Origin of the sequence: uncultured Nitratireductor sp. (assembly GCF_913053745.1) — a bacterium.
Classification (GTDB): Bacteria; Pseudomonadota; Alphaproteobacteria; order Rhizobiales; family Rhizobiaceae; genus Nitratireductor.
Map to the genome: position 1 here is coordinate 1 of NZ_CAJXGF010000018.1, position 46,232 is coordinate 46,232.

The following is a 46,232-nucleotide window of genomic DNA, read 5'->3' on the forward strand; positions in this document are numbered from 1 at the left end:
AGGATGAAGACGAACAGGCCGATGAACATGATGCGCCGCACCAGCTCGGCGAACCATGTGTCGAGCGATGCGGTGCCGAGCGCCAGCCAGACCGCCGCAATGCCGACCTCGATGCCGGCAAGGATCCAGAACAGCGAGCGCGCCGCCTGCATAACGGTCGTCTCCCAGCCCTGCGCGGCATCCGCGACCTCATTTTCCAGCGTAGTGAGGAGCGAGCCATCCTGTGCAAGGGCGGGCTGGACAAGAAGCAGGGCGCCGAGGCTTGCGACCAGGGCGAGTCTAGTTCCCGGTGGCCTCATTGCCCTGCCCCTTCCCATTGTTCCAGCGCGGCCGCATCTCCTGCCCGCCGGTGGTGTCATACTCAGGTGGTGTGTCGAGGGGTCGGCGTGCCCGGTCCGGTGCCCCGCCAAGGTTCGGTACGACCCAGACCGCAACAGCGATTCCGACAATGACAGTGGCTGCCGCGATGATAAGTGTTCTTGTCACCAGCGCGGCTCCATCACCTGGCCGCCCGATGTCGACGGCGCATTCGAGTTGAAAAAGTCCTCGCGGCGTGTCTGCGCGAGATCCTTTGCGGCCTGTTCGGATTGATGCCAGGTCGCCATCATCGTGATCTGCTGGGAGACGAGGCCACGCAGCTTCTGTGTCTGCGCCACCTGTTGCGCGGCAATCTGATGGCCGACCTGAAGCGCCTGCATCTGTCCGACGGAGCTCTGCGACATCGAGCGAAGCTGGCTCATCGTCGCCTCTTCGCTGGCGAACTGATCGGCCGTCAGTCCGGCCGCCCGCAGCGTCGCCGAAATCGTCTCGCGATTGGTGTCCGACCACGACTGGTAGCTCGAGGAGAAATCCGCGCCGTTCGCGAGCCCTGTCTCGAACTCGGCGAAGCTCTCGAAGCGCTGCTTGAGAACGTCGTCGATATTGCCCATCGCGAAGGCGATGCCTTCGCCCTGGTTGACGAGGCTCTGGAGCGCCATGAGGTCGCTTTCGACCTGACCCCAGACGTGATCGGGAAGCTGCAGCGTGTTCTGCAGCATGTTCTCGTAGATGCGGAGCTGATTCTGGATTTGCTCGGAAAGTTGCGTGATCTGCGTGATCTGGTTCTGGATCTGCTCGGCCGACTGACCCGTGAGTCCCACCAGCTCGGCGTTGTTGAGGAGCTGCGTCCATTCGGTCGCGTTCCCGGTGACCGCACCGGCACAAGCCGGCCCCGTGAAAGCCAGGCACGCGCTCATCATCGCGGCGGTTGTGATCCTATTCACGTGTGAGAATGGCTTCGGCATTGCCGATCCCCCTTTCCATAAGCCACGCAGACGTCCAGTCCGGACCATGATCCTTGTGCAACTGGTCGATGCGTTTGAGGTCTTCCTTGCCCGAGGCGCCTGCGAACGCGAGCGCGACCGGGCCCAGCGCCATGTCGAATAGCCGCCTTCCCTCGGGGCTTGCGACGTAGTACTCGCGCTTCGGCGTCGCGGTCGCGACGATCTCGATCTGGCGCTCGTTGAAGCCCATGCGCTCATAGAATTCGCGTGTTCCCGGTTCACGCGCGGCGCCATTGGGCAGGCAGATCTTGGTCGGGCAGCTCTCCTTAAGCACGTCGATGATGCCTGAGCTTTCGGCGTCCGAGATCGACTGTGTGGCGAGCAGAACGGCGCAGTTCGCTTTCCGCAGGACCTTCAGCCACTCCCTGATCTTGTCCCTGAAGGTGGGATGGCCGAGCATCAGCCAGGCCTCGTCGAGAACGATGAGGCTGGGCGCGCCAGTCAGGCGCTTTTCGATCCTGCGGAAGAGATAGAGCAGCACCGGCACGAGATTGCGCTCGCCCATATTCATCAGCTCTTCGATTTCGAAAGTCTGGAATGCGCCGAGCGCCAGCCCGTCCACTTCGGCGTCGAGCAATTGCCCCATCGGCCCATCGACCGTGTAATGGTGGAGCGCATCCTTGATTTCGCGCATCTGCACCCCGCTCACGAAATCCGAGAGCGAGCGGCCGCGCGCCGATGCCATCAGTCCGACCTGCCGCGATATCGCGTTGCGATGATCTGGCGTGATCGCAACACCTTGCATGGCGATCAGCGTCTCGATCCATTCGCTTGCCCAGGCTCGGTCTCCGTCGGTCGACAACTCGGCCAGCGGGCAGAACGAAAGGGAAATCTCTTCCCCTCCCCCGATCTCGTAGTGATCGCCCTCGGCGGCGATCGTGAGCGGGCGCAGCGACCGGCCCTTGTCAAAGGCGAATATCTGCGCGTTTTTGTAGCGGCGAAACTGGGCCGCGATCAACGCAAGCAATGTCGACTTGCCCGAACCGGTCGGACCGAACACGAGCGTATGCCCTACATCGTCGACGTGAAGGTTCAGTCGGAAGGGCGTCGAGCCCGAGGCGACCTGCATCAAGGGTGGGGATCCGGTCGGATAGAACGGGCACGGCGCGGTCGTGCTGCCAGACCAGACCGAGTTGAGCGGAATGAGGTCCGCCAGATTGCGCGTGTTGACGAGCGGTTCGCGGACATTGGCATAGGTGATGCCCGGCAGGCTGCCGAGATAGGCTTCGGTCGCGTTGAGTGTCTCGATGCGCGCGCCGAAGCCTTCGGCCTGGATAAGTCGGCGCACCGCCTCGGCCCCGTCGCGCAGCCGCGCCTCGTCGCTATCGAAAAGGACGATCACCGGTGTGTAGTAGCCAAAGGCGACGAGTTGGGACGAGGCCTCGGCAATTGCGTCCTCGGCCTCGGCGACCATCATCATCGCGTCCTGATCGATCGCACGGCTCTGGGTCTGGAACAGTTGGTCGAAGAACGGCCGCACCTTCTGCTGCCACTTCTTCCGGGTGCGTTCGAGTCTTGCACGCGCTTCCTGGTCGTCGAGGAAGATAAAGCGGCTCGACCACCGGTAAGTGAGCGGTATCAGGTCGAGCGAAGTTAGGATCCCCGGCCAGCTCTCGGCCGGAAACCCGTCGATCGCCACGACCGCCAGATACCGCCCGTCGACCACAGGTGACAGGCCGTGGTGGAACTCGGCAGTGGCCAGCCAGTCGAGATACATCGGGATCGCCGGCAGGCGCACCGGATGGCTCTCGCCCACAATGCAGAACCGGATGAAATGGAAGAGTTCGTCGTACCGGACCTCGCGGTCGGTATCGGTGTCGGCGACCGTGCGCGTCACCATGCGCCGGATCGAAAGTACATTGGCCAGATACTGCTCGAACTCGCGGATAGACGTGCGGAAGGTGTCCAGGACCACATCGGCGTAGGTCTCCGAGCGGCTGTCACTGTCAGAATAGACATAGCGTGCGAGGCCCGAGTGCCGCCGCCCGGGCGGCCGGTAGGTTAGAATGATGGCGTGCTGGCTCTCAAAATGCCCGCTCTCGGCCTCGAATTGCGCCCGGCGTTCATTGTCGATCGCGCGCGTTACCGAGTCGGGGAAGTGGCAGTCCTCGCGCGCCGGATAGGCAACGGTCGGGATGCGGACTGCCTCGACCTGGATCATCCAGCCCGAGCCGAGACGGGACAGGATCGTGTTGATCTGCCGCGACACCTCGTTGCGCTCGAGGTTGGTCGAGCTCTCCGAATCCGGGCCGGCAAAATACCAGCCGGCCATGACCGACCCATCCTTGAGCAGGATCATGCCATCGTCGACCAGACCCGCATAGGGTAGAAGGTCGGAGAAGGACGGGCGGGTGTTGCGAAACTGACGAAGCGCGACCATTCCAATCAATGCCTCCGCCACGGTGAGGCGGTCGGACGATAGTCCGCGCGATAGCCGATATGGCGCAGATAGACCTGTCGCATCATCGGATCGGCTTTGGCCATCATGCGAAGCGCAGCCAATACGGCGGCCCAGATGGCGATCCCGAGCAGCACGGAGAACCACGTCAGGACCACGAAGATCAGGATCACCGCGGCAAGACCGGTCAGCAACACCATCTCCCGATCGGCTCCCATCAAATGGTTCGGGCGCGAAAGCGCCCGATGGATGCGGGATCGTGCGAAAGCAACGCCAGGCTCAGCCATCGCTCCCCTCCTCTACTTCGGCCTGCGGCGCCTCATCGGCAGGATAGCCGATCGAGGCGCCGCTCGCGCCGAACAGGCCGACGATCTGGGTGGCGCCGAGGAGGATGCCGGCGACCAACACGACATACATTAGCCTGCGCGCGAAATCGTTGAGCTCGCCGCCGAAGATCAGCATGCCGCCTGCGACCGCAACGGCGGCTAGCGCGATGAAGCCCGCAACTGGACCGGTGATGGACTGCTGTATCTGTTGAAGCGGCCCTTCCCAGGGCAGACCGCCGCCACTTGAGGCGAGCGTTGGCGTGGCAAGCGCGACAAGCAAGAGCGTTGCCGCGACCGGTACGGCAGCCAGAGCGTGGATGTTATGCGGCATGATTTTCCTCGTCGATCTGGGGATTGTGATCGGTCGTGTAGCGCCCGCCGTCGAAGCCCGTGACATGCACGACATCACGCACCCGCCGCCCGTGGCCGGCGCGTTCGATCGAAACGACGAGGTCGACCGCTTGGCCGATCACCTCACGCATCGGCTGCTGGCTTACCTCCGCGGTCAATTGTTCGAGGCGGCAGAGCGCGGAGATGGCGCTGTCGGCGTGAATTGTCGTCAAGCCGCCCGGGTGGCCGGTATTCCATGCCTTGAGGAGGGTCAGCGCGGCGCCGTCGCGCACCTCGCCCACGATGATCCGATCCGGCCTCAGCCGCATCGTGCTCTTCAAAAGCCGGGCCATGTCCACTGTGTCGCTGGTATGAAGGGCGACCGCGTTCTCGGCGGCGTACTGGATTTCCGAAGTGTCCTCCAGAATGACTAGGCGGTCGTCGGGTGACAGCGAGATAATCTCCGCAATCACGGCGTTGGCCAATGTCGTCTTGCCTGATCCGGTGCCGCCGCTGATCACGATGTTCATGCGCGAAGCAACGGCGCTCCGCAGCACGATTACCTGGCCGTGGGTCATGATTCCGGCGCGCACAAATTCCTCCAGTGGGATGAGCCGGGAAGCACGCCTGCGGATGGTGAACGTGGGTGCGGCGACGATCGGTGGGAGCAGACCCTCGAAGCGGTGCCCGCCGATCGGGAGTTCGCCCGAGATGATCGGCTGGCTTGCATCCACTTCGGTCTGCAGCGCATGGGCCACGCTGCCGATAATGATTTCCGCGGCACCGGGCGCGAGCGCGCCGATGGACGCAATCCCCTCCCCCAGCCGTTCCACGAACAACCGGCCATCCGGATTGAGCATAATTTCGACGACGAGCGGATCGTCCAGTGCGTGACAGATCGTTTCGCCGAGCGCATCCTGAAGCTTGCGCACGAGCCGAGAATCGGAGGGAGTCGAACTCATGGCTCGCTCCTTCCCGAGATTGTCAGGCCACCTTCGTTACGGCCAGTCATTGCCGACATTGCGTCCACCGCGACTACTCCTTTGCGAGATGCAGGTCTTGCCCGAATGACCAGAATTGATCACCCCGGCAGAAGTGCCGGGGTGGTTCCCTGATTTGCCCTGGATACCTTTTTGGCAGGGGCGTTGACGCGACTCACTTTGCTGAGTCGGGTTCAAAATCGGCAGGGATCCGCCAATTTCGGATCAGTGACGAGGCTCAGCCGGCGCGGTCGCTGTCTCCCCTGTCAAAACTGCCGGGATAAAATCTTGAGTTAAATGCGCGGAGGGTGCGGCGTAAGTGACGGAAAAAACGATAAGAATTGGCTCAGAGCCGAAACTAGACGCTCTCTCGGCGCGACTCGTACTAGGGTTTCATTAACCAAAAACTGCTTGCGCCCAATCCAGAATCGCCCATAGTAATAACGCTTTCCCATGTGTTGTTTTGGAAAAAGCGTTATTTCAAGGAAAGAGAGAGCTCGGTGGTGCCGGTCATAGAGCAAGAAGAGTTGGATTTCGACGAAGAGATCATCCAGCAGGGTGAGTTGATCTCTGACCGGTTGAACATGCTCCGTTTGGAACAGTATCCGCCTGATGCGCAAAAGGGACTGCGATTGTTCTCCCTTGCGGAGGTGGCAGATTTCATTGGTGTAACGCAAAACCACATCAAGAAGCTTCACCTCGACGGAAAGGGTCCTGTTCCGACGGTGTCATCCTCGGGCAGACGCTCCTACACGGCAGAGCAAATGCTGGAGCTTCGACAGTATCTCGACAAACACGGCCGAAGCGACGTGAAGAACTATGTACCGTGCCGTCGCGAGGGCGAGCACCTGCAAGTGATCTCTGTTGTCAACTTTAAGGGGGGGTCGGGCAAGACAACAACCACGGCCCATCTTGCACAGTACCTTGCACTTACAGGGCACCGGGTTCTGGCTATCGACCTTGACCCGCAAGCATCGCTCACCGCGCTTCACGGCATTCAGCCCGAGCTCGACAAGAATCCATCCTTGTTCGAAGCACTGCGCTATGACGATGGACGGCGCTCAATTAAGGACATAATCCAGCCTACCAACTTCCCGGGACTGGATATCGTTCCTGCGAATTTGGAACTCCAAGAGTACGAGTACGAAACGCCATTGGCGGCCGCCAACTCGCATGAGGGCCGCCTCTTCTTTACGCGCATCTCAAGAGCTCTCAAGGAAGTGGACGACCAGTATGATGTGGTCGTGATTGATTGCCCGCCGCAGCTCGGTTATTTGACACTCACCGCTTTGACCGCTTCCACAGCAGTGCTGATCACGGTGCATCCCCAGATGTTGGATATCATGAGCATGAGCCAGTTCCTGCTGATGCTTGGCGGTATCTTGCAGTCCATCAAAGGTGCCGGTGCCAAGGTCAGACTCGACTGGTTCCGTTTCCTTGCAACCAGATATGAGGCGACAGATGGGCCCCAGGCGCAGATGGTTGGCTTTATGCAAGCTATGTTCAGCAAGAGAATGCTGAACAATCAAATGGTGAAATCTACAGCTATCTCTGACGCCGGGATCACCAAGCAGACGGTTTACGAAGTCGAACGTGCCCAGTTCGTGCGGGCGACCTACGATCGGGCCGTCGAGTCTTTGAACGCAGTGAACAGTGAAATCACCACTCTCGTTCACAAGGCTTGGGGTCGAAAATGAATCCAAACTTGACAGCCGTGCAAATCGCCAAAAAACAGAGGCAACTCAACAAGATATCGTTGATTTCAGGTATGACGAATGGCTAGAAAGCATCTTCTCGCGAATATCGGCGTGCAGCCAACAAAGCTGGCGCATTCCACCAAAAAGGAGGAATCACGCGTCGAATATGCGCGTCGTGGTGCGTCGCGTTCAATGATGCAGTCGCTTGATGATCTAGCAGAAAATTCGATGCGGGTGCTTGAGGGTGACGTGATTGTTTCGCTGGACCCAGAGAAACTGGACCCCTCCCCCTACCAAGACCGTATCGGCGAGGATCCGGGGAAAGACCAAGAACTCCTTGAAGCGATCAAGGAAGCAGGGCAACATCAACCTGTTCTGGTTCGACCGAATCCCAACGACAACACGCGCCATATCATTGTTTTCGGACACCGCAGGGTGCGCGTCGCCAAAAAGCTAGGCCAAAACGTCAGAGCGGTCATCAAGCCCCTCGAAGAGATTGCTCACGTGATTGCGCAAGGCCAGGAGAACTCGGCTAGAGACGATCTCAGCTTCATCGAGAAATCGCTGTACGCACGACGGCTCCAAGAGTCCGGGATCGATAAAGGCACGATCAAGAGCGCTCTCACCATAGATGACACTTTGCTGTCCAGAATGCTCTCGGTAGCCGAAACTGTCCCTGCCCCTGTTCTCGACGCTCTTGGTGCCGCCAAGGGCATAGGACGTGATCGCTGGGAAGACCTCAAAAAGATCGTTCAGATCCCCGCGAAAGCGGCGCAAGCGTTGGAATTGGTTCAGTCGGACGCATTCTTGGGGCTAGAGGAAGGCGATCGGTTTGGCGTTCTCATTGAGAAGCTCAAGGTCTCCGGCGCAAGGAGGCCTAAAAAGCACCCTCCTGCGGAAAGTGCCTGGAGCCTATCCAACGACGCCGTGAAGGTCTCTACCAAGGATAACGGGAAAGCTTTCACCTTGGCTTTGAAATCCAAGGACGCCTCGCAGTTTGGCGCCTATCTCTCGAATAGACTAGAGCGTCTCTATCAGGATTTTCAGGAGAACAGAGAGGAGGGCAGCGACTAAATCAACGGCCGGAACTTGCGGCCAGAAGGAAATTTGGCAAAGAAAAAGGCCACCGAAATCGCTTCCGGAAGCCCTCTCTTATTGTGGTGATTAGAGAATCGCACTTCCGAGAATCACAGTCAAGGCTCTTTTGAGTCGTGAGCGTCGATTCGGCGAGCAGTTTTCTATTGCCTAGCGATAGGTGAAGAAAATGCAGACGCATACCCCAACGACGCCCTTTGGGCGGCGAACGATGTCGCTTGGCATGATGGCAAGTCAGGCCGTGGCGAAGACTGCGCCGGAAGGCGCGTGGGTTCAGAAGTGGAAAGTGTTCCACTCGATCCGGGAAGCACGCCAGCTGATAGGCGCCACGGACCGTTCACTCGCCATTCTCAATGCCTTGCTCTCGTTCCATCCTGAAGCGGAGCTTTCGAGCGACGGCGAACTGATTGTGTGGCCGTCGAACGAGCAGCTGAGCGCCCGCGCTAATGGCATGCCCCCGACCACACTGAGACGCCACCTGGTTGTCCTGGTTGAGTGTGGGCTGATCGTCCGCCGGGATAGCCCCAACGGCAAGCGCTTCGCCCGCAAAGGCCGGGGAGGGCAGGTGGAACAGGCCTACGGGTTTGATCTGTCCCCGATCGTTGCGCGGGCCGAAGAGTTTCAAGAGCTCGCCGAGGCCGTCCAGACCGAGAAGAAGGCCTTCAAGGTCGCCAAGGAGTGCCTCACGCTTCTGCGCCGTGACATCGTCAAGCTGATCGAGACCGGTATCGAAGAGAACGCCCCAGGCAATTGGGGCAGGGTGCAGCAGACCTATCAGGCTATCATCGGCCGGCTGCCACGATCCGCTCCGCGACAGCTTGTTGAAGACATTTGCCGCGAGCTCCATGATCTCTACGCGGAAATACTCGAGGTATTGGAATCATTTGCAAAAACACAAAAATTGGACGCCAATGAGTCCCAATATGGATGCCACATACAGAATTCAAAACCAGACTCTATATCTGAATCTGAACAAAGCTCTCGAAAAGAAGATGAAGCGGTCGGCAGCGCTGCAGAAAACGACAACCTGCGGAGCTTGCCAAAGCGAGAGTTGCCATTGGGGATCGTGCTTGATGCGTGCCCCAACCTGAAGGATTTGGCGCAAGGCGGCGAAATCCGCCACTGGCGGGACTTTTTGGCGGCCGCAGAGGTAGCCCGGCCGATGCTGGGTGTCAGCCCGAGCGCCTGGCGGGAAGCCTGCGAGGCGATGGGCGAGGCACAGGCCGCGATTACGCTGGCGGCGATCCTGCAACGCTCCGATCAGATCAACAGCGCCGGAGGATATTTGCGCAGCCTGACCGACAAGGCGCGGGAGGGCCAGTTCTCGACTTGGCCAATGGTCATGGCGCTGTTGCGGGCGAAGCTGGACGCCGGCAAGGCAGCAAAGACAGACCACGAGCCGCCAGATGGCGGCAAGGATGGGGAAGGGGGCTTTGCTGTCTCGGACGCCCTGCTGAACTCGCTACAAAAGCCGAGAACGTGATGATGGAACGCGTTGGATCTCGGAGGCGGCCATCGGCTCAATCGCCGGAATCATCGATCAGGCCGTCGAAGCTGTCGAGGAGCGCGTCCACAATGACCTGGCCGAGAGCATTGGCGGCTTGGGTGATCTGGGTTTCGTCTCCGGTTCGCGCCGCGGTCGCCAGTGCCGAACGTTGGTCCGTAAGTATCGAATTGGCCCGCTCGATTGCCCATTCCGCGAATTCATCGCGGGTGTTGATGGTGATGGTTTCCATGGAGGTTCGCTCTCGGATTTACGGATTGTTGGCCATGTTCTGGCTATGGTCGCAGCGCGCGATTTATACAGCGTCCGCGCTTTCCAGTCATTTTTGCTTCTGCGTTCAGGTCGTCTCGAGGTGACCGCTTCGTCTTGCCCTGTCGAGGAGGTTCTTGACGGACGACGGCGCCCATTTCGTCCCACCTCGCGGGGTGCGCTCATGAAGACGCTCAAGCTGGCTGGCGATCTCGCGCAAGGTGAGTTCCGGATTGGAAGAATGAATGCCCGCCACCAACGTCATCAGACGGTCCTCGGGCAGGCGGGGCGAGGATTTCCGCAGAAGCGATTTGTCGGCCATTCCCTCGCTTACCATCCATTTCACGGCGCGTCGGAGCCGTTCGGGGGTCCAGTCGAACCCGCGCTGCCTGAGGACACGCGAGATGTCGTCCCAGGTGTGATCTGGACGCAAGCGCCGAACGGTTGGAAGCCACTGATTGGCTGTGGACTGGATGCGTGCGCCATAGGCCGCCTTTTGAGCCGCCGTCATCCTGGCCAGCGCCTCCGGCCGGCGTTCGCGAATACCAGGATTGCCTGGTAGCCGGCCCTTTGCCTTTGCGGCTTTGATGCCGGCCTTGGTGCGCTCGGAATTGAGGGCTCGTTCGAGCTGAGCCACAGCGCCCAGAACCTGCAGCGAAAACATGCCTTGCGGTGTCGTGGTGTCGATGGGATCGGTCAGCGATCGGAAATGGGCGCCCTTGGACGTGAGCTCCTCGATGACCTCGAGCAGGTGGCTGACTGAGCGCGCCAGACGATCGAGGCGAACAACGACAAGGGTATCGCCGGCGCCGATCTCCCGGATAAGGTTGGCGAGGGCAGGGCGTGCCCGCGAGGCGCCGGCGCCGTGCTCCTGGATGATTGTCTCGCATCCGGCCGACCTCAGTTCCATCTCCTGCGCTTCCGTCGTCTGCTCCTCCGTGGAGACGCGCGCATAGCCGATAAGTTGGCTCGGTGGCCGACGAGAAGATGGATTTTGCGGTGCTTTGGCCATTTGGAGCGCCTGTGAACCATATATAGAGAGATTTTCCAAAATTGGAGGATACGGATAACTGATCGATTGAAGGTGTCTTTTGGTGGATCGGCCATTGACTCTACCCAGTGCTGGCTCATATATGACCCATTGGGTTATAGGAAGCGCATGCAGACTGTCGCAGAGACACCATTGTTCATCAAGCAGGCGACGGCGCTGTTTAGCGAGGATGAGCGAAAGGAACTGATCGATTTTCTCGCTGCAAATCCTCAGGTGGGTGATGAGATACCAGGTACCGGTGGCGTTCGTAAGATGCGGTTCGGTGCCAAAGGCAAGGGTAAGCGCGGCGGCGCAAGGGTCATCTACTACTGGTACAGCGATGACGCGCCAATCTACGCGCTGTTAGCATACGGCAAGAATGAAAAGGTCGATCTGAAGCCGGACGAGGCAAAAGCGGTTGCAGCCTTCGCCAAGGCGATCAAGGCAGCGAACAGGAGCAGGGCATGAGCGAGATGACAAAATTCGGTGCTGAACTGATCCAGTCTATGTCGGAAGCTCTGGCGCACGCACAGGGTAAGGACGTTCCCGGTGTCAAGGTGCACAGCGTCGATGTTGGCGCGGTGGATGCCAAAGCCATCCGCAAGAAGCTCGACTTGACACAGGATGAGATGGCCACAGTGCTGGGAACCAGCCCATCCGGCTACAAGAAGTGGGAGCAGGGCACGCGGCAGCCAAGCGGTGCGGCCCGTACACTGCTTCGCGTCATGGACCGGGAACCTGAGGCGGTTCTGCGTGCACTTTCGCCCAATGATCCCCAGGCAAACGTCAATAACAAAACTCCTGCAGCTGCGCACTGAGCAGGGGAGGGGCCTTTCAAAGCCCCGAGGCCTTGGTGAGGTTGACCCTAAAGCGATCGCGCCGTCTCTGGTATTTTCGGGTCATTTCGGCACTGGTGTGGCCAAGCTGTTTCTGCACGTAGCGCTCATCGACTTCGGCCGAAGAGGCGAGGCCAGACCGTAATGAGTGTCCGGCAAAGAGCCTTCCGCGCTCACCCTCCGGCAGATCGCCGCGCACGCCCGCGGCCAAGGCGGTGCGCTTGACCAGCCGCGCGATCTCCTGGCTGTTGAGGCGATCGGCACCCACCTTCTTTCCTTCTCCGGTGACACGACGGAACAAGGGCCCATGGGCGATGCGGGCGAGTTTGAGCCAGGTCTCGAGCGCGACAATTGGACAGGTGGCGTCGGACGAACCGCGGCCGATCTCGACTTCGCGCCAGCCGGTCTTGCCGCGCAGCGTGACGAGCATGCCCTTGTCCAGGATCTCGATCCAGCCCCGGCCGTCCTCGGTCTGGTCGCGGCCCAAGTCGAGCCCGACGATTTCGGAGCGGCGCAGGCCGCCGGCAAAGCCAAGCAGAAGCATGGCCCTGTCGCGCAGGCCGCGTAGGGTTCCGCGGTCGAGCGTTTCGAGCATGGCGATCAGATCCTCGGGCAGCACCGCCTCCTTTTGCCGGGGCGGGGCGGCATGCTTGTTGCGGATGCCGGACATGACGGTGGCGATGTGGCGGTCCTTCCTGTCGAGCGGCTGGCCGCGCTGCGCATAATTCCAGGACAGTGAAGACAGTCGGCGTTCGATGGTCGACACGGAGTTGGGCTTTTTGTCGCCGCTGACCGTGCCGGACGCGCAGGCCGTGATGTAGAGGCCAACGACCTGCGGATCGGGCGGGAACACCTCGAGGCCCTGGCGCCGGCACCAGCCTGCAAAGTGCTTCCAATCCGAAGCGTAGGCGCGGCGTGTGTTTGTGGAACTCGCCGCTTCGACATAATTTCGTGCCCGGTCTGCGAGCGCATCAAGATTCGCCGCTCGGCTCGTGGGCCCGACGACAGGAAGGGAAGGTGAGGGGACTTCATTCTCCTCGGTCGCGGCCAACTGGGAGTGCTCGCTGAAAATGGCGTCCAGGTCGATATCGGGCAATTGGTCTGTGGAACCGGCCGGTACGGTCTGATCGACACCTGGGGACGGTTGCTGTGATTCAGCGGAGCGTCCATGAGCACTGTTTCCGGGGTTTTGATTGACAAGAGGTACCATTTTTAGACAGTCACACAAAACGAGCGATAATGCAAGATTATCGTTCGTATTTATTCCCTAACAGCCGGTGCGGATCGTCCCGATTATTCTCGCATAAACCGCACATCATGTGTATTCTGATTTGTAATGAATCGCCATGCCGCACCAGCAGAATCGTTTGGCTTACCCGTACCGCGCGTGCCCGCCTGGGCGGTGCCGCGCGCTGCGGTCGATAGCGATGTCGAAGCCGCCTACATGGCCGGCAGCGCCCTGAATTCGCTCGATAATCTGGTGCGGTCCGATGGCCCATGGCTTGGGGCATGGCGGCAGAGGCTTGCTTTGAAGGCCTCCGCTGCGAGCGTGAAGCTGATGCGCCGCACCGAGGATGAATCGGCCTTGCGCGATGCCTGGTTCTTGCGCCAGCCCGGTGACGATCCGGGGCCAGCCGGCAACGTGCTTTCGGCATGGCGAAAGCTCGCTGGCCGATCGCTGCCTTTGTCGGTTGAAGATCTGCAATCTGTCGCCGAATTGCTCGGCGCCACCTGGTCGGACGCCTTTGCCGGTCGAATAGAGGACATTGCCGGCGACGTGCGTTCGTCGGCTCCCGCGCCGCTGATCGCCGCGCGTGCCGCCACGGCGATTATGCGCGAAGACCCGAAAGCTGAAATCCTGGCTTGGTGGTTGGCCGACTGCGCACTGTCATGGCGCATGGGCTGGACCCATGCTGTTCCGTTGCTCGCGACCCAGATCCACGCGGCCGTGCTTCGCACCGGTCCGGATCGTCGCCGGGGGCGCCCCGATGCTCCTGGCTTTGAGCGGGCAATCTGCCTTGCCGCCGCAGCCGGGGCGGCCGAGGCCTGCCGGCATGCCGCTGGCATTGCCGAGAAGGCAGAACGCCTGAACGATGTCACGCCGAAGCTGCGCGCCAAGGGGGCAGGGGACGTGATCGCCCTGTTGCTGTCCGACGATGCCGTGTCGGGCTCCTTCACCAGCAAGGAGATGACCCGCTGGGCCAGCCGCCGGCTGTTCGATCGCCTGCAGCAATTTGATGCTGTGCGTGAACTTTCCGGCCGGTCGTCCTTCCGGCTGTACGGGTTGTAACCATGGGCCGTCCCTCACGCGAAACAGGCCTATTGGATACCGAACTCGACGCCTTGCCTCCCGAGCTGCGATGGCGCGAATGGATGACTCGCGTCGAAGCGGTCATCTTCGCCGCGCCCGATCCGGTCACCCGGGACATGCTGGCGCGCCTGGTCGGCCGCGAGTGCAGCATCGATCTGCTGATTGAGGATATTGCCAACGAGCTTGCGGCACGGCCCTATGAGATCGTAGCCGTTGCCGGCGGCTGGCAGTTTCGCACCCGGCCGCGCCAGGCCGGTGTGCTGAAAGCCGCCTTCGGCGGCACCACCACCGGCGCCGACATCACCGAGGGCGAGATGCTGGTGCTGGCCTCGATCGCCTACCACCAGCCGGTCACGCGGGGCGCGCTGTCAGACATGCTCGGCCGCGAGGTGTCGCGCGATGTCATCGGCCATCTTCGACGGCTCCACCTGATCGCGTCCGGGCCGCGATCACCACAGCCCGGCGCGCCGTACACCTATGTTACGACGAAAAAATTCCTCGGGCAGTTCGGGCTCGATACGCTGCGCGATCTGCCCGACCTGGAAGCGCTCGAAGATGCCGGCCTTCTCAGCAGGACAGATATGGCGGATGGGATGCCGGTCGCCGAAGCTACAACGACAGAAGCCATAGAGACTGAGGTCGATGGGTGGGGAGAAACGACATGACCGACGAAGAAGTGAAGCGGCTCGATCCTACGCCATCGACCATCAAGAAGTTGTTTGCTTATAGCGGTAATCAGTGTGCAATGCCGGATTGCCGCGAGTTCCTGGTCGATGAGACGGGCGCAATGCTCGGCAAGATCGCCCACATTCATGCTGCGGAGAAGGGCGGGGTACGGTTTAACGATAAGATGACCAACGAGCAGCGCCGCGCCTTCGACAATCTCATGCTGGTTTGTGGCAAGCACCACGACATCATCGACTATCCCGAGAATGTCAAGATCTATAAGCCGGAGGTGCTGCGCTATTACAAGACGGAGCACGAGGGTCGCTTCCGGCGCGCCGAGCGTCAGCTGATCGAGCAGGTCACCGATACCACGCAGGCGACCCTGCCGACCTATCCTAGGACGATGAGACGCATTGGAGAGGTTCTAGGCGTCAGCGAGATGGTCGACCATGATGAGGAAATCGAAGGCATCAGATCCTTCATCGACCGTCTGAAGGAGTTGCCGCTCGAACAACGTGATTTCGCCGTCAAGCTGGCCATCCGGATGCGGCGTCAAGACGCCGAGAAGCTGCTCGACGAGGACGTGACGGGAGCTTTTCAGATTGGCAACACCAAGCTTCAGAACCATATGCGTGTTCTGGATCATCACGGTCTCGGCGGCATCAATGAGGGGCACAATTATCGGGAGTATTTCGTGGAGCTGTGGGATCGAAAGCCGGGCGGCAATCCATGGATCAAAATGCTCGAATTCTGCGATCAGACAGGCGTGAGCATCGATACACTCGTTTACGATCTCGATTTCTCCCAGTATGACGAGTAAACGTCCGGCTGCTTGGTTGGGCTTGCTGAGATGCAGGGCCGCGCGTGCATCTTGAAGCTGGAGGCCAAACGGGTTATATATTGGAGGTCACGGGCCGCCACACGACTCCTTCGGGAAGTGCAAAAGGGTGGCCCTTCGCTTTTTTATGGCATTGATACCATACGCCAAAGCGCATGCGACCGCGGCACAGCGGGTAGCCCATTTGAGGGCGAGAGGTCTGGTTGTCACCAGGCCAAACGTAGCTGCGCGCAAGATCGAAGCGATTGGCTACGAACGTCTCCGCATCTATTTCCTAAGCCGTCGACAGACGAACATTGCCGGCAAGCCGTTTGTGCCGGGCACTCGATATCACGACATAATCCGGCTCTACGAATGCGACGCACGGCTGCGCGCCGCATGCTTCCAGGCCGTAGGACAGTTCGAACTTTTGCTGCGCAACAGCATGTCCGAAACACTCAGCGCCGCCCATGGAAGCCATCCCTATTACATTACGGCAGCGTTCAAGGATGCGAGCGCCAATTTAGCGGCGTTACAGAGCCTCGCTCGGGTGTACGATAATTCCAAGGATCGTCGCGCCAAACATTATCGCGATACCTACGGAACACCCGTCATGCCGCCGATCTGGACGATGAAGGAATTTCTGACGTTCGGGGCCACATCGCGGATCTTGCAGTGCCTTGCAGGGCCGCTGAAGACCCAGATCGCCGGTCAGTTCGGTGTAGGCTCTGACCTGGTGTTCACAAACTGGGTGGAGGCGCTTGTCGATCTGCGTAATATCTGCGCGCACCATGACCGGCTTTTCAATAGAAGCTTCCAGAAGCAACCCAGCCGACTTAGAAGTGCAGGCGTACCGTCAGCTCAACCGAAGACGCTTAAAGCCATTCTCGAGTGCCTCGACCATCTTCTGACTCAACGCGGATCGCCGTCAGAAATTACAGACAGGGTACATCGGGTCATTCTGCGATATCCGGAGATGAACCCCGCCGAAGCCGGATATTAACTCAAAATCGCCAGCAATAATGCGACAAAGCGGCCGACCCGGCCGATCAATACTGTGACGAAGTCAAGTTCGTTCGCAATCAATCATAGATCGAGAAACCAGGGATGCTCTGGCCATGAGGGATATCATGGACAACAGCAACGACGTGACGAGCGCGCGTCAATGCGACATACAGCTTAGCACGGGTCTCGCCTTCTAGCTTGATTTGCGGGTTCATGAGCCACGACACCATACGTGCCGTGGGGTAGATCAGGATGCGATCAAACCCGAGTCCTTTGGCGCGTCCAAAATTGAGCGTCGGCAGATCAGCAGACGCGACTTTGACATTGGCACCCCAGCGAAGCTGTACCGGTCGGCCGGCTTCGATATAGCGAGGTAGGTCCTTGCGACGGACAATATGAAGTCCGGCATCTTCGGGGACCGGCTTCCGGCAATCTGCACAGTTGCAGGCCGCAGTCGCCGCCATTGCGGGATAGAGTTTCGACGAAAGCGCACATATCGCCGCGCTGTTGCGGTGCGAACTGGCCAGGCTGGTCACATCGATTTCACATGCAAGCTTCTTTGGCAGGGTGTCGCGGATGAAATCCGCTATTCCACCGTTCCTGTATTTCTCGTAACGGGCTTCCAGATGGGTGAGGTAGGTCACCTGCCGCGGGTCACCGACCAGAACGACATCGGAAGGGCTCTTTAATAACGCCATCAGGATATCGAGGTCGTAACCGGCAAGGTCCTGCACCTCATCGACAAAAATGTATGGGTAGATGCGGGAAAATCGCTCGAATACCGCGCCGGCGGATTCCTTATTGCAGCGTATGACCAGCTTGGCCAATTTGTCGGAATAGACACGATTGCGGCGGTCAAAATAGTAACGCTGGAATTCATTTTCACCCCAGTAGACGGGGAAGCCCTTGGCATTTTTATAACGTAGTCCGGATCGCTTCGCATCAAGCAGCATGCCTGCGACGTCCCAATCGAAGAGTCGGCCCTGGAAAGGTTTGACGCCATGCTCGATCAAAAGGCTGAACCATGTCCGGATATGGACGTTGCCTGGGACCGAACCGTAAATCTCGAAGAATTTGCGGCGGATCTCTTCTTCGTTCGATTCCGTGTAAGTTGTGATAAGCACCCGCCTGTCCTGAACAGCAAGTGCCCGCCTCACAAGATAGGTTGTTTTTCCCGATCCGGCCGCCGCGATGACTAGCTTGTTCGGCCCCGTCATGGAGCGATCGCGTCGAGGATATACTGCGGATAGGTGATTTTGGTCGGCGCCGAGAAGATCGCTAGCGCGCAATCGGTCTTTTTCCGCAACATGTATTTATGAAGCTCGTCGACCTTGTGATCGGTGCCGAAGAGAAGGTTGAAAGCGTCAACGCTGTTCGCCTTAAGGAGCTTTGGCTCAAGCGTATTATAGTTGAAGGGCTTGCCGCCTACGATCAGGGTGCCTGTATCGATAACAGGGTCATAGCGGATTTTGATGTGGTCGATGCCTTCGTAATCCGCGTATTTCTTTTTCAGCTTATCGACATTGCCATCATTGTCAGTTGCCACGACGACGGGGATTTTCAGAGCCTTCGCCAATTCAAGGAAGCGTAGGAAAGCGGTGCCCACCGATATGACATCAATTTCGTCATCGATCGGCAATCTCCCACTATTGGCGTCCATGTAGGCCCGCTGGACGATCAACTCGTCGCAATCTCCTTCTACGAGGATCGATTTCTTCGCCAATACGAGACGCAAAGTGTTGTACCCGGGAAGCTTATGAAAGAAGTCGCTGGCCTTGAAATCCTTGACGCGCGTCACGCGCGCTTCCCGCAGCAGTATGAGATGGTCCAGACCCAGCTTGTTCGCGACGAAACTGCTATGCGTAGTAATAATGACCTGCTTCCCGCTGTTGTCGGTGCTGATGTCACTTAGGAGCTGGTTGAGCTTGGAATGCGAGAGATGATTTTCCGGTTCTTCAATCAGCAAGACGGTCGCCTCTCTGAGTTTCTTGCTGCTAAGCGCGAGCCTCGTCTTGATAATGCATTGCTCTCCCTTACCGATATGGTGGAATGGGATCCCGTCGATATAGGTCATAAGACTGCTTTCCCACGCATTGTGAGATGACATATCCACGGAGATGCTCACATTTTTTCGACTAATCTTGGCCGCTTCCGCCAGCCTTTCGTTTATCGAGCCCACATGGTCATCGTTTTTGAAGGCATCCTTGAGCTTCCGATGCGCCTGGGAGATCGCGACACGCTCCTTCTCATCAAGAAATTCCTTGACGATACGCGAGATGTACATATCCGAGCCGCCCTGTACGCGGGTGCTCGTTGAATCGATCAGTGCGGATTTGATTGGAATGGTTCGCGCTGTCGCGGGCTGGCGGGAAAACTCCCACCACTGGACCTGATAGAATTCGAGAGGAATCGAGTTGATCTCCTTGGTCTTCAGGAGCTCGGTATAGGGGCCGTCATACTTTTTATCGAACTCAATCGAGAAGAGGAGTCCAGAACGGTTGTCGTTCTTCTCGGAATTTTTATTTCCGCGCAATTCTTCCATCACTTCCTTATCACCGGAGAGGAACAACTCGATTTGGATATCCGGCGGGGGTAGTGGATGGGGCGTTCCGATACTATTCAGGTATTCACGCTCAACGTTTCGGTTAAATAAGTAGGGTGAAAGTTCGTTGCGCAGGTACCTTCCGTTCAGAATGCCGGTAAGGCAGAGATGGATGGCTTCGAGAAGCGTAGATTTACCAGCCTCGTTGTTGCCGACAATTATATTAACGCCTTGGTTAAGATCAACCTCGAACCAGCCTTCAAAGCACTTAAAGTTCTTGATCTTGAGTTTCTCAATATACATCAGAGATCGCCCTACATTATCTCGTGAATTTTCACCGTCGGCACAACCTGTGCGGCAATCTCGCACAGGTGCCGATGGTGCGTTAGGTATGCGACCTGCCCGACCTGAGCCATTTGCCCAAACAACCGGAACACCTCCTCGGAGCGTGGCTCGTCGAAGGTCTCCATGATGTCGTCGGCGATGAAGGGCACCGACGGACGCGCCGTTGCGAACTCCTCGTACCCGGCCAGGCGCAGCGCCAGGTACAGCTGGAACTGCGTGCCCTTGGACATCTGCACCGCAAGCTTGGAGCCGCCATGCCGCGATAGGCCGATGAGCGCCTCACGATCCTTATCGGGCCGCGTCGCAAGGCCGGTATACTCGTCGCGTGTGATCAGCCGGAACGCCTCGGATGCCCGGTTCATCATCGCGCTGCGGTGCTTGTCGCGGTAGGCGCGAATGCCGTGCTCGGCGATCAAGCTCCCGCTCCTGAGACGAAGATAGCGCAGCGCCAGATCCTCGATTTCCAGAAGCGATGTGCGCCGGTTCGCCTCGAGGCGGGCAGCGGCATCATCGCCGCCGATGGCGGTCAGACGATCGGTGGCCCGCGCCTTATCGGCGAACAGGTTCTTTGATCGGCCGTCAAGATCTTCAAGTCGCGTGATGAGCTCGGCCTGCTCGCGCTGCAGTTCGGCCAGGTCGGTATTGGCAAGACTGGCCATTGCAGCCTCCAGCGATTGCAGCTGTGTGTCACCGACGATCTGTCGTTCCAGCCTGCTCTGCTGCTCGACCAACTCATTTCTTTTGCGGCAGCGTTCGAGAGCTTGCCGAACATCCGCAAGCCCATCGACCTGGAAGAAGTCGGTCAGTTCCGTCTTGCGCGCGGCATGGACCGCGATCTCACTGTCCAGCCGCTCGAGTTCGGTCGCGAGATCGACAAGGGATTGGCCCCGTTCCTGCCGCTTCGCTTCGGCCTGGCTGGCTTCCTCGCGCCGCCGGAGCAGGGCCTTCGCGGCGTCAAGGGGAGCACTGCCGTCGAATGTTTCGCCGAGAGCCTCATGCAGGCGAGCAACCGCCTCGACAAAAGACTTTCGATCTGCCTCCATGGAGTCAATGCGATGCAGCAGATCATCCTTCTCGCGCAAGGCTTCGGGGAGGCCGGTGAGCGCGTCGAGAAGCTCACGGACGGCGCCGACTTTTCCATCCTCGTTGAACCAGGTGCTTTCGAGGGCGTTCGACCAATCTGTCTGCCACGCATCGGATGCCGAGATGGCGTCGTCGAGCCCCGCTTTTCGTCGAACCGCGGCCGATTCCAATTCACCGACGCGCTTCAGCGCGTCCTGCCGTTTGGTCTGCATGGCAGCATGGTCCGCCAGGATGGTGTCGGCTGCCTGTATCAAGTCCGCGATATCCAGACCATCGACATCAATCCCGACGCCGATCAGGATCGTTGCGAGCGTATCCTGCTCCTTTGCGAGCGCAGCATTGGCGTCTTCGGCGTCCCTCAAGGCAAGGCGCAGATCATCCCACGCAGCTAGCACCGAGGTGCGGGTTTCAGCCCATCGGGCGACCCTTGTCAGCCATGACGCGACGGACGCATCGTCATCCAGATCGATTTCCGCTGGCGTTTCCGTCCTGATCTCGCGTCGCAATATCTGCAGTCCGTCATCGGTCTTCCGCAGCAGCTGGCGTTGCCGGTCAATGCTTGCCCTGTCTACCGCCATCCCGGCGGTCATGGAGCGCAGCTCCTCGAGTTGCCTGGCGCTGTTCAGACGTGCGGTCGCGGCTGCATCGGTCGCTCGCATGCGGGTTTCGAAGCGATCGGCCGTTTCCCGGTCGAGGACCGACAGATGCTGCGCCCAGGCGTCGTCCCGTTCCAGAAGGGCCGCCTTTGCCTCCTCATCATCCATGATGTCGATCGAGCCGCGGAGTGCAGCCAGACGTGCCGCATCTTCCTCCTGCTTCGTCGAGAGCTCTCGTTCGCGCTCGACGATCTGCGAGCGACGTTTCTCCAATTCGCTGTGAGTCGACTTCCAGGAATCGACGCGATCGGCCGCGGGCGGTGAGATGCGCCGGAGAGCGTCGCCGTCACCGGCCCATGGGTGGAGTTCGATTGCGGCATCGTCGAAGACTTGGCGCTTGGCGGGGACAGCTCGCTCGGCTAGTCTGAGTTCGGCGACAAGATTGCCGTCGCGTAGGCGACGCAGCACCGACTGAAGCTGTGCGACCTTGCCAGCATCGAGGGCGGCATCCTGGCCATCGAGCGCTTGGCGCTCGCGCTGCTCTTTCTCGACAGCTTGCCGGGCCGCCTCATGCTCCTTTTCAGCAGATTGCCGTGCGACGTCGACGCCGGACTTCGCGCTGATCAGATCTCGCAGCGCCCCGATCGTCGCCGCCGGTATCAGCAGTGATTTAGGATCCCCTACATCTGTCTGTCCGAGTGTTGCCAGAATGAGATCGATCTTGCGCTTCGATTCCGACAGCGCCTCTTTTCGTTTGGGCAGATCCTCTTGCGCGGTCGCGTAGCGTGCGGTTGCATCCGACAGCTGATCGAGCTGATCCGCCATCTCAAGCAGAGGGTTCTCGACCACGAGCCCTTCGAGTTCCTCCCGGACCTTCTGCTCGCGCTGCTTGAGGCCGGTCAGCTCGGTTTGAAGCCGAGTCTCTTCGACAATCAGGTCTGGAAGTGCGGACGCCCACTCGGCGGGGGGACTGGGCAGGTCCGCATAGTCGGAAAGTTGCTCGGCACCCTGGCGATATTCGGCCGCCAAGGGGTGAGCCCGCAGGACGCGTACGATCTCGTCGTGGCGGGCCTTTGCCGTCCCGATCTCCTTCATGACGGCGTCATAGGCGGATTCAGCCTGCTCGAGTGCTGTCGTCAGCGTTCTGTAGGCCGAGGCCTGGACGTCGATATCATCGCGCTGCGATTTGAGTTCGGCGATCTGGCGCTTCACGACGGCGATCTTTGTCGAGCTGGCACGCTTGCGGAAAATGCCGTCGGCTTCGGCGGTTGCGGCTTCGAGAATGGAACTGATGCCGGCAAGGCCGGCGCTTGCCGAGAACAGCAACTGCCCAAGGTCGCCCTTGCTTTCCAGAATGGCGTTGCCGCCATCTTCCAGCGTCTGATCGTCGAGCGAGAACATCATACTATAGGCGTCGCGCGTCAGTCCGGCGAGCGGAACGCTCAGCAAGGCCTCGTTCACCGGCTGTCCATACGCGTCAAGCAGCGAGTTGCTGCGCTGCTTGACGCGCTTGAATTCATGCACCTGCCCGTCAAATTCGAGGCAGGCGCCGATTTCCATCGCCTTGCCCTGGTGCAAAAAGCTGTACTTCGTGCGCTCTTCGATCCCGAACAGCAGGTCCAGATAGGCCGACAGCGATGTGGATTTGCCTGCCTCATTCAGGCCGTAGACAATGTGCAGGTCAGGGGTGCCGGCGACATGATCCCCGAAATCGATCGAATAGTCGGTGAACTTGCCGTAGCGGGTGAGATCGAGCCGGCGCAGCCGCATCAGCTGATCTCCGACACGTCTGGTTTGAGCCGGGCCAGCATGTCCTCGCTCACCTCCGTCAGCAACTGGTCGATCAGGGCTTCGAAAGCGGTTTCGTTATCGCCGCTGAAACCGCGTGCTTCCGGTGGCAGATCGTCGCGCAGTTCCTTCACCAGATCACGGACGGCCTCGCGAACACCATGCTGAGTGAAGATGTCGCTGCGCATCAACTCGCCGAGTTCCAGGACCGGGTCGGCAGTCGTACCTCCAACGGGAGCGGTGACCGGTGCCGTGGTCGCAATCTCGATCTTTTCGATCCAGGTCTTCCCTAAACCCTCGGCCCGCTGTTCGGTCTCCGCCAGCAGCAGATCGCGATCGCGGCGCAGCTGCCAGGACAGAGGCGTCGCTCCCGTTACCCGAAGGCGGCCGACAAGATGTGGCGAGCATGTACGGTCGCGGGCCAGCCCAATGCCTTGCTCGATGAGTTCGGCCGCCTCTTGCCAGGTCGTGGCAGATGTAAGGTCGACCGGGATTCGCTCGAACTGGGCAACGCTCGTCGCGCGTTCTTCGGCGGTGAGGCTACGATCGTCATTGACCGTTACGAGGGTGACTGTCTTCTCGCCGGCCTCGTTGATGTCGCGGCCTTGGGGCATGCCGGGCATGATCACCATGCGGTCGCCGGCATGTTGGGCCCGGACGTGGACATGCCCCAGTGCCCAGTAATCAAAGCCCCAGCCATGCAGGTCGGAAGCCCTGCACGGCGCATAGAGATCATGGCCGGGCGCGCCGGCAAGGCTCGTATGCATAATGCCGATATTGACTGTGTCGGGGGCAGGGCGGCGATATTTTTCCAGCAGGCTCTCTGGCGCATGGGGCTTGGCGAAGCTCAGGCCGTGAATGACAAGAGCGAGATCGCCATGTGCGAGGTCGACGGCGTGTGGACGGCCGCCGAACACGGTCACCGTCGGCGGCAGGATCAGTTCCTGGGTGATTCGCGAAAGAGCATCGTGATTGCCGCGAATAATGAAGGTCCTGATACTCGCCTCCTGAAGCCGCCGCATCTGACCTGCCAAGAACCGTGCGGTCTTCATCGATGTCTGGTCGCCGTCGTAGAGATCGCCCGCGATGATCAGCGCGTCGACTTGTTCGTCAATGCAGAGATCGACAATGGCGGTGAGGGCCTGACGCGTGGCGTCGCCAACTAGCTCGGCGAGGTCACTGTTGCGCAGCGCCAGCGAGCGCAGTGGGGAATCAAGGTGAAGATCGGCCGTGTGTACAAATCGAAATGACATACCGTGCCTGCTGGGTGGATTGACAAGAGGTGTCTCGCTAGTATAGAAACTATACGGGAATCAAAAGAATGTCCATATTAATTATAAGCCCATAGATTTGAGGCGAGAAATGCTGAAATGGGGTGTCGAGAGGCGACTGGAGTTCATCGAATTCCGCCTGTTCTGGGAGGGGGGCGTCAATCGCTCTGACCTGATCGATACGTTTGGCGTTTCGGTTCCGCAGGCATCAAAGGATTTGACCCTTTATCAGGAGCGCGCGCCGCTGAACGCGGTCTATGACAAAAGCGCGCGCCGCTATGTTGCCGGGCCGGAATTTCGACCGGTGTTTCTTGATCCGGATCCGGATGCCTATCTCATGCGGCTGCGCTCGATGGCGGAAGGTTTCGCCGAGCCAGGCTCTAACTGGCTTTCGACTCCGCCTGACATGGATATCGCACTTACTTTGCGCCGTAAGATCGATACCGAAGTTCTGCGTTCAGTTCTGGCGGCAGTGCGGGATGAAAGGTCGCTAGAGCTTCACTATCAATCCATGAACCGCGATCGACCCGATCCCGCATGGCGGCGGATCACCCCCCATGCGTTTGGCTTTGATGGTCTGCGCTGGCATGTTCGCGCCTGGTGCCATGAAACGGCGCGGTTCAAGGATTTCCTGCTTTCGCGCGTCCTTGGATACGGCGACTTCGGTGAGCCGGGCGCCGGAGCGGCACAGGACAGGCTGTGGCAAGAATCATTCGACATCATCATTGTGCCGCATCCCGAGCTGTCCGCCGGTCAGCAGGCGGTGGTCGCAAAAGATTACAACATGGTGGATGGGCGCGCTGTGCTGACAGTTCGCTACGCCATGCTGTTCTATGTTCTCAAGCGACTGGGGCTTCTTGAAGGGGCCAGGCTGCGTGACCCCCGGACCCAGCATATCGTTGCAGCTGACGAACAGGGGGTTGCCGCCGCCCTTGAGCGTGCGCAGCACGAGTTCGATGACGCCGACGCAGCCAGCGAGGCCGCGCCCCGATGATGTCTGCCGTACCGAAATACCGGATGTCCTTTGGTGTGGGTGGGCTGATGCTCAATGAGAGCCTCGTGATTGCGCAAGGCTATCAACCCGGTGAGAGCTGGGCGTCTGCTCGTGACCGCTTGCTGGCCCAAGGCGCATCATCCTTACCCAAACTGGCCTCTCAAACCCGCACGCTTCGTGAAGTCTACGACCGGATAGGCCATCTCTCGGATGCCGAGCGCCATTACCTGTCGGCAGAGGCTGACCGCGCTGAACAGCAGGCAATGGTGTGGCTGGCGGTTTGCCGGACCTATCGCTTTGTTTACGAATTTGCAGTCGAGGTAATCAGCGAACGCTACCAATCATGGCGGCTTGACCTGGGTCATGAGGTTTTTGACCGCTTTCTCGCGGAGAAAGCCGAGAGTGATCCTGGCCTCGCTAAGCTTTCAGCTTCAACCTGTGCGAAATTGCGTCAGGTCCTGTATCGGATATTGCGTGAAGCTGGCTTGAGAAGTGTCGAGGGCAGAATCCAGCCGATTTGGTTGTCGGGGCGCATGAAGCGGCTGATTGAGGAGAGTAATTCGGCGGACTTGCGGGTGTTTCCCGGAAATTGGGGGTAATTGTGGGCACGAAAACTGATCGGCGCGCCCGCGCCGAGCACCTGTTCAGGGTAATTTCCAGCGATCGGTTCTTGCAAAAGCAAGGGCTGGGAAACGAGGTTCCCTTTTTCATCTGCGCTTTTGATGCCGAAGACGGATTGAGCCTAGGCGAGGATCGCGAGGATCTGATCGCCCGGCTGAGCCACGCTGGTGTGCGTGTACTCGATATCGATCTCTATGACCTTTCACTCAGGATCCTCGAGGACCGGGGAATCTTCGAGCAGATCCTTGAGGTTGAAGCGGAAACGGAAAAGGCGGAGCTCAAGGAGCTGCTACAGGGCGTTCTGGACCCGCACGCGCACCTCATTCCAGAGATTGCGCGGCGCATTGAAGAAGTCCCGCACGACGTGATCTTCCTGTCAGGCGTAGGCGAGGTTTACCCCTACCTGCGGTCGCACAACGTACTCAACAACCTGCAAAGCACCGCGAAAGACCGCCCAACCGTCATGTTCTTTCCGGGAAAATATACGCACGCGCTGGCGACAGGAGCATCGCTGGAACTGTTCGGCTTGCTGCATGACGACAAATATTACCGCGCGTTCAATATCATGAATTACGAGGTCTGACCGATGGCTACTCTTCTACGTGACATCTTTGCCAAGCCGGTCGACCGTTCGATCGATGGGGTGATCAAGGCTGACGACAAGGCCAGCCTCCTGACCGAGCTTGATGAATATGTCATCACCAACGAGATCGGCGCCCGACTGGAGCAATTCCTCGACGCCTACAACAATTACGATACCGCCAACGGTGTGTGGATTTCGGGCTTCTTCGGATCAGGTAAATCTCACCTGCTGAAGATGCTCGCCCTTCTTCTGGAGAACGACGAGGTCGAGGGGCAGCGCGCCGTCGAAATCTTTGAGCGAAAGCTCGCAGGTAACCCGATGCTGGCGGGGGCCTTGCGCAAGGCAGTGTCGATTCCGTCCCGGTCAGTCTTGTTCAATATCGACCAGAAGGCGGATGTGATCTCGAAGACGGATGTTGATGCGCTTCTGGCCGTCTTCCAGAAGGTCTTTGACGAGATGTGCGGCTATTACGGCAAGCTCCCGCATATCGCGCAGTTCGAGCGTGATCTCGACAGCCGCGGGAAGCTTGATGCCTTCAAGGCCGCCTTTGCGCAGTCTACCGGCAAGCCCTGGGAGCGTGGGCGCGAACAGGCTCTGATGGAAGGCAAGCACATTGCCGCCGCCTTCGCGGAGGTCACGGGTAATGAGGTCAAGGATATTCTTGGCCAGTATCGCAATGATACCAAGGTCTCGATCGAAGATTTCGCCAACATGGTGAAGTTGTGGATCGATGGGCAGGGTCCGAAGTTCCGGCTGAACTTCTTCGTCGATGAGGTGGGACAGTATATCGCCGACAACGTCAAGCTGATGACGAACCTGCAGACCATTGCCGAAAGCCTGAACACGAAGTGCAAGGGGCAGGCCTGGATTGTTGTCACCGCCCAGCAGGACATGGGTTCGGTCATCGGCGATCTGACGGCGCAGCAAGAGAATGACTTCTCGAAAATCCAGGCACGCTTCGCCAACCGGATGCCGCTGAACTCCCAGGATGTGGCCGAAGTCATCCAGCGCCGCCTTCTGGCTAAGACCGAGGCTGGTCAGATCACCCTTGGCAATCTTTACGATGCTGAGGAGAACAACCTGCGCACCCTGTTCGATTTCGGCGATAATTCCTTCAAGTTCAGGAATTTCTCCGGAAAGGAACAGTTTGTCGCGAGCTACCCGTTCCCGAACTATCAGTATGATCTGTTCCAGCGCGCGATCATGGGTCTCTCTCAGCATAATGCGTTTGAGGGCAAACACAGCTCGGTCGGTGAACGCTCTATGCTGGGGGTGTTTCAGGAGGTAGCCAAAAAGCTGGCGGATACGCCAGTTGGGGGGCTGGCGACCTTTGATCTGATGTTCGAGGGGATTCGCACCGCCCTGAAATCATCGGTTCAGCAGTCAATCCAACTGGCTGAAAAGAACCTTGGTGATGATTTTGCCGTGCGGGTGCTGAAGGTGTTGTTCCTTGTCAAATACGTCAAGGAATTCAAACCGACTGCCCGCAACATATCGATCCTCCTGTTGTCCCGGTTCGAGGCGGACCAGACCGAGCAGCGCCGCAATATCGAGGAGGCTTTGTCGCTTCTGGAGCGTCAGACGCTGATCCAGCGCAACGGCGAGGTCTATGAATTCCTCACCAATGAGGAAAAGGACGTCGAGGCCGAGATCAAGGCAATCGCCGTCGATCCCGCCGAGATAGAACGGCAGCTCGATGAACTGGCGTTCGGCGCGATCCTCCGTCACGGCAAGATCAAGCATGCCGGCACGGGTGTCGATTACGCTTTCACCCGCAAGCTTGATGGCCACAGCCTGAACCGGGAACATGAGCTTTCCGTCAATATCATCTCGCCGTTCAGCGACGATTCCGACGCGCCGGATGTGGTTCGTTCGAACAGCATGGCAAGCGATGAGATGATTGTCCTGCTCGGGCGTGATGTGCGCTTTACGCGCGATCTCGTCCTCTGGCTTCAGACCGTAAAATTTGCGCGTCAGGTCACCAGCGGGGATGCCCAACCCGGTCGTGATCGTATCATTGCGGAAAAGCGTGACCAGAATACGCGGCGCGAAAAGGAACTGGTGCAGCGGCTGCGCGGCCTGATCGCAGATGCTCGGCTCTTCGTGCGCGGTGCCGAGCTGGAGATCGGCGGCGAAGATCCGCAGGATCGGCTGGTCAAAGGTTTCCAGGTCTTGGTGGACAAGGTCTATACCAGCCTGCCTGTCCTGCGCGGTGCCACTTACACCGAAGCAGATCTTGGGCGAGCCGGACGCGTCGATGGCGGGCTTTTCGGCGGCGAAGGCAGCGGTCTGACTGAAGCCGAGCAGGACGTGCTGAATCATGCTCAGGCTCAGATGCGCCTTGGGACGCGGGTCTCGGTCAAAGCTTTGGTCGAGAAGTTCGGAGCAAAACCTTATGGCTGGCCCGCCATCGCGGTTCTCTGCCTGACCGCGAGCCTTGTCGCGCGAGGCAAGCTTGAGGCTCGGGCCGACAGTGCTTTGCTGGAAGGGGATGCGCTGGTGCAGGGGCTGCGCAACAGCCATGCCCTTGGCAACATTCTGCTTTCCCCGCAGATCGAGTTCACAGCCGCCCAGATCCGCAAATCGCGCGAACTGTTTCAGGAGCTGTTCGATCTTCCAGCCTCTGGCAATGACGCGCGCAGTTTGGGTGCGGAGTGGCAGACGCAACTGCGCAAGCTGCTCGGCGATGTCGAGCAGGAGAGTCGCGCCATTGCAGCCTATCCCTTTGCCGCCGCCCTCGATCCCCTGCGCACCATGCTGGATGGGATGCGCGACCAGTCGGCGACCTGGTTCATCACCGGCCCGATCGGGCAGGAAGACCAGCTTATTGATGCAAAAGAGGATGTCTTCGACAAAGTCCGCAGCTTCATGCGCGGACCACAAAAAGGCATCTACGATGAGGTGCGTTCTTTCCTGACCAAGCAGGATCAGAACCTTGGCTATTCCGAAGGTGCTGCCGCCGACAAACTGCGTCAGGTTCTTGAGGATCCGCAGTGCTACAAGGGCACCACAATTCAGGAACTGAAGACGGATTTCTACGCCCTGAAGGAGCGTATCGAGCAAACCGTTCTTGCTGAGCGCACCGCTGTCATCACGGCGATTGACGAGGTTGCCGGGAAAGTCGCCCAGACTTCGGAGTTTGGCGCACTGCCGCCCGAGCAGCAGGCGCGCATCCGCAAAGAGCTTGCAGATCGGAAAACAGGCCTTGCCGCACAGAGCCTGATCCCGGCCTTGCGCAATCTGGCGACCGAGGTGCGCTCCAATCTTCTGGCTGACACGCTGACCCGCATTGCGGAGCTGACGCCAGCACCAGCGCAAACACCGGCACCGCAGCCTCAGCCCGCTAGCGGCGTGGCCGAACCTCAGCCAGCGCCATATGTGCCGCCGGCACCGGCCAAGCCTCAATATATCAAGGCGCAGTCGATCACCGTCCCCTTCGCGAAAACCTATCTCGAAGATGAGGACGATGTGACCCGCTATCTTGATGAGATGAAAAAGACCCTGCTGGCCGAGATCGACGCGGGCAAGAAGGTGATTGTCTGATGGATACCAACGCCCTGAAGAAATTTGCGCAAAGCGCGCGCAACCTGCTGATCGATCAGGTCACTGCCCGGCTGGACATGGTGCTGGCCGAAGGCGCAGCGGCTCGCCGCGAGCATCCCAAAGCGATTGCGAAGCTGGAGGTCGCCGCCAACAGCAACCGCGCCCATGTGATCGAGCAAGCAGCCTATACATGGTTCAACCGCTTCACCGCGTTGCGCTTTATGGATGTCACGGGCCTGACCAACCCGCGTGTTGTGTCGCCCGTCGATGGCGCCACCCGGCCCGAGATATTGGCGGAGGCGATGGCAGGCAACCTGCCGGATCGCGCCCGGCCTGATATTGCCGAATATTTGAACGGTACACGCCCCGCCCATGATGGGCAGGCGGAGGCCTATCGGCTACTGCTGATCCATGCCTGCAACGAATGGCACGGCGCGATGCCCTATATGTTCGAGCGTGCCGATATGCTCGACCGGGCCGAGGATTACACCGAGCTGCTGATACCCGACGATCTTTTGTCGCCGGACAGCATCCTTGCCCGCCTGCGTGAGGTGATGACAGAAGAAGCCTGCCAGGATGTCGAGATCATCGGCTGGCTTTACCAGTTTTATATAAGCGAAAAGAAGGATCAGGTTTTTGCGGGCCTGAAGAAGAACCAGAAGATCACAGCGGAAAACATCCCCGCCGCGACGCAGCTGTTCACCCCGCACTGGATCGTCCGCTATCTGGTGGAAAATTCGTTGGGGCGACTGTGGCTGCTGAATCGCCCGCAATCCAAGCTGGCGGCGAAGATGGACTATTACATCGCGCCGGAAGAGCCCGAGGCGGATTTCCTGAAAATCACCCGGGCCGAGGATATCCGCATCTGCGATCCGGCCTGTGGCTCGGGCCATATGCTGACCTATGCGTTTGACCTGCTGTATGAAATCTATGCCGAGGAAGGCCATGACGCGGCCGAGATTCCCGGCCTGATCCTGAAGCACAACCTGACCGGCATCGAGATTGACGACCGCGCAGGCGCGCTGGCGGCTTTCGCCCTGTCGATGAAGGCGGCGGCGAAGCTGGGTCGGCGACGGTTCATGCGGATGGACGCAAAGCCCGACATCGTCGTGCTGCAGGACGTGCGCTTCACCCCTGCTGAGATGCAGGATGTAGCCGCCGTGGTGGGCAAGGATCTGTTCACCGATGAATTGCGCGAGACTCTGACGCAGTTCGAGCAGGCGAAGAACTTCGGCTCGCTGATCATGCCGAAACTGCGCGATCCGGCCGAGGCGCTGCGCGTGGTCGAGGCGCGGGACTTTGGTTCAGACCTGCTGTTGAAGGAGGTGCAGGAGCGCGTCATCGCCGTGCTACGCATGGCTGAGGCGCTGTCGCCGAAGTATCACCTCGCCGTCGCCAACCCACCCTATATGGGCGGCAAAGGTATGAACGGAAAACTGGGCGATTTCGTCAAGGCCAGCTATCCAGACAGCAAATCCGATCTTTTCGCTGTGTTCATGGAGCGAGCGCTTGGGCTTTGCGCCAAGCACGGCCTGATGGCGATGATAAACATGCAGTCGTGGATGTTCCTGTCGTCCTATGAAAAGCTACGCGTAAAGTTGCTGTCGGATGCCATGATCCTGTCCATGGCGCATTTGGGAGAACGGGCTTTTGACAGCATCGGCGGGGCGGTGGTTTCCACCACTGCGTTCGTGATCGAGAATGCCCATAGCTTGAATCACGAAGGCACGTTCATCCGTCTTGTCGATGGAGCTTCCGAAGCTGAAAAAGAAGCGCAACTCAAAGAAGCAATTCAAAACCCGAACTGTGGCTGGTTCTATCGCGCCGCAGCAGAGGATTTCGAGAAAATTCCAGGAAGTCCGATCGCGTATTGGGTCAGCAAGAATGTGCTGAAGGCTTATGCTGTAGGCACTCCACTTAATCAAATCAGTAAACCAGTTGTAGGGCTCCAAACTGGCGAGAACGCTCGATTTGTTCGAGAGTGGCATGAAGTATCCTCAAGTCGATTCTTGCCCAACTGTCAGTCTATAAATGACGCGAAGTCATCAGATGCAAAGTGGTTTCCTTATAACAAAGGTGGCGAGTTCAGGCGCTGGTATGGCAATCAGGAAAATGTTGTAAACTGGCAGAACGATGGCGATGAAATCAAGAATTTCACTGACGTAGACGGGAAGCTTCGGTCACGCCCTCAAAACACGAACTTCTTTTTCCGTCCATCGGTTTCATGGTCCAAAATTTCTAGTGGTTTACCCGCATTCCGGTTCTTTCCAAGCGGCTTCGTTTTTGACGTGGCTGGAACGTCTATTTTTACGGATGAAGAGGGGTATCGATTTGGATTGACCGGACTTTGCAATAGTAAAGCCGTCGTAGAGATCCTAGCAGCAACATCCCCGACGTTGAATTTCGAGGTTGGACATATAGCTGCGATACCTGTCATTTCGTGGTCAACTAGAGATCAGGAAGTGGCGAAGGCTGCAGTGGTGCTTTCGAAGGCCGACTGGGACGCCTGCGAAACCTCTTGGGATTTCACCACGCTCCCGCTGCTCTCGCTCGATCGCCGGGACGAGACGCTCTCGACCAGCTATACCAATCTCCGCGCCCATTGGCAGGGTATGACGGATGAGATGCAACGGCTGGAGGAAGAGAATAACCGCATCTTCATCGACGCCTATGGCTTGGCTGACGAACTCACCCCCGAAGTGCCGATTGAGGAAATCACCCTCACCTGCAATCCGGCCTATCGCTACGGCGTGAAGGCCTCTGAAGAGGACCGCGAGGCTCGACTGCGCGAGGATACGGTGGCCGAGTTCCTCCACTATGCCGTGGGTTGCATGTTCGGGCGCTACAGCCTCGACGCGCCAGGCCTTATCCTCGCCAATCAGGGTGAAGGGATTGAGGAATATCTGGCGCGCGTGCCTGAACCGACATTCGCGCCCGACCGAGACAATGTCATCCCGGTGCTGGATACCGACTGGTTCGCTGATGACATCGTCACCCGCGCCCGCGATTTCCTGCGCGTGACCTTTGGCGAGGCGAAGTTCCGCGAAAACCTCGCCTTCATTGAGGCGGCGCTCGGCAAGGATTTGCGCCGCTGGTTCACAAAGGATTTCTTCGACTATCATGTGCGCCGCTATAAAAAGCGCCCGATCTATTGGATGTTCTCCAGCCCCAAGGGCAGCTTCAACGCGCTGATCTATATGCACCGCTACCGGCCCGACACCGTCTCGGTCGTGTTGAACCAATATGTGCGCGAGTTCATCCACAAGCTGGAAGTCGAGCGCGCGCGGCTTGAAAAGCTGGCTGTCGACCCTGCCGCAACGCCGGCTCAGCAAACGAAGGCGCAGAAGGAAACGGCCACGGTCATCAAGCAGATCGCCGAGCTGACCGAATGGGAGCGCGAAGTCGTCTACCCCATGGCGCAGCAGAAGATTGCCATCGACCTGGATGACGGGGTGAAGCGCAACTATCCGCTGTTCGCCGGTGCGCTGAAGCCGATCAAGGGGCTGGAGGCTGCGGATGACTGACCGCATCACCGCCGGCCTGATGCGCCTTTATGAAGATCAGGGCCATCGCATCGTCTTCTGGTATGACTCCGCCCGCGATCTGCGCGCAGCGTTCGATGCGGTGGACTTGCCCGGCGTGACCAAGGTGGAGATCGTCAATAACGAATTCGGCCTGAAATATCGCATGCTGCGGCAGGAGCCGAAGGCGCGGTTCCTGCTCTATAAGGACGGCGCTGAGCCGCCGATGCCTGAGAACTGGCTGCTGGATGTGCAACTGGCCAGCGCCGTATTCCGCGCCGATCAGGCGGCGATCTGGGTGGCGGATCTTGGCATTCCGGCGAAATACGAAGCCGCCGTGCGCGATCATGCCGAATTCTACCGTTCGGGCAAGCGGCTGGAAGCGCTGCGTGCGATCGAGCGCGAGCGGCCCTCGCAAAGCGCCAACGATGTCCGCCGCAAGATGCTGGCGGTCTGCGCTGGCGCGGATGGTGATCTCGATACTGTGATCGAGGCGTTGCTGGCCGAGCTGGCTGAAGGCCGTGATGAGGCGCTGAAGCTCATTGGCCGGGTCGGGCTGGCGGAATTTTTCTGGAAAGAGGTTTCGGCGCGTTATAGCTATGCGACGGAGGCGCCGGATTTTCAGGATTTCGCCATCACGCTGTTTTCCAGTGCCTGGGCGCGGGCCATGGGAGAAGCTGCCCCCCTGAACACGGATGCCGCGCTGATGTTCCGCCGCTGGAGCGCCTCGCGCCGGTGGGGTGAGGCGTTCGAGAAGCTGTCGGGCGATTATCAGGACGTGCTGAAGATCAGGGACAATCTGGCTTCACGCGATTTCCGGGCCCTCATCCCGCATGATCATTTCGAGGAAGTGGATCGGCGGATCGTCGTCGCCATCGTTGAGGGCCTGGCCCGGCAGAGCCTGTCCGCGACTGATGTGCTGAAATGGGTGCGCAATCGCCGCCAGAGCCATTGGTATAGCCGTTACGCGGATGTCTATCAGGCCATTGGCTATGCGACCGAGTTTCAGCAGGCGCTGGCCGAGGCTGATCTGACGATGACCAGCCTGTCCGATGGTGTGAAGCGCTATTCCGCAAGCTGGTTCCGACTGGACCAGCTTTATCGCAAGTTCATCTATCACATGCAGAAGAGTGGACAGTCGGGGTTGCTGTCTGCGCTCTATGAGGCGGTCGAGAACCGCTACACCACGAATTTCGTGCTGAAGCTGAACGACGCCTGGCAGGATCAGGTTGCCCGCCTCACGGATTGGGCGATTCCCGGCTTTCCGCGTCAGATGGATTTCTACCGGGAGCAGGCTGCTGAATACCGGCGCAAGGATCAAAAGGTCGTCGTCATTATATCAGATGCGCTGCGCTACGAGGTGGCCGAAGAGGCGCTGCGCGAGATCCGCAAGCTCAACCGGTTCGATGCCGAGTTGAAACCAATGATCGGGGTTTTGCCGAGCTACACGCAGCTTGGCATGGCGGCGCTCTTGCCGCACCGGCAACTGGCGATCCGCGACGACAATGATCTTGTTCTGCTGGACGGTGAAAGCACCATGGGTGCCGCCGCTCGTGAAAAGGCGCTTGCTGCGGGCCGGGCTGGAGACCGGGTAAAGATTCTCGCAGCGAAGGATTTCATGAATCTGGGATCATCGGAGGGCAAAGACCTCTTTCGGGATCATGACATCCTCTATCTCTACCACAACCAGATCGACGCGATTGGCGACACGCTCGCCACCGAGGAAAATGTCCCCGCTGCGGCAGAGACTGCCATCGAGGATCTGGTGAAGCTGGTGCGGAAGCTAACCTCGGCCAACTTCTCGAACATCTTGATCACCGCCGATCACGGCTTCCTGTGGCAGCACAAGGCACTGGAAGAGAGCGGCTTCGCGCTGAGCGAGCCGGAAGGCGAGATCGTTACACGAAACCGGCGCTATGTGATTGGGCAGGGCCTCAGCAGCAGCGGTGGCATGAAGAAGTTCACGGCCGCGCAGCTTGGCCTGGAGGGTGATCAGGACATCCTGATTCCAAACTCGATCAACCGCCTGCGCGTGAAGGGATCAGGCAGCCGTTTTGTCCATGGTGGGGCGAGCCTGCAGGAGATCGTCCTGCCGGTCTTGCGTGTGGGCAAGCAGCGCAAGGAGGATGTCGGGCAGGTATCGGTGCAGATTATTCCGCCAGCCCGGGCCCAGATCACCACGGGCCAGATTCAGGTCACCTTCTATCAGGCGGAGCCAGTTACCGAGAAGCAGCAGCCCCGACAGGTGCATGCAGCCATCTTTGCGGACGATGGAACGCTCATCTCTGACGAAGCCGAGCTGGAATTCGATTATGCGTCCGAGAACCCGCGCGAGCGTGAGCTATCGCGGAGCTTTCTGCTGTCCAAGGCGGCAGACGCCTATAACAATCAGACAGTCTTCCTGAAGCTGCGTACGCGCATCGGCAAGACCAGCCATTTCGAAGATCACGCTTCGCAGCCGCTGCTGCTGAAACGCGGGATCAGCACAGATTTCGATTTCTGAGGTGCCGATGTCGACCCTTGATGACAAGATCAACGAGCATTTCGCCGGTTTCGTGGTTCGCAAGGACCTGGTGAAGGCGGTGAAGGGGAACGCCATTGTTCCCACCTATGTGCTCGAATACCTGCTCGGCCAATATTGCGCGACCGATGACGAGGCCTCGATTGCGACAGGCATCGAGACAGTCAAGGACATCCTGCGCAAGCACTACGTCCATCGTTCCGAAGCGGGGCTGGTCCAGTCGACGATCAAGGAGCGGGGCCGTTACAAGGTCATCGATCAGGTCAGCGTGGCGCTGAACGAAAAGACCGATGCCTATGAGGCGGTCTTCGAAAACCTCGGGATCAAGCGGGTCGCGATCGACAGCACCACGGTCAAGGCGCACCCGAAACTGCTGGTAACGGGTATCTGGTGCATCGCCGATGTGCAGTACGAATTTTCGGAAGACAGCCGGATTTCCCCCTGGATCATCGACACACTGAAGCCGATCCAGATCGCCCGCGTCGACTATGATGGCTATCGCGAAACGCGTGACAAGTTCACCACCGAGGAATGGATCGATCTGCTGATGCAAAGCATCGGCTTTGATCCGTCCCTGTTCGGGCGCAGGTCAAAGCTTTTGCAACTGTTGCGCCTGGTCCCTTTCGTCGAGCGCAACTACAATCTTATTGAGCTTGGCCCCAAGGGCACGGGCAAGTCGCATATTTATTCCGAGTTTTCCCCCCATGGTCAGCTGATCTCGGGCGGTGAAATCACGGTTCCGAAGCTTTTCGTGAACAATTCCAATGGCCGGATCGGATTGGTAGGCTTTTGGGATGTCGTGGCCTTTGATGAATTTGCCGGCCGCGAGAAGACGGCCAACAAGGCGCTTGTCGACATCATGAAGAACTACATGGCGAACAAGCAGTTCTCTCGTGGTGTAAATCCGATGGGTGCCGAGGCCAGCTTCGCCTTTGTCGGCAACACGGACCATAACGTGCCTTGGATGCTGAAAAATACGGACCTGTTCGAAGCTCTGCCGCCGCAGTTCCACGACAGCGCCTTCATCGATCGATTGCACGCCTATCTGCCCGGATGGGAGGTCGACATCATCCGGGGTGAGATGTTCACATCTGGTTATGGGTTCATCGTCGACTATCTCGCCGAAATCCTGCGCCATCTGCGTGCCGAGGACTTCTCGCATCGGCCAGATCGCTATTTCACCATTCCGGTTCAGACCCATATTCGGGACCGCGCGGCGATCAACAAGACCATGTCAGGTCTGCTGAAGCTGATCTTCCCCAATGGTGGCGAGACAGAAGCCGAAGTTGAAGAGCTTTTGCGGTTTGCGATTGAATGCCGTAAGCGGGTGAAGGACCAGCTCCTGCGGATCGACAGCACCTTCGAGGACGCGGACTTCCATTACGTCGCCTTGGATGGCGCAAAGCGCGCTGTCACCACGCTGGAGGAAGAGGAGTTTCCCCAGTTCTACCATCGCCGATCGACTGGCGATGGGGATGACAGCGAGGGGCAATCTGCGATCACGCCGGTTCCCGCGCAGCAGTCCTCAGCGGCGGCCACTCCTGAAGCACCTGCTGTTGCTGTTGCTTCTGCGATTGTTCCGAAGCCCGGGCATGTCGTTTTTACGGAAAACCGCAAGGGCATCAGTTTCGACAAAATCTTTGGTCCGTGGACGGATGGTGCGACCAGGATCGTCATCACTGATCCTTATATCCGGAAGTTCCATCAGGCGCGTAACGTGATGGAACTCGTTGAGATGCTGATCCGGCGTAAACAGCCCGAGGATCAGGTCGCAGTGCATCTCGTCACCGCTCCTGATGATGGGAACATTCAGGAGCAGCGGGAATGTCTGGATGGGATCGCCGAGGCCTGCACAGGCACGGGCGTTGATTTTACATGGGCGTTCGACGGGACCGGAACGATCCATGCACGCGACATCACCACGGACACTGGCTGGAAGATGGTGCTGGATCGAGGATTGGATATCTTCCAGCCGACACCTCGTAAGATGAACGGTTTCTCGCTGGGGGAGCGAATGCAAGAGCATCGGATGGTCAAGGGCTTTTATGTAACTTATGTCGAGGCGCAATAGGGCAACGTGCTGGTTGCGCTGCGGGATGGCTCCGCGTAATGCGCGCGATTTGAGGCCAGAGAGCACATAGAGGTTCACGTCGACGGCAATCCGCATCGAACGGCCTCGCAGAACGTCTCGCGCAAACTTGTGTCTCTAGCTAGTTTCCGCCGCAGTGATCGCGGAAGTTCGAGTTGGACTCCCTTACGAGAAAGGGTTCGATTGCAGATGTTCGTCAGCTCTGTTCCCGGAAGCCTCTCATTGAAATCAGCATCAAAACCGGCTTTGCGCAGCGAACTGCCGATTGCATCGCGTAGTTCGGCATCACGTCCGCCCAGCCAAACTGACTCGTCCCCATTGTCCTTTCGCCCGTGGATCGCGACTGCGTAGTGGCATCGTCCGACAATATCAATGGCCGTTGGTTCGTCGAAGCGGTGTGGCCGGCGACATTGCACTTGAAGCCTCAGCGACATCGCATCGCACTTGACGGGAGGGGCCAACCTACGGCCGGGCTTCGCCCGCCCTCCGGTCGGCCCCTCCCGTCAAGTTCGATGTCGCTGACCCCTCCATCTGCATTGTCGCCCTATAACGGTGGGAGGTTATATGGAGATCGGTATGAGGCCGATTTTCTAGACCCTCGAAGGCGTAGAAAGAAAAGTCGAGTCCGGCGACAGCCTCGGCGATTTCCGAGGTGTTCGGTTCGATCCATCCGCCATGGGGCGCAAAGACCACCAGTTGAGCGCCACGATCTTCCACACATATGCGATAGTCGATCCCGAGCCTCTCATTGGCAGTAAGTTCTGCGAAGCACTTGTATCTATCAGCCATATGATCCGTTTCAGTTACGCAGATCCCCGAGAAATCCTAGCGCATGTCCGCGACGATGTTCTCGATCTCACGCCGCTGCTCGGCGTGTTTTGCGGGGTTTTGGTCTTTCAATTTCTGCAGATTTAGAAGCTTCCAGCGCACTGCCGGTAACTCCGCAGCTTTTGGCAGCCCGATAGCTTCGAAATCAGGTTCGCCGTCGTGGAGCGAAAGCAGGAAGCTTATCGCCCTGTCGTCGAGCTTTGCCAGAATATCCGCTGTCATCCGGCTTCTCGTTGCTTTCAGATCATCGAGGCTGACGGGCTCGACCGTCATCCCTTCGAACTCCTTGACGAAGGCCTCGTCGAGTTCCACGAGCGAAGGCCTGACCAGTTCGTGCGGGGGGCGCCCAGAGCTCGCGACATAAATCAGGAAGGTCCGAAACAGCGCGTCGGTCAGCCCCTCGTTCTGATAGAGCAGCTTCACGTCAAACAGGTCGCGCGGATGCTGCCGGTCAACCGCCGCATGCAGCTTGCCGCCAAACAGGTCTTCGAACGAGACAACCTGCATTTCGGCGAAGCCGAACGTCTCCTCGACATTTTCATTCACCCGGCGCCGTTCCGGCGGATGGACGGTGCCCCTCGCGACCGGGGATGTCTCGACCTTGATTTCGGTGTTTCCCTGTCGGACGAGCAGGCGGGTATCATTGTTCCCACCACCGGCTATCCTCTGGACATTCACACCGCGCATATTGCGTATTAAGTCCTCGCGGATGTGCTCCAATGTCGTGTCGATGTTTTTCAGCGTCGTCTCACGGTCCTCTATCGGCAGATAGGTCAGGTCGATATCGACCGAGAGCCGCGGCATCTCGCGATAAAAGAGGTTAATCGCGGTTCCGCCCTTCAGGGCGAAGGCCTCGTGACGGGCAATGAAAGGAAGGGTTCGCACCAGGAGGTCGACCTGGCGCATGTATGTTTCACGGGCCATTCGGGACTTCCTTCGGCATCAAGTCGGCCGGGACTGTAATGCGGTAGACGGGGTGTAGCCGGCCGCCCGGCGTCAACGCCCGGTCGCCCTTGCCGAAATCGACGGACGACTTGTCGATGTGCCGGCGCCAAGCATGATCATGCTTGTCAGCAAACACGAAGAAGAGGCGCTTGGTTTTGACGCTTCGGCAGAGGGTGAGGAGCGTCGTCAGCAATTTGGGTCGCAGATTGGCAAGGCTCTCGAAGGCGACGTCGACCTTGTGGTAGCTTTCGTTCTTCGGGACTTCGTCGAGCATTTCGAGGATCGCGCGCTCGGGTGAGGACATCGGCATTGGCCAGCGCCATGGGCTTTGTGTCAGCTCCGGATTCGCGTCGTTGGTCAGGTCGAAGTCCGCGTTTTCGACGCCGGTTGTTCCGTCGCCAAACAGGACATCGCTTCTGGTCTTCACATCGGCGTCCGTTCGCAGTTTCGACAGCCACTTTGGGATATCTGATCCGTAAAGATAGAGAGGGAATGCGCCGCCGAGCGACAGGTAATGGGTATGCCCCCGCAAGGAGAGCGAGGTCGCTCCACCGACATGGAATTTATGCTGCATGAGCCAGGCCGCAGAGAGCAGGGGGATTTTCCAGCCACTGACAGCTTCTGGATTGGCGTCAGAGGAAAATGGTCGACGGTACACCCCCGTCATGACCGGCTCGAGCCAACCCTGTTTGAGATAGCCCGAAACGGACTGCCGCGAGATCGCATGACGGCTCATCCACCCAGAATCCACGAGGAAACCAGGGGGGACCTCTTGCAGAAGCTGCTTTAGCTTTGTCTCTGGTTGCCCACTCATATTTGACATTATGGCATAGAATTAAAGCAGATGCGATTCGAACTTTGCAGAATGCAAGATTTGTCCATTCATGCTTGACCAAACGGGCCGATCTCAAAGTCAGAGCCGGGTAGCCTTGCCGAGCGCTATCAGTTCCCCAGCCAGTATCTGGGACGGGTGGCCGATACATACGTCACGCATTCACAAGAGGCTGCAGACTGAAATTGGCGTCAGTCAGGCCGCCATGCCGGTTTGATCCAACGATGACGACGCAATGATCGAGCGGAATTCCTCGAGTAACTCCGCGTGGTGGACAGATAAATAGCGCTCGATCTCCTTGTTTCCGACGAGCTTGCCGAGGTAGCCTGATGCGATGACGAGATGCAGGACGTCATCCCCGTAAGAGCTTTCGATCTGTTTGAAATCCTGGTGGAGGGAGGCCATCTCCCGTTCCATGCGAGCCATCTGCTCGCGTGTCATGCCCGCGATCTTCTTTGGTTGATCCGGCTTTGCCAAATCCTCCTGTTTGGTGGCGGCTAGCAGGGCCTTTGCGTAACTGGATGACCAGTTCGCGGCCGTACCCATCAACTCGGCCGTCTCGATCTGCCGCAGCGGCTTCATTTTCCGAAGGACGTCGAAGGTGACCGGGTTTACCGATTTGTCCTTCAGCATCTCGACGACCTCGGGGCAGATGCCATCGAGCAGGGTGCGCCGCCTTTTTATGAGCTTGATATCGACATCTAGCGCCTTTGCCAGCTTGTCCTCTGACACGCCGCTCTTGAGCGCACGCATGATCATGAAATGCTCCTGCACGGTGGCAAGGCGGTTCACGCGCTTGTTGTAGGTGAAGGCCTCATCGTCATCCGCGATCAGGCAGCGTGCTTCGGTGTGGCCGAGATCCTGAAGGGCCGCGAGACGCAAATGCCCATCAAGCAGAAGATAGCGCGAATCTTTCTTTCCGAGCCGAGCCACCACCAGGGGTTCGATGATGCCGACCTCGGCGATCGAACTTGAGATCCGCTTGTATTTTACCACCTTCTTTTGTGCGTCCTCCACTTTCTTTCGCGGCAGAAGGGAGGTCAACGGAAGGACAAGTATGCGCTGTTCGAACGCGATACGGACATGGTCGTTCATGGGATTACCCTCGTTCCAAGACGTTCCGCGAGCGGGCGAGGCATCGTATGGATCGCTTCTGCCCGCAGCAGCGTCACAAAGTGCTCGTCGGCGAGTAGTCGTTTCAGTGCGTTGACGACGAAAAGTAGCCGGCTCTGAGCAAGCGTTGCCTTCTTGACCAGGAGCTTCTGTCTTTCGGTCTCTTTCCTGTAAGCGCGCACGAGAGCGCTAGCGGTCAGCTTGCGGCCCGCCGATTTGTTCGGAGCTGCCAGGCTGTGTATCGTCTTGCCGGTCAGGTTGCGTTGTTCCACGATACGGCGGATCGCAATGATCTGATTGCCGGGAAGTGCCTTCTGCTCATAGGCTTCGGCCAGGGCTTTCTGAACGTCGCTGTCTTTGGCGCGGGCGATCTCCATGGCGATGCTTGGAGGGATAATCCCTTTCTCGACCCCGGCAAGGAGACGCTCTTCTCCATGGTCGAGCAAGTAGCAGATTGCGTACACGTATTCGTCGCTGAAGTCCGTCTTCACTGCGATTTCTGTGATCGAGTAGCCCCGATCACGTAGCGCAGCGATCTCCCGGACGAACTCGAGCGGCGAGTGCTGCCGACGCGCGAGATTTTCGACCAGGCTCATGACGAAGCAGTCTTCCACGGTCGCTTCGATAACGATCGCCGGAATGTGCGATTGTCCAAGTTCGACAAAGGCTTCGAGACGCCCTTGGCCACAGACGAGATCATATCCCGTACTGTCAGCGTGGGCGCTGACCGTGATAGGCTTTTTGAGCCCCAGATGAGCAATGCTGGTCACGAGCTCCGCGAATATTTTCTTGTTGCGGGCGCGGGGGTTCAGGACGACGATGCTATCAACGGGGATGCTTTGAATCTCCGGTGCAGTCTGGCTCATGCCGCTCTCCTGATGTTTGAGCGTGTGGTGAGGTTCAGGAACGGGTCGAGGTTGTCGACCCGGTATGCATCAAGATGGAGACCGTTTTCTTCCTGCATGCGGATGCGCTCCACGGGAAAATCCAGGTGCGGCAGCAGGTAATAGTCCAGAACGGATCGGTTCTCGGCATCCATCCTGATTGCGATCGTGATGTCTGGATGAAGACCGGTATCGAACCGCACTTTCCATCGCAGCGAGCCTGTCGCGGTTTGCAGGCAACGCGCGATCACGATCGATGCTGTGAACTCACCATTGATGGTAAGAAGGTCCGTGGCCGGATCGCGTACGATGGATGCGCCAACACCCTCAATGGACTGAACGGTGTCAGAGACCAGATCCGCGTGCAGTTCACGCAGGAACCGGTTAGTTTCGACGTAGCGATAGTCCCGCTGGGGCGTATAGCCGATCAGTCTGTAGGCCCGCAGCAGGCTTCCGAAACGTGAGCGATAGGCGGAACTCGAAGGTAGATCGTCCTGCTCGTCGATCATCAAAGCCGACAGGTGCCCCTGCATATCCCGCAATGCTTTCAGACCGTCGAGCATCTCCGCCTCCGTGAAGCGGCGATTTCGTTCTGCGATCATCGCGGCGGCACGGAAGAACAAATCAGGCGCCACGATGGCCTCAAATGCCCCGGCGGCGCGCACCAGCATGTCGGGAGGATTACGGACGCGCCGCTTCTTCAGTTTGAAGGAGACGCGGTTGAAGACATTGTTGCCGACGTATTTTTCGTTGGTGAGAATTTGGTGGACCGTGCCTCTCGTCCACGGTCGGCCGAGATCGGTCGGGATACCTTCGAGATTTAACATGGCAGCGATTTCGCGTTCGCTTCGGCCCTCCTCCACGAAAAGCCGATACATGCGGCGGACGGTTTGAACCTCCTCCATTGGGCCTGGAACCAGAATCACACGATCCGTCTGCAGGCTCTTGTGCTCGCCGGTCCGCAAATCCGCTTTTGGCTGGCGATGTTCATCGACCAGCCTGCGACGCAGGCCGTATCCAGCCATTCCCCCTTGCCGAAATCCCAACGAGATCAGCCGGCATTGACCGGCAAACACCTTCGCCGACAGTTCCCGGCTGTACTCGCCGGCCATCGCACGCTTCATACTTTTGATGATGGTTGCGGTGAGGCTGCCGTCGTTCTCGAACTGTTCGGCGCAGTAGTGAACCGCGATACCAGCGCGCGTGCAGATATATTCTAAATAAGCGGACTCGTCCGCGTTTTGGAACCTGCCCCAGCGGCTGACATCATAGACAAGGATAATGCTGAAATTCGCGCAGCCAGATTCAACGTCCTCGATCATTTTCTGCAATGCTTCGCGACCATCGAGCTTAAGGCCACTCTTACCTTCGTCAGCATATGTTTTGACGATGGAAATGCCGCGCTGGGCTGCATACCGAGCGATGATGTCCGACTGGTTCTCAGTCGAATACTTCTGATGCTCGGTCGACATCCGGACATATTGGGCCGCGCGCACAGTTTTGTGCTCGTCCACGCCTGAATTCGTATCGGACCCCTGAGACACTTCCGCTAACCGCAACAATTGTGGCGGACATCGGATGCCCACCTGAAAACGCCCTCTGGCATTCCGAACCTAGCGAGAGGGACAAGGGAATGTCGTCTTTAAACAAGGACCGAAAGATTCAGGCTAATTCCGGCAAAGTTGTTCCACCCGATGATCCGGGCAGAAGGCTGGGGGCATCGGGTTTTGCCGCGGCGGTTTCTGAAGCGCTGCATCGGGAGTTCGATGGCAACGGCAGTGCGGTCAAAGCGATCGTCGGCCTTACATCTGCGAATGAGCGAGCGGTGAAGAACTGGTATCAGGGGAAGAACGGCCCGAGTGGCGAATTCCTCGTCCTTCTTTGCAGGCACTCGGATCAGGTTCTTGAAACGGTGCTGTTGCTGGCAGGTCGCCAGGACCTGGTGACGGCCAAGAAACTTGTAGATGCAAAGGGCAAGCTGCACGAGATGCTGTCGCTCATCGACGAGATCGAGAACGGCCCGGCGCGCTGATCTTGACGACGCATAGGATATGCCAAGGAGCGGAGCATTCGACCCGCAGGCGTTACACTTGCTGCGTGTGATCGCAGTCCGGAAACTGATTGCACCCGAGAAACCGGCGATTGTTCCGACCTCTGCGCTCAACCAGTTGGCCCACATGACATGCCGGACATTGCCGGACCAGCTCTCCGTCGATCGTTTCAAATCGCAGATTGTCGCCTGCTATCTCCGAAAGTTCCCTTATATAGCGGGAGGGCTCGCGGCTGTTTGTGAGCAGAAAGACGCCCCGGCTGGCGCGAGTCAGCGCGACATAGAACAGGCGACGTTCTTCGGCATATTCGAACGTCTCCGGTCGAGGCATCACGAGGTTGAGCAATTCGTCGTCTTCGATCCGGCTGGGCACGCCGTAATCGCCTTCGCTGACATCGAGCAGAATCGTATATTCCGCTTCAAGCCCCTTGGCCCGGTGGAAGGACATCCCGGAAACCTCGATACTCTCGAAGCGTGGCTTTGAGCGTACGAACGGATCGAGTTGGTTGTAGCGCCAGAGCACCATGACCTTGAGCTTTGGTCGTTCTGCACTTTGCCACTGCGCTGCAATACCGCCGAGAAACCCGTCAAGGCGTGTCAGCAATCTGTGGCAGGCAGTCGCGAAATCCGGCTTGCCGCGGTCTCCCTCGACCGGCACGACCCTGATGGATTTGGCAATCGCCGGGCGTGACGACCTGACCGCCTTGCGCAGCTGCAAAGGATTGCGCTGCACGAAGCTTGCGGTGGTTTCGGCGATGAGTTGATTGCAGCGATAGGTTTGTTCGAGCCGGCCCTTCTAGCTGGCCCCGAAATTCTCGTCGAATTGCGTGAAGATGGTGATGTCCGAGCCGGCGAAACGGTAGATGGACTGCCAGTCATCGCCGACGGCAAAGATTTTGCTGAACGGCTTCTGGTGCTTCAGAGCCTTGATCAGGTTGGCGCGCGACTCGGAGATGTCCTGGAACTCGTCGACAAGGATGAGGGAATAGGGGCTCGTATATTGCCCTGTCTCGACCAGACGCGTCGCATTGGCGATCATGGAGTCGAAGTCGATGCGACGGTCGGAGTCCAGCTTTTGCGAGTACGCCTCGGTTATCTTCCACACCACATGGGCGAACTCGGCGGCTCGGGTCTTGTCATGCAGAGTCCTCGACCGTTCGAGAAGCATGTCCAGCGTCAGGTGGCTGGCCCGGATGTGCTTTATGCAGACAGCGATCAGCTTATGGTAGTGCTTGATGACGACCGGCTCGAGCGCCTTGACGATTTCTGAGTAGCTTTTCCGCGCGAATTGAATCTCACGCTTCGAAAGCTCGGCTTCGAGCACGGTGAGCAGTGACCCGTCACCATAGGAATAGAAGCGATAGCCCGAAGAAATGGCGTGGGCGTAGGCTTTTTGCATGGTTTGGATGCCGGAGAAAGCCGAGACGAGCATGAAAAGTGTCGAGCGCGGCAGGTGGAAATTGGTCATCAACAGGTCAACAACCCGGAACTGGAAGCCGGGGGTGATGAAAATGTCG

The 46,232-nt window shown here is 58.7% G+C and carries 39 protein-coding genes and 1 pseudogene; 17 read left to right on the plus strand and 23 right to left on the minus strand.

Annotated features, from left to right (window positions below; all coding sequences use genetic code 11):
* The 7 genes and pseudogenes from QZ638_RS04860 to trbB all read right to left on the minus strand — a co-directional run.
* Positions 1–299 (minus strand): annotated as a pseudogene (locus QZ638_RS04860) (conjugal transfer protein TrbL); the annotation flags it as partial.
* Positions 280–486 carry an entry exclusion protein TrbK gene (trbK, locus tag QZ638_RS04865; protein WP_295807584.1) on the minus strand — a complete coding sequence of 69 codons (207 nt, stop codon included), beginning with the start codon at positions 484–486 and terminating at the stop codon, positions 280–282. The gene trbK and the pseudogene QZ638_RS04860, both read right to left, overlap by 20 nt.
* Complete coding sequence (trbJ, locus tag QZ638_RS04870) at positions 483–1,235, minus strand: P-type conjugative transfer protein TrbJ (RefSeq protein WP_295807684.1); 753 nt, start codon at positions 1,233–1,235, stop codon at positions 483–485. The genes trbK and trbJ overlap by 4 nt, the downstream gene beginning before the upstream one ends.
* A gap of 19 nt (positions 1,236–1,254) precedes the next feature.
* Entirely contained in the window at positions 1,255–3,702 is a 2,448-nt protein-coding gene (locus QZ638_RS04875; protein ID WP_295807586.1) for a conjugal transfer protein TrbE, read from the minus strand.
* Positions 3,703–3,707: 5 nt separating this feature from the next.
* On the minus strand, positions 3,708–4,007 hold the full coding sequence (locus QZ638_RS04880) for a conjugal transfer protein TrbD (protein WP_295807587.1): 300 nt from the start codon (positions 4,005–4,007) through the stop codon (positions 3,708–3,710).
* Positions 4,000–4,377, minus strand: coding sequence for a TrbC/VirB2 family protein (locus tag QZ638_RS04885; protein WP_295807588.1), 378 nt, complete (start codon positions 4,375–4,377; stop codon positions 4,000–4,002). The genes QZ638_RS04880 and QZ638_RS04885 overlap by 8 nt, the downstream gene beginning before the upstream one ends.
* Complete coding sequence (gene trbB, locus QZ638_RS04890; RefSeq protein WP_295807589.1) at positions 4,367–5,338, minus strand: P-type conjugative transfer ATPase TrbB; 972 nt, start codon at positions 5,336–5,338, stop codon at positions 4,367–4,369. The genes QZ638_RS04885 and trbB overlap by 11 nt, the downstream gene beginning before the upstream one ends.
* Before the next feature lie 518 nt (positions 5,339–5,856).
* On the opposite strand from trbB, the gene repA reads away from it, so the two are divergent.
* From repA to repC, 3 genes are all read left to right on the plus strand, one after another.
* Entirely contained in the window at positions 5,857–7,053 is a 1,197-nt protein-coding gene (gene repA, locus QZ638_RS04895) for a plasmid partitioning protein RepA (protein ID WP_295807686.1), read from the plus strand.
* A 78-nt stretch (positions 7,054–7,131) separates the two neighbouring features.
* Positions 7,132–8,127 carry a plasmid partitioning protein RepB gene (gene repB, locus QZ638_RS04900; protein WP_295807591.1) on the plus strand — a complete coding sequence of 332 codons (996 nt, stop codon included), beginning with the start codon at positions 7,132–7,134 and terminating at the stop codon, positions 8,125–8,127.
* 190 nt (positions 8,128–8,317) lie between these two features.
* Positions 8,318–9,631, plus strand: a complete 1,314-nt coding sequence (gene repC, locus QZ638_RS04905) for a plasmid replication protein RepC (RefSeq protein ID WP_295807593.1) — start codon at positions 8,318–8,320, stop codon at positions 9,629–9,631.
* 37 nt (positions 9,632–9,668) lie between these two features.
* On the opposite strand, the gene QZ638_RS04910 is transcribed toward repC, so the two are convergent.
* Together QZ638_RS04910 and QZ638_RS04915 are read right to left on the minus strand one after the other, a co-directional pair.
* Positions 9,669–9,884 (minus strand): hypothetical protein, encoded by a 216-nt coding sequence (locus tag QZ638_RS04910; protein WP_295807594.1) that lies wholly within the window; start codon positions 9,882–9,884, stop codon positions 9,669–9,671.
* 105 nt (positions 9,885–9,989) lie between these two features.
* Positions 9,990–10,913: a recombinase family protein gene (locus QZ638_RS04915; RefSeq protein ID WP_295807596.1), complete on the minus strand. Its 924-nt coding sequence runs from the start codon at positions 10,911–10,913 to the stop codon at positions 9,990–9,992.
* Between the two features lie 171 nt (positions 10,914–11,084).
* On the opposite strand from QZ638_RS04915, the gene QZ638_RS04920 reads away from it, so the two are divergent.
* A complete protein-coding gene (locus QZ638_RS04920; protein WP_295807598.1) occupies positions 11,085–11,399 on the plus strand; it encodes a type II toxin-antitoxin system RelE/ParE family toxin in 315 nt (104 codons plus the stop codon).
* Complete coding sequence (locus tag QZ638_RS04925; protein ID WP_295807601.1) at positions 11,396–11,749, plus strand: helix-turn-helix domain-containing protein; 354 nt, start codon at positions 11,396–11,398, stop codon at positions 11,747–11,749. The genes QZ638_RS04920 and QZ638_RS04925 overlap by 4 nt, the downstream gene beginning before the upstream one ends.
* 16 nt (positions 11,750–11,765) lie before the next feature.
* Here QZ638_RS04925 and QZ638_RS04930 read toward each other — a convergent pair whose 3' ends face one another.
* Positions 11,766–12,977 (minus strand): site-specific integrase, encoded by a 1,212-nt coding sequence (locus QZ638_RS04930; protein WP_295807605.1) that lies wholly within the window; start codon positions 12,975–12,977, stop codon positions 11,766–11,768.
* Positions 12,978–13,103: 126 nt separating this feature from the next.
* Here QZ638_RS04930 and QZ638_RS04935 point away from each other — a divergent pair, with 126 nt between their 5' ends.
* From QZ638_RS04935 to QZ638_RS04950, 4 genes are all read left to right on the plus strand, one after another.
* Positions 13,104–14,057 (plus strand): DUF1403 family protein, encoded by a 954-nt coding sequence (locus QZ638_RS04935; protein ID WP_295807606.1) that lies wholly within the window; start codon positions 13,104–13,106, stop codon positions 14,055–14,057.
* Between the two features lie 2 nt (positions 14,058–14,059).
* Positions 14,060–14,743, plus strand: a complete 684-nt coding sequence (locus tag QZ638_RS04940; RefSeq protein WP_295807608.1) for an SMC-Scp complex subunit ScpB — start codon at positions 14,060–14,062, stop codon at positions 14,741–14,743.
* Positions 14,740–15,564 (plus strand): hypothetical protein, encoded by an 825-nt coding sequence (locus QZ638_RS04945; protein WP_295807609.1) that lies wholly within the window; start codon positions 14,740–14,742, stop codon positions 15,562–15,564. The genes QZ638_RS04940 and QZ638_RS04945 overlap by 4 nt, the downstream gene beginning before the upstream one ends.
* Before the next feature lie 127 nt (positions 15,565–15,691).
* Positions 15,692–16,564: an Abi family protein gene (locus QZ638_RS04950; RefSeq protein ID WP_295807611.1), complete on the plus strand. Its 873-nt coding sequence runs from the start codon at positions 15,692–15,694 to the stop codon at positions 16,562–16,564.
* 79 nt (positions 16,565–16,643) lie between these two features.
* On the opposite strand, the gene QZ638_RS04955 is transcribed toward QZ638_RS04950, so the two are convergent.
* From QZ638_RS04955 to QZ638_RS04970, 4 genes are read right to left on the minus strand one after another with little or no spacing between them, the layout of a single operon-like run.
* Entirely contained in the window at positions 16,644–17,783 is a 1,140-nt protein-coding gene (locus tag QZ638_RS04955) for a UvrD-helicase domain-containing protein (RefSeq protein WP_295807613.1), read from the minus strand.
* Positions 17,780–19,411: an AAA family ATPase gene (locus tag QZ638_RS04960; RefSeq protein WP_295807616.1), complete on the minus strand. Its 1,632-nt coding sequence runs from the start codon at positions 19,409–19,411 to the stop codon at positions 17,780–17,782. Before QZ638_RS04960 ends, QZ638_RS04955 begins: the two co-directional genes overlap by 4 nt.
* 11 nt (positions 19,412–19,422) lie before the next feature.
* Positions 19,423–22,902, minus strand: a complete 3,480-nt coding sequence (locus tag QZ638_RS04965) for an AAA family ATPase (protein WP_295807618.1) — start codon at positions 22,900–22,902, stop codon at positions 19,423–19,425.
* Positions 22,902–24,173 (minus strand): DNA repair exonuclease, encoded by a 1,272-nt coding sequence (locus QZ638_RS04970; RefSeq protein WP_295807621.1) that lies wholly within the window; start codon positions 24,171–24,173, stop codon positions 22,902–22,904. The genes QZ638_RS04965 and QZ638_RS04970 overlap by 1 nt, the downstream gene beginning before the upstream one ends.
* Positions 24,174–24,282: 109 nt before the next feature.
* Between QZ638_RS04970 and QZ638_RS04975 the strand changes: the two genes are divergently transcribed.
* From QZ638_RS04975 to brxL, 7 genes are read left to right on the plus strand one after another with little or no spacing between them, the layout of a single operon-like run.
* Complete coding sequence (locus tag QZ638_RS04975) at positions 24,283–25,185, plus strand: WYL domain-containing protein (protein WP_295807624.1); 903 nt, start codon at positions 24,283–24,285, stop codon at positions 25,183–25,185.
* On the plus strand, positions 25,182–25,784 hold the full coding sequence (locus QZ638_RS04980) for a DUF1819 family protein (protein ID WP_295807626.1): 603 nt from the start codon (positions 25,182–25,184) through the stop codon (positions 25,782–25,784). Before QZ638_RS04975 ends, QZ638_RS04980 begins: the two co-directional genes overlap by 4 nt.
* A 2-nt stretch (positions 25,785–25,786) precedes the next feature.
* The gene (locus QZ638_RS04985) at positions 25,787–26,389 is read left to right on the plus strand and encodes a DUF1788 domain-containing protein (RefSeq protein WP_295807629.1); all 603 of its coding nucleotides are present in this window, start codon (positions 25,787–25,789) and stop codon (positions 26,387–26,389) included.
* Positions 26,390–26,392: 3 nt separating this feature from the next.
* Positions 26,393–29,932, plus strand: coding sequence for a BREX system P-loop protein BrxC (brxC, locus tag QZ638_RS04990; protein ID WP_295807632.1), 3,540 nt, complete (start codon positions 26,393–26,395; stop codon positions 29,930–29,932).
* On the plus strand, positions 29,932–33,456 hold the full coding sequence (gene pglX / locus QZ638_RS04995; RefSeq protein WP_295807662.1) for a BREX-1 system adenine-specific DNA-methyltransferase PglX: 3,525 nt from the start codon (positions 29,932–29,934) through the stop codon (positions 33,454–33,456). Before brxC ends, pglX begins: the two co-directional genes overlap by 1 nt.
* Entirely contained in the window at positions 33,449–35,956 is a 2,508-nt protein-coding gene (gene pglZ / locus QZ638_RS05000; RefSeq protein ID WP_295807664.1) for a BREX-1 system phosphatase PglZ type A, read from the plus strand. The genes pglX and pglZ overlap by 8 nt, the downstream gene beginning before the upstream one ends.
* 7 nt (positions 35,957–35,963) lie before the next feature.
* Positions 35,964–38,045, plus strand: coding sequence for a BREX system Lon protease-like protein BrxL (gene brxL / locus QZ638_RS05005; protein WP_295807667.1), 2,082 nt, complete (start codon positions 35,964–35,966; stop codon positions 38,043–38,045).
* A 74-nt stretch (positions 38,046–38,119) separates the two neighbouring features.
* On the opposite strand, the gene QZ638_RS23280 is transcribed toward brxL, so the two are convergent.
* The 7 genes from QZ638_RS23280 to QZ638_RS05030 all read right to left on the minus strand — a co-directional run bounded on the left by QZ638_RS23280 (position 38,120) and on the right by QZ638_RS05030 (position 44,179).
* A complete protein-coding gene (locus tag QZ638_RS23280; RefSeq protein ID WP_366936198.1) occupies positions 38,120–38,497 on the minus strand; it encodes a poly-gamma-glutamate hydrolase family protein in 378 nt (125 codons plus the stop codon).
* 28 nt (positions 38,498–38,525) lie between these two features.
* Positions 38,526–38,852, minus strand: coding sequence for a poly-gamma-glutamate hydrolase family protein (locus QZ638_RS23285; RefSeq protein ID WP_366936199.1), 327 nt, complete (start codon positions 38,850–38,852; stop codon positions 38,526–38,528).
* A gap of 36 nt (positions 38,853–38,888) precedes the next feature.
* On the minus strand, positions 38,889–39,815 hold the full coding sequence (locus tag QZ638_RS05010) for a nucleotidyl transferase AbiEii/AbiGii toxin family protein (RefSeq protein ID WP_295807669.1): 927 nt from the start codon (positions 39,813–39,815) through the stop codon (positions 38,889–38,891).
* A complete protein-coding gene (locus QZ638_RS05015) occupies positions 39,805–40,659 on the minus strand; it encodes a type IV toxin-antitoxin system AbiEi family antitoxin domain-containing protein (protein WP_366936200.1) in 855 nt (284 codons plus the stop codon). Before QZ638_RS05015 ends, QZ638_RS05010 begins: the two co-directional genes overlap by 11 nt.
* Before the next feature lie 204 nt (positions 40,660–40,863).
* The gene (locus tag QZ638_RS05020; RefSeq protein WP_295807671.1) at positions 40,864–41,763 is read right to left on the minus strand and encodes a plasmid partitioning protein RepB C-terminal domain-containing protein; all 900 of its coding nucleotides are present in this window, start codon (positions 41,761–41,763) and stop codon (positions 40,864–40,866) included.
* Complete coding sequence (locus QZ638_RS05025; RefSeq protein WP_295807675.1) at positions 41,760–42,647, minus strand: plasmid partitioning protein RepB C-terminal domain-containing protein; 888 nt, start codon at positions 42,645–42,647, stop codon at positions 41,760–41,762. Before QZ638_RS05025 ends, QZ638_RS05020 begins: the two co-directional genes overlap by 4 nt.
* Complete coding sequence (locus QZ638_RS05030) at positions 42,644–44,179, minus strand: recombinase family protein (RefSeq protein ID WP_295807677.1); 1,536 nt, start codon at positions 44,177–44,179, stop codon at positions 42,644–42,646. The genes QZ638_RS05025 and QZ638_RS05030 overlap by 4 nt, the downstream gene beginning before the upstream one ends.
* 50 nt (positions 44,180–44,229) lie before the next feature.
* Between QZ638_RS05030 and QZ638_RS05035 the strand changes: the two genes are divergently transcribed.
* Positions 44,230–44,697 (plus strand): hypothetical protein, encoded by a 468-nt coding sequence (locus tag QZ638_RS05035; RefSeq protein WP_295807679.1) that lies wholly within the window; start codon positions 44,230–44,232, stop codon positions 44,695–44,697.
* Between the two features lie 52 nt (positions 44,698–44,749).
* Here QZ638_RS05035 and QZ638_RS05040 read toward each other — a convergent pair whose 3' ends face one another.
* Together QZ638_RS05040 and QZ638_RS05045 are read right to left on the minus strand one after the other, a co-directional pair.
* Positions 44,750–45,448, minus strand: coding sequence for a topoisomerase DNA-binding C4 zinc finger domain-containing protein (locus QZ638_RS05040; RefSeq protein WP_295807682.1), 699 nt, complete (start codon positions 45,446–45,448; stop codon positions 44,750–44,752).
* A 63-nt stretch (positions 45,449–45,511) separates the two neighbouring features.
* Positions 45,512–46,232 (minus strand): S-adenosylmethionine:tRNA ribosyltransferase-isomerase (locus QZ638_RS05045; RefSeq protein ID WP_295807683.1); only part of this gene is annotated, 721 nt, incomplete at its 5' end.

Coding starts and splice junctions, on each gene's coding strand:
- trbJ (WP_295807684.1), bottom strand. CDS start 1,235: ATGAGCGCGTGCCTGGCTTTCACGGGGCCGGCTTGTGCCGGTGCGGTC.
- QZ638_RS04875 (WP_295807586.1), bottom strand. CDS start 3,702: ATGGTCGCGCTTCGTCAGTTTCGCAACACCCGCCCGTCCTTCTCCGAC.
- QZ638_RS04880 (WP_295807587.1), bottom strand. CDS start 4,007: ATGGCTGAGCCTGGCGTTGCTTTCGCACGATCCCGCATCCATCGGGCG.
- QZ638_RS04885 (WP_295807588.1), bottom strand. CDS start 4,377: ATGCCGCATAACATCCACGCTCTGGCTGCCGTACCGGTCGCGGCAACG.
- trbB (WP_295807589.1), bottom strand. CDS start 5,338: ATGAGTTCGACTCCCTCCGATTCTCGGCTCGTGCGCAAGCTTCAGGAT.
- repB (WP_295807591.1), top strand. CDS start 7,132: ATGGCTAGAAAGCATCTTCTCGCGAATATCGGCGTGCAGCCAACAAAG.
- repC (WP_295807593.1), top strand. CDS start 8,318: ATGCAGACGCATACCCCAACGACGCCCTTTGGGCGGCGAACGATGTCG.
- QZ638_RS04910 (WP_295807594.1), bottom strand. CDS start 9,884: ATGGAAACCATCACCATCAACACCCGCGATGAATTCGCGGAATGGGCA.
- QZ638_RS04915 (WP_295807596.1), bottom strand. CDS start 10,913: ATGGCCAAAGCACCGCAAAATCCATCTTCTCGTCGGCCACCGAGCCAA.
- QZ638_RS04925 (WP_295807601.1), top strand. CDS start 11,396: ATGAGCGAGATGACAAAATTCGGTGCTGAACTGATCCAGTCTATGTCG.
- QZ638_RS04930 (WP_295807605.1), bottom strand. CDS start 12,977: ATGGTACCTCTTGTCAATCAAAACCCCGGAAACAGTGCTCATGGACGC.
- QZ638_RS04935 (WP_295807606.1), top strand. CDS start 13,104: ATGAATCGCCATGCCGCACCAGCAGAATCGTTTGGCTTACCCGTACCG.
- QZ638_RS04940 (WP_295807608.1), top strand. CDS start 14,060: ATGGGCCGTCCCTCACGCGAAACAGGCCTATTGGATACCGAACTCGAC.
- QZ638_RS04945 (WP_295807609.1), top strand. CDS start 14,740: ATGACCGACGAAGAAGTGAAGCGGCTCGATCCTACGCCATCGACCATC.
- QZ638_RS04955 (WP_295807613.1), bottom strand. CDS start 17,783: ATGACGGGGCCGAACAAGCTAGTCATCGCGGCGGCCGGATCGGGAAAA.
- QZ638_RS04960 (WP_295807616.1), bottom strand. CDS start 19,411: ATGTATATTGAGAAACTCAAGATCAAGAACTTTAAGTGCTTTGAAGGC.
- QZ638_RS04965 (WP_295807618.1), bottom strand. CDS start 22,902: ATGCGGCTGCGCCGGCTCGATCTCACCCGCTACGGCAAGTTCACCGAC.
- QZ638_RS04970 (WP_295807621.1), bottom strand. CDS start 24,173: ATGTCATTTCGATTTGTACACACGGCCGATCTTCACCTTGATTCCCCA.
- QZ638_RS04975 (WP_295807624.1), top strand. CDS start 24,283: ATGCTGAAATGGGGTGTCGAGAGGCGACTGGAGTTCATCGAATTCCGC.
- QZ638_RS04980 (WP_295807626.1), top strand. CDS start 25,182: ATGATGTCTGCCGTACCGAAATACCGGATGTCCTTTGGTGTGGGTGGG.
- brxC (WP_295807632.1), top strand. CDS start 26,393: ATGGCTACTCTTCTACGTGACATCTTTGCCAAGCCGGTCGACCGTTCG.
- pglX (WP_295807662.1), top strand. CDS start 29,932: ATGGATACCAACGCCCTGAAGAAATTTGCGCAAAGCGCGCGCAACCTG.
- pglZ (WP_295807664.1), top strand. CDS start 33,449: ATGACTGACCGCATCACCGCCGGCCTGATGCGCCTTTATGAAGATCAG.
- brxL (WP_295807667.1), top strand. CDS start 35,964: ATGTCGACCCTTGATGACAAGATCAACGAGCATTTCGCCGGTTTCGTG.
- QZ638_RS23280 (WP_366936198.1), bottom strand. CDS start 38,497: ATGTCGCTGAGGCTTCAAGTGCAATGTCGCCGGCCACACCGCTTCGAC.
- QZ638_RS23285 (WP_366936199.1), bottom strand. CDS start 38,852: ATGGCTGATAGATACAAGTGCTTCGCAGAACTTACTGCCAATGAGAGG.
- QZ638_RS05010 (WP_295807669.1), bottom strand. CDS start 39,815: ATGGCCCGTGAAACATACATGCGCCAGGTCGACCTCCTGGTGCGAACC.
- QZ638_RS05015 (WP_366936200.1), bottom strand. CDS start 40,659: ATGTCAAATATGAGTGGGCAACCAGAGACAAAGCTAAAGCAGCTTCTG.
- QZ638_RS05020 (WP_295807671.1), bottom strand. CDS start 41,763: ATGAACGACCATGTCCGTATCGCGTTCGAACAGCGCATACTTGTCCTT.
- QZ638_RS05025 (WP_295807675.1), bottom strand. CDS start 42,647: ATGAGCCAGACTGCACCGGAGATTCAAAGCATCCCCGTTGATAGCATC.